Source organism: Nonomuraea coxensis DSM 45129 (genome assembly GCF_019397265.1).
Classification (GTDB): domain Bacteria; phylum Actinomycetota; class Actinomycetes; order Streptosporangiales; family Streptosporangiaceae; genus Nonomuraea; species Nonomuraea coxensis.
In genome coordinates this window covers 2,412,042-2,468,088 of sequence record NZ_CP068985.1, presented here as the reverse complement: position 1 = coordinate 2,468,088, position 56,047 = coordinate 2,412,042, and the positions used below count along the sequence as shown (strand labels likewise).

Annotated in this window: 52 protein-coding genes and 2 pseudogenes (2 of these 54 only partly in view); 30 read left to right on the top strand and 24 right to left on the bottom strand. The window is 73.1% G+C overall.

What is annotated here, in order from left to right:
• A protein-coding gene (locus Nocox_RS11775; protein ID WP_211212779.1) for an ABC transporter substrate-binding protein crosses the window boundary here: on the bottom strand, window positions 1-366 show its 5' end (the start). It extends 648 nt beyond the left edge of the window; only the first 366 of its 1,014 coding nucleotides appear in the window; its start codon is at window positions 364-366; its stop codon lies beyond the left edge, outside the window.
• Window positions 367-592: 226 nt separating this feature from the next.
• On the opposite strand from Nocox_RS11775, the gene Nocox_RS11770 reads away from it, so the two are divergent.
• Window positions 593-919, top strand: coding sequence for a putative quinol monooxygenase (locus tag Nocox_RS11770; RefSeq protein WP_020545921.1), 327 nt, complete (start codon window positions 593-595; stop codon window positions 917-919).
• 20 nt (window positions 920-939) lie between these two features.
• Here Nocox_RS11770 and Nocox_RS11765 read toward each other — a convergent pair whose 3' ends face one another.
• The gene (locus tag Nocox_RS11765) at window positions 940-1,206 is read right to left on the bottom strand and encodes a hypothetical protein (RefSeq protein WP_020545920.1); all 267 of its coding nucleotides are present in this window, start codon (window positions 1,204-1,206) and stop codon (window positions 940-942) included.
• 141 nt (window positions 1,207-1,347) lie between these two features.
• On the opposite strand from Nocox_RS11765, the gene Nocox_RS11760 reads away from it, so the two are divergent.
• Entirely contained in the window at window positions 1,348-2,604 is a 1,257-nt protein-coding gene (locus Nocox_RS11760) for an ROK family protein (protein ID WP_084685841.1), read from the top strand.
• Between the two features lie 34 nt (window positions 2,605-2,638).
• Here the strand turns inward: Nocox_RS11760 and Nocox_RS11755 are convergent.
• Window positions 2,639-3,834 (bottom strand): annotated as a pseudogene (locus Nocox_RS11755) (RNA-guided endonuclease InsQ/TnpB family protein); the annotation flags it as partial.
• A 152-nt stretch (window positions 3,835-3,986) separates the two neighbouring features.
• Here Nocox_RS11755 and Nocox_RS11750 point away from each other — a divergent pair.
• From Nocox_RS11750 to Nocox_RS11725, 6 genes are all read left to right on the top strand, one after another.
• The gene (locus Nocox_RS11750; RefSeq protein WP_020545918.1) at window positions 3,987-4,817 is read left to right on the top strand and encodes an ABC transporter permease; all 831 of its coding nucleotides are present in this window, start codon (window positions 3,987-3,989) and stop codon (window positions 4,815-4,817) included.
• Window positions 4,814-5,584: an ABC transporter ATP-binding protein gene (locus Nocox_RS11745; protein WP_020545917.1), complete on the top strand. Its 771-nt coding sequence runs from the start codon at window positions 4,814-4,816 to the stop codon at window positions 5,582-5,584. Before Nocox_RS11750 ends, Nocox_RS11745 begins: the two co-directional genes overlap by 4 nt.
• Before the next feature lie 27 nt (window positions 5,585-5,611).
• The gene (locus Nocox_RS11740; protein ID WP_020545916.1) at window positions 5,612-6,580 is read left to right on the top strand and encodes an aliphatic sulfonate ABC transporter substrate-binding protein; all 969 of its coding nucleotides are present in this window, start codon (window positions 5,612-5,614) and stop codon (window positions 6,578-6,580) included.
• Complete coding sequence (locus tag Nocox_RS11735; protein WP_020545915.1) at window positions 6,577-8,046, top strand: sulfatase family protein; 1,470 nt, start codon at window positions 6,577-6,579, stop codon at window positions 8,044-8,046. Before Nocox_RS11740 ends, Nocox_RS11735 begins: the two co-directional genes overlap by 4 nt.
• A 93-nt stretch (window positions 8,047-8,139) precedes the next feature.
• A complete protein-coding gene (locus Nocox_RS11730; RefSeq protein ID WP_020545914.1) occupies window positions 8,140-9,288 on the top strand; it encodes a hypothetical protein in 1,149 nt (382 codons plus the stop codon).
• Complete coding sequence (locus Nocox_RS11725) at window positions 9,285-9,575, top strand: hypothetical protein (protein WP_020545913.1); 291 nt, start codon at window positions 9,285-9,287, stop codon at window positions 9,573-9,575. The genes Nocox_RS11730 and Nocox_RS11725 overlap by 4 nt, the downstream gene beginning before the upstream one ends.
• A gap of 43 nt (window positions 9,576-9,618) precedes the next feature.
• Here the strand turns inward: Nocox_RS11725 and Nocox_RS11720 are convergent, their stop codons facing one another.
• The 3 genes from Nocox_RS11720 to Nocox_RS44120 form a co-directional block, all read right to left on the bottom strand.
• A complete protein-coding gene (locus Nocox_RS11720; protein ID WP_020545912.1) occupies window positions 9,619-10,491 on the bottom strand; it encodes a fumarylacetoacetate hydrolase family protein in 873 nt (290 codons plus the stop codon).
• 67 nt (window positions 10,492-10,558) lie between these two features.
• Entirely contained in the window at window positions 10,559-11,014 is a 456-nt protein-coding gene (locus Nocox_RS11715; RefSeq protein WP_211212778.1) for a multicopper oxidase domain-containing protein, read from the bottom strand.
• Window positions 10,932-11,552, bottom strand: a complete 621-nt coding sequence (locus Nocox_RS44120) for a hypothetical protein (RefSeq protein WP_425517791.1) — start codon at window positions 11,550-11,552, stop codon at window positions 10,932-10,934. Before Nocox_RS44120 ends, Nocox_RS11715 begins: the two co-directional genes overlap by 83 nt.
• Here Nocox_RS44120 and Nocox_RS42980 point away from each other — a divergent pair.
• From Nocox_RS42980 to Nocox_RS11700, 3 genes are all read left to right on the top strand, one after another.
• Entirely contained in the window at window positions 11,455-11,667 is a 213-nt protein-coding gene (locus tag Nocox_RS42980; protein ID WP_246649773.1) for a hypothetical protein, read from the top strand. The two genes, Nocox_RS44120 and Nocox_RS42980, sit on opposite strands and share 98 nt — an antisense overlap.
• Window positions 11,668-12,187: 520 nt before the next feature.
• The gene (locus Nocox_RS11705; RefSeq protein ID WP_026214912.1) at window positions 12,188-13,324 is read left to right on the top strand and encodes a sensor histidine kinase; all 1,137 of its coding nucleotides are present in this window, start codon (window positions 12,188-12,190) and stop codon (window positions 13,322-13,324) included.
• Entirely contained in the window at window positions 13,321-13,989 is a 669-nt protein-coding gene (locus Nocox_RS11700; RefSeq protein ID WP_020545909.1) for a response regulator, read from the top strand. Before Nocox_RS11705 ends, Nocox_RS11700 begins: the two co-directional genes overlap by 4 nt.
• A gap of 145 nt (window positions 13,990-14,134) precedes the next feature.
• Here Nocox_RS11700 and Nocox_RS11695 read toward each other — a convergent pair whose 3' ends face one another.
• Window positions 14,135-15,322 (bottom strand): L,D-transpeptidase, encoded by a 1,188-nt coding sequence (locus tag Nocox_RS11695; protein WP_020545907.1) that lies wholly within the window; start codon window positions 15,320-15,322, stop codon window positions 14,135-14,137.
• 169 nt (window positions 15,323-15,491) lie between these two features.
• On the opposite strand from Nocox_RS11695, the gene Nocox_RS11690 reads away from it, so the two are divergent.
• Complete coding sequence (locus tag Nocox_RS11690; protein WP_020545906.1) at window positions 15,492-18,140, top strand: glucodextranase DOMON-like domain-containing protein; 2,649 nt, start codon at window positions 15,492-15,494, stop codon at window positions 18,138-18,140.
• A gap of 7 nt (window positions 18,141-18,147) precedes the next feature.
• Here Nocox_RS11690 and Nocox_RS11685 read toward each other — a convergent pair whose 3' ends face one another.
• A complete protein-coding gene (locus Nocox_RS11685; protein WP_020545905.1) occupies window positions 18,148-18,801 on the bottom strand; it encodes a hypothetical protein in 654 nt (217 codons plus the stop codon).
• 173 nt (window positions 18,802-18,974) lie between these two features.
• On the bottom strand, window positions 18,975-19,181 hold the full coding sequence (locus tag Nocox_RS11680; RefSeq protein WP_157383337.1) for a hypothetical protein: 207 nt from the start codon (window positions 19,179-19,181) through the stop codon (window positions 18,975-18,977).
• 58 nt (window positions 19,182-19,239) lie between these two features.
• On the opposite strand from Nocox_RS11680, the gene Nocox_RS11675 reads away from it, so the two are divergent.
• Both Nocox_RS11675 and Nocox_RS11670 read left to right on the top strand, forming a co-directional pair.
• Complete coding sequence (locus Nocox_RS11675) at window positions 19,240-19,899, top strand: polysaccharide deacetylase family protein (RefSeq protein ID WP_157383336.1); 660 nt, start codon at window positions 19,240-19,242, stop codon at window positions 19,897-19,899.
• A gap of 66 nt (window positions 19,900-19,965) precedes the next feature.
• A complete protein-coding gene (locus tag Nocox_RS11670; RefSeq protein ID WP_157383335.1) occupies window positions 19,966-22,032 on the top strand; it encodes a peptidoglycan-binding protein in 2,067 nt (688 codons plus the stop codon).
• Window positions 22,033-22,073: 41 nt separating this feature from the next.
• Here the strand turns inward: Nocox_RS11670 and Nocox_RS11665 are convergent, their stop codons facing one another.
• From Nocox_RS11665 to Nocox_RS11650, 4 genes are read right to left on the bottom strand one after another with little or no spacing between them, the layout of a single operon-like run.
• Complete coding sequence (locus Nocox_RS11665) at window positions 22,074-23,030, bottom strand: catechol 2,3-dioxygenase (protein WP_020545901.1); 957 nt, start codon at window positions 23,028-23,030, stop codon at window positions 22,074-22,076.
• Entirely contained in the window at window positions 23,030-24,130 is a 1,101-nt protein-coding gene (locus Nocox_RS11660) for a 4-oxalomesaconate tautomerase (RefSeq protein WP_020545900.1), read from the bottom strand. The genes Nocox_RS11665 and Nocox_RS11660 overlap by 1 nt, the downstream gene beginning before the upstream one ends.
• Window positions 24,123-24,830, bottom strand: a complete 708-nt coding sequence (locus Nocox_RS11655) for a 4-carboxy-4-hydroxy-2-oxoadipate aldolase/oxaloacetate decarboxylase (RefSeq protein ID WP_020545899.1) — start codon at window positions 24,828-24,830, stop codon at window positions 24,123-24,125. The genes Nocox_RS11660 and Nocox_RS11655 overlap by 8 nt, the downstream gene beginning before the upstream one ends.
• On the bottom strand, window positions 24,827-25,567 hold the full coding sequence (locus Nocox_RS11650; protein WP_026214910.1) for a PIG-L deacetylase family protein: 741 nt from the start codon (window positions 25,565-25,567) through the stop codon (window positions 24,827-24,829). Before Nocox_RS11650 ends, Nocox_RS11655 begins: the two co-directional genes overlap by 4 nt.
• A gap of 131 nt (window positions 25,568-25,698) precedes the next feature.
• On the opposite strand from Nocox_RS11650, the gene Nocox_RS11645 reads away from it, so the two are divergent.
• Window positions 25,699-26,562 (top strand): NAD(P)-dependent oxidoreductase, encoded by an 864-nt coding sequence (locus Nocox_RS11645; RefSeq protein ID WP_051112703.1) that lies wholly within the window; start codon window positions 25,699-25,701, stop codon window positions 26,560-26,562.
• Here the strand turns inward: Nocox_RS11645 and Nocox_RS11640 are convergent.
• Window positions 26,534-27,157 carry a GntR family transcriptional regulator gene (locus Nocox_RS11640; protein WP_020545896.1) on the bottom strand — a complete coding sequence of 208 codons (624 nt, stop codon included), beginning with the start codon at window positions 27,155-27,157 and terminating at the stop codon, window positions 26,534-26,536. The two genes, Nocox_RS11645 and Nocox_RS11640, sit on opposite strands and share 29 nt — an antisense overlap.
• Before the next feature lie 206 nt (window positions 27,158-27,363).
• Between Nocox_RS11640 and Nocox_RS11635 the strand changes: the two genes are divergently transcribed.
• From Nocox_RS11635 to Nocox_RS11615, 5 genes are read left to right on the top strand one after another with little or no spacing between them, the layout of a single operon-like run.
• Window positions 27,364-27,849 (top strand): hypothetical protein, encoded by a 486-nt coding sequence (locus Nocox_RS11635; protein ID WP_020545895.1) that lies wholly within the window; start codon window positions 27,364-27,366, stop codon window positions 27,847-27,849.
• Window positions 27,850-27,883: 34 nt separating this feature from the next.
• Window positions 27,884-29,308 carry a hypothetical protein gene (locus Nocox_RS11630; RefSeq protein WP_020545894.1) on the top strand — a complete coding sequence of 475 codons (1,425 nt, stop codon included), beginning with the start codon at window positions 27,884-27,886 and terminating at the stop codon, window positions 29,306-29,308.
• Window positions 29,305-30,621 carry a VWA domain-containing protein gene (locus Nocox_RS11625; RefSeq protein WP_020545893.1) on the top strand — a complete coding sequence of 439 codons (1,317 nt, stop codon included), beginning with the start codon at window positions 29,305-29,307 and terminating at the stop codon, window positions 30,619-30,621. The genes Nocox_RS11630 and Nocox_RS11625 overlap by 4 nt, the downstream gene beginning before the upstream one ends.
• 8 nt (window positions 30,622-30,629) lie before the next feature.
• The gene (locus Nocox_RS11620) at window positions 30,630-31,745 is read left to right on the top strand and encodes an ATP-binding protein (RefSeq protein ID WP_211212787.1); all 1,116 of its coding nucleotides are present in this window, start codon (window positions 30,630-30,632) and stop codon (window positions 31,743-31,745) included.
• Between the two features lie 26 nt (window positions 31,746-31,771).
• A complete protein-coding gene (locus Nocox_RS11615; protein WP_033410608.1) occupies window positions 31,772-34,552 on the top strand; it encodes a DUF5682 family protein in 2,781 nt (926 codons plus the stop codon).
• A 51-nt stretch (window positions 34,553-34,603) separates the two neighbouring features.
• Here Nocox_RS11615 and Nocox_RS11610 read toward each other — a convergent pair whose 3' ends face one another.
• A complete protein-coding gene (locus Nocox_RS11610; RefSeq protein ID WP_026214907.1) occupies window positions 34,604-35,011 on the bottom strand; it encodes a RidA family protein in 408 nt (135 codons plus the stop codon).
• A 157-nt stretch (window positions 35,012-35,168) separates the two neighbouring features.
• On the opposite strand from Nocox_RS11610, the gene Nocox_RS11605 reads away from it, so the two are divergent.
• On the top strand, window positions 35,169-36,821 hold the full coding sequence (locus Nocox_RS11605; protein ID WP_020545889.1) for a glycosyl hydrolase family 18 protein: 1,653 nt from the start codon (window positions 35,169-35,171) through the stop codon (window positions 36,819-36,821).
• 57 nt (window positions 36,822-36,878) lie between these two features.
• Here the strand turns inward: Nocox_RS11605 and Nocox_RS11600 are convergent, their stop codons facing one another.
• On the bottom strand, window positions 36,879-37,724 hold the full coding sequence (locus tag Nocox_RS11600; protein ID WP_026214906.1) for an aldo/keto reductase: 846 nt from the start codon (window positions 37,722-37,724) through the stop codon (window positions 36,879-36,881).
• A gap of 125 nt (window positions 37,725-37,849) precedes the next feature.
• Here Nocox_RS11600 and Nocox_RS11595 point away from each other — a divergent pair.
• Window positions 37,850-38,868, top strand: a pseudogene (locus Nocox_RS11595) (RNA-guided endonuclease InsQ/TnpB family protein).
• A gap of 193 nt (window positions 38,869-39,061) precedes the next feature.
• Here Nocox_RS11595 and Nocox_RS11590 read toward each other — a convergent pair.
• The 5 genes from Nocox_RS11590 to Nocox_RS11570 are packed head-to-tail and all read right to left on the bottom strand — an operon-like array spanning window position 39,062 to window position 44,404.
• Window positions 39,062-40,420: a sulfatase family protein gene (locus Nocox_RS11590; protein ID WP_020545886.1), complete on the bottom strand. Its 1,359-nt coding sequence runs from the start codon at window positions 40,418-40,420 to the stop codon at window positions 39,062-39,064.
• A 13-nt stretch (window positions 40,421-40,433) separates the two neighbouring features.
• Entirely contained in the window at window positions 40,434-41,240 is an 807-nt protein-coding gene (locus tag Nocox_RS11585; RefSeq protein WP_020545885.1) for a carbohydrate ABC transporter permease, read from the bottom strand.
• Window positions 41,240-42,121 (bottom strand): carbohydrate ABC transporter permease, encoded by an 882-nt coding sequence (locus Nocox_RS11580; RefSeq protein WP_020545884.1) that lies wholly within the window; start codon window positions 42,119-42,121, stop codon window positions 41,240-41,242. The genes Nocox_RS11585 and Nocox_RS11580 overlap by 1 nt, the downstream gene beginning before the upstream one ends.
• The gene (locus Nocox_RS11575) at window positions 42,118-43,386 is read right to left on the bottom strand and encodes an ABC transporter substrate-binding protein (RefSeq protein WP_020545883.1); all 1,269 of its coding nucleotides are present in this window, start codon (window positions 43,384-43,386) and stop codon (window positions 42,118-42,120) included. The genes Nocox_RS11580 and Nocox_RS11575 overlap by 4 nt, the downstream gene beginning before the upstream one ends.
• A 16-nt stretch (window positions 43,387-43,402) precedes the next feature.
• A complete protein-coding gene (locus Nocox_RS11570) occupies window positions 43,403-44,404 on the bottom strand; it encodes a LacI family DNA-binding transcriptional regulator (RefSeq protein ID WP_020545882.1) in 1,002 nt (333 codons plus the stop codon).
• Between the two features lie 254 nt (window positions 44,405-44,658).
• Here Nocox_RS11570 and Nocox_RS11565 point away from each other — a divergent pair, with 254 nt between their 5' ends.
• The 3 genes from Nocox_RS11565 (at window position 44,659) to Nocox_RS11555 (ending at window position 48,302) form a co-directional block, all read left to right on the top strand.
• Window positions 44,659-46,137, top strand: coding sequence for a multicopper oxidase family protein (locus Nocox_RS11565; RefSeq protein ID WP_020545881.1), 1,479 nt, complete (start codon window positions 44,659-44,661; stop codon window positions 46,135-46,137).
• Between the two features lie 136 nt (window positions 46,138-46,273).
• Entirely contained in the window at window positions 46,274-47,653 is a 1,380-nt protein-coding gene (locus tag Nocox_RS11560; RefSeq protein ID WP_211212776.1) for an APC family permease, read from the top strand.
• Between the two features lie 10 nt (window positions 47,654-47,663).
• Window positions 47,664-48,302 (top strand): GOLPH3/VPS74 family protein, encoded by a 639-nt coding sequence (locus Nocox_RS11555; RefSeq protein ID WP_020545879.1) that lies wholly within the window; start codon window positions 47,664-47,666, stop codon window positions 48,300-48,302.
• Between the two features lie 105 nt (window positions 48,303-48,407).
• Here the strand turns inward: Nocox_RS11555 and tnpA are convergent, their stop codons facing one another.
• Window positions 48,408-48,824: an IS200/IS605 family transposase gene (gene tnpA / locus Nocox_RS11550; RefSeq protein WP_219495603.1), complete on the bottom strand. Its 417-nt coding sequence runs from the start codon at window positions 48,822-48,824 to the stop codon at window positions 48,408-48,410.
• Window positions 48,825-48,846: 22 nt separating this feature from the next.
• Between tnpA and Nocox_RS11545 the strand changes: the two genes are divergently transcribed.
• The 4 genes from Nocox_RS11545 to Nocox_RS11530 all read left to right on the top strand — a co-directional run bounded on the left by Nocox_RS11545 (window position 48,847) and on the right by Nocox_RS11530 (window position 53,379).
• Entirely contained in the window at window positions 48,847-49,080 is a 234-nt protein-coding gene (locus tag Nocox_RS11545) for a helix-turn-helix domain-containing protein (protein ID WP_020545348.1), read from the top strand.
• A 72-nt stretch (window positions 49,081-49,152) separates the two neighbouring features.
• Window positions 49,153-50,409 carry a lamin tail domain-containing protein gene (locus Nocox_RS11540; RefSeq protein ID WP_026214800.1) on the top strand — a complete coding sequence of 419 codons (1,257 nt, stop codon included), beginning with the start codon at window positions 49,153-49,155 and terminating at the stop codon, window positions 50,407-50,409.
• Window positions 50,410-51,147: 738 nt separating this feature from the next.
• Entirely contained in the window at window positions 51,148-51,927 is a 780-nt protein-coding gene (locus tag Nocox_RS11535; protein ID WP_020545346.1) for a hypothetical protein, read from the top strand.
• Between the two features lie 120 nt (window positions 51,928-52,047).
• A complete protein-coding gene (locus Nocox_RS11530; RefSeq protein ID WP_020545345.1) occupies window positions 52,048-53,379 on the top strand; it encodes a glycoside hydrolase family 30 protein in 1,332 nt (443 codons plus the stop codon).
• A 46-nt stretch (window positions 53,380-53,425) separates the two neighbouring features.
• Here the strand turns inward: Nocox_RS11530 and Nocox_RS11525 are convergent, their stop codons facing one another.
• Together Nocox_RS11525 and Nocox_RS11520 are read right to left on the bottom strand one after the other, a co-directional pair.
• Complete coding sequence (locus Nocox_RS11525) at window positions 53,426-54,919, bottom strand: acyl-CoA synthetase (RefSeq protein ID WP_020545344.1); 1,494 nt, start codon at window positions 54,917-54,919, stop codon at window positions 53,426-53,428.
• Between the two features lie 20 nt (window positions 54,920-54,939).
• Complete coding sequence (locus Nocox_RS11520; RefSeq protein ID WP_020545343.1) at window positions 54,940-55,797, bottom strand: PaaX family transcriptional regulator; 858 nt, start codon at window positions 55,795-55,797, stop codon at window positions 54,940-54,942.
• 88 nt (window positions 55,798-55,885) lie between these two features.
• Here Nocox_RS11520 and Nocox_RS11515 point away from each other — a divergent pair, with 88 nt between their 5' ends.
• Window positions 55,886-56,047: the beginning of an ABC transporter substrate-binding protein gene (locus Nocox_RS11515; protein ID WP_020545342.1), read on the top strand. Its footprint extends 1,032 nt past the window's final position; the window shows 162 of its 1,194 coding nt (coding positions 1-162); the start codon lies at window positions 55,886-55,888; its stop codon lies beyond the right edge, outside the window.

Here is a 56,047-nt window from a genome sequence, read left to right as displayed (position 1 = left end):
CTTGACGTAGTAGCCGTTGAAGGTGTCCTGGTCGGAGCCGTAGTAGCCGACCACGGCCTTGATGGGGGCCCCGGCGGCCTTGAGCTTGGCGATCGCGCCGTTGAAGGCGCCGCCGAAGTCGGTCTGGCCGGTGGCGGCCGACTGGATGTCCTGGGGGCCGGAGGTGGTGTTGCCCACCCACTTGAGCTTGACGTCGCCGAGGTAGCCGAGCTCCTCGGCCAGTTCGGCGTAGGTGACGGAGCCGGCGCTGCCCTGGTAGCGCAGCACCTTCACCTCCGTCGTCCCGGTGGTCGCCTCGGCGCCGCCGCAGCCCGCCAGGACGGCGGGCAGCAACGCGGCCATGAGGGCATGTCTGGTCTTGATCACGGTTGGGTTCCTCGTCGGGGAGGGGAGAGAGGGGTTCCTGGGTGCGTGATCAGCGACACTGCGCGCTGGCGACGTGGCCGTGGTCCACGTGCGGGCGCCGGATCAGGTAGAGGCCCTGGCTCATGCGTACGAAGCTACGGCCCTCCTCGCGCAAAGTCAACTTTTCCTACTGGACATGCATGAAATTAGGCTCGATCTCGTACGGCACATCGATCTGGGAGGCCCGATGATCTTCATCACCGCGAAGTTCCGCGTCAAGCCGGAGCACGCCGACCGCTGGCCGGAGATCGCCGGGGAGTTCACCGAGGCGACCCGCGCCGAGCCCGGCTGCCTGTGGTTCGACTGGTCGCGCAGCGTCGACGACCCGGCCGAGTACGTCCTGGTCGAGGCGTTCCGCGACAACGACGCCGGGGCCGCGCACGTGCGGTCGGCGCACTTCGAGCAGGCCCGGCGGGACCTGCCGCCCTACCTGGCGGAGACGCCGCGCATCGTCAACACCACCGTCCCGCAGGACGACTGGTCCGAGCTCGGCGAGATGGCCGTCCAGGACTGACCGGGCGCCGCCGGACTCTCTCAGCCGCCGCCGTCCCCACCGCCGTCTCCGCCGCCGTCGCCGCCGTAACCGCCGCCGTAACCGCCGCTGTGACCGCCGCCGTCATATCCGGCGCCTCCGTCGCGGCCGCCCCCGCTCGATGAGCTGTCGGTCAGGAACACGGCGAGCAGCAGGCCCAGGCCGGCGAAGAGCATGAGGGACCAGAGGCCGTCCTCTTCGGGGTTGGCCGCCACGAAGAGGACGAGAGCGCCCATCAGGATCAGGACCACCTTGACGCGCGTGCGCACGACGGCCTCCCTAGTTCTCCGGGGACCTCAATCCTTCTCACGGAAAGTGACGGAGTCAATACGTCAGGGCAGGTACAGATCGGGACAAGTTTTTTTCCGGGTTATTGACGAAAAAGAGGTGACCTCGGCACACTCTCCGTCATGTCACCACCCCGTGGCCCCCTGTCCCAGCTCCGGCGCGGGCACGAAGAGCTCGTGCTCGGGCTGCTGCGCAAGCACGGCCCGCTGAGCCGCGGCGAGCTGGGCAAGCTGTGCCGGCTGTCGCGTACCACGCTGTACGACATCCTCGCCGAGCTCGTCGCCACCGGCGCCGTCGTGCCCGCCGGGCAGCAGGACGACGGTCCGCGCGGCCGGGGCCGGCCGGCCGAGACGCTGGCGCTCAACCCCGGCGCGGGGCAGGCGATCGGCATCGACTTCGCCCGGCGGGCGCTGCACGTGGCGGCGGTCAACCTGGCGCACGAAATCGTCGGCGCGGCCAGCGAGCCGCACGACGCCGACCTGCCGTGGGAGCGGCGGGTGGACCTGGCCGAGCGGCTGGTCGGCCGGCTCGGCGGCGGCGACCTGCGGCTCGGCGCCCTGAGCGCGATCGGCGCGGGCGTCGTCGGCCCCGTCAGCGACCTCGACAGCAGCACGGGCGAGGCCGGTGATCCCCTCCCCCATCGGGCGCAGGTGCTGCTGCGGGAGCGGTTCGGCGTGCCTGTGCTGCTCGACAACAACACCCGCCTGGCCGCGCTCGGCGAGGCGATCTGGGGCGCGGCCACCGGCGCCAGGGACGTGCTCTACCTGCGCCTGTCCCATAGCGTCAACGGCGGCCTGGTCATCGACGGGTCGCTGCACCGCGGCGCGTACGGCCTGTCCGGCGAGTTCGGCCACATCGTGGTGGATCCCGGCGGCCGGCCGTGCTCCTGCGGCGGCGCCGGCTGCCTGGAGACCGTCGCCTCGGTCAGGGCCGTCCTCGACGCCTACCGCGAGCGCGGCGGCCACGCCGACGACGTGCGCGGCCTGGCCGAGGCCGCGGGGAAGTCCGAGCCCGCCGCCCTCGCCCTGCTGGCGGAGGTCGGCGCGGACATCGGCGCGGTGCTCGCGGCGCTGTGCAACGCCGTCGGCCCCGGCGTCATCGTGATCGGCGGCGAGCTGGCCGAGACCGGCGCCGCGCTGCTGGAGCCGATCCGGCGCACGCTCGACGCCCGGATCATGCCGATCTCCCGCCGCCGGGTCAGCCTGCGCGCGGCCACGCTCGGCGAGGCCGCGGGCGCGCTCGGCGGGATCGCGCTGGTGCTGCACGAGTCGCCCCTGCTCTCCCGCTACCCGGCCGGCCCCGACCTCGCCGCCGGTGTTCCCCCGCTGGTCGCCGGACCCCCGCGGCGGCACGACGACTTCGTGAAGGAGAACTCTTGACATCCTCCCCCTCGTGAACGAGGGGGATTCCGACCGTCGCCGGTCGGCCTTCCTGCTTCACCGCCGATCGCCCGCCCGAGAGGAGGACTCCCGTTGAGGTCTTACACCAGCTCCACAGGCGTTTCAGCTCTCCGCCAGCCCGGCGGCGAGCACGTTTCTGGCCGCGTTCACATCCCGGTCATGCACCGCGCCGCAGGCGCAGACCCACTCACGGACGCTCAACGGCATGTCGTTCCGCAGGGTCCCGCAGACCGAGCACAACTTGGAGGAGGGGAACCAGCGGTCCGCCACCACCAGCGTGCGGCCGTACCAGGCCGTCTTGTACTCCAGCATGCCGCGCAGCTCCCGCCAGCCCGCGTCGGAGACGGCGCCGGCCAGCCTGTGGTTCTTGACCAGGTTGCGGACGGACAGGTCCTCCACGGCGATCACTTGATTCTCGGAAACCAGCCGTGTGGTGACCTTGTGCAGGTAGTCCCGTCTGCGGTCGGCGATCCGGGCATGCACCCGCGCCACCTTCAGCCGGGCCTTGGCCCTGTTCCTCGAGTCTTTCTCCTTACGGGCCAGGGCCCGCTGAGCCTTGGCCAGCCTGCGCCGCTCACGGCGCTCGTGACGCGGGTTGGCGATCTGCTCGCCGGACGACAGCGTCGCGAGCGCGGTGAGGCCGACGTCCAGACCCACGGACTGCTCGACCGGCGGCAACGGTGCGATCTTCTCCTCGACCAGGAGGGACACGAACCAGCGTCCTGCCGCGTCCCTGGACACGGTGACCGTGGACGGCTCGGTCCCTTCGGGGAGTGGGCGCGACCACACGATGTCCAGCGGCGCGCCCATCTTGGCCAGGGTGAGCCGGCCGTCACGCCAGCGGAACGCCGAGCGGGTGTACTCCGCCGACGCCCGCGACCGCTTACGGGACTTGAACGCCGGGTACTTGGCCCGGCGGGCGAAGAAGTTCGCGAACGCCGCCTGCAGGTGCCGCAGCGTCTGCTGCAACGGCACCGACGACACCTCGTTCAGAAACGCCAGCTCGGGCGTCTTCTTCCACGCGGTCAGCGCGGCCGACGACTCTGTGCAGGAGACGCCACGCCCCTCCTCGGCATAGGCGCGGGTCCGTTCCTCCAGGGCCTTGTTGTAGACCAGGCGCACGCAACCGAACGTCCGGACAAGCTCCTCGGCCTGCTCGGGGGTCGGACGGAAGCGGTACTTGTAGGCCCGCTTCACCAGCTGCGCCACCTTCCGATCATATGTGCGAGATCAGCCGCGCACCGGCCGAATCCGAAAGACGACGGCGGACCGCCTGACGGCGTATCGCCTGCTCCTGCCCTGCTCCGCAGGAGTCCGGTTCCTTCCCCGCCTGAAGGCGGGGGTCTCCTCGGAGGGATCTGATGACCGTGCTCGACAACGGAGTGATGACTCAGCTCACCACGCTGGGCAAGCCGGCGGCCCCGGCCGCGCGCCGCGCCGCCGGGCGTCCCCGGCGCACGCTCGCGCTCAACCTGGTCGCGGTCGTCCTCGGCCTGCTCGTCTGGACGCTGCTGGCCACGATCGGCGTCCAGGGCCTGCCGACCCCGTTGGAGGTGGCGGCCAAGGCCGGCGAGCTGGTCGCGGACGGCACCCTGCTCCAGGACGCGCTCGCCAGCCTCCGCCGGGTGCTGCTCGGCTTCCTCATGGGCACGCTGCTCGCGATCCCGGTCGGCTTCCTCATGGGCTGGTACGCCACCGCGCGCGGCCTGCTGGAGCCGTACGTGCAGTTCTTCCGCACCATCCCGCCCCTGGCGATCATCCCGCTGGCCATCGTGCTCCTCGGCATCGGCGAGGTGCCGAAGGTCTTCGTGATCTTCCTGGCCGCGTTCCTGTCCAGCGTCGTCTCGACCTTCCAGGGCGTGGTGGACGTGGACAAGACGCTCATCAACGCCGCCCGCGTGCTGGGCGCGTCGGACCGGACGATCTTCCTGAAGGTCGTGGTCCCGGCGTCCACGCCGTTCATCCTGGTCGGGATGCGGGTCGGGCTCGGCTCTGCCTGGGGGACGCTGGTCGCCGCCGAGCTGATCGCCGCCCAGGAGGGGCTGGGCTACCGGATGCAGCAGGCCCAGCTCTACTACGACCTGTCCACGATCTTCGTGGGCCTCATCGCCATCGGCGTGCTCGGCCTGCTGATGGACCGCCTGCTGCTGCTCGCCGAGCGCCGCCTCACCGACTGGCAGGAGCGCCGATGAACGCCAAGATCTCCTTCAGGGACATCGTCAAGACCTATCCGATGAAGGACGGCGTCTTCACCGCGCTCGACCACGTCTCCCTGGACATCGCCGACCGCGAGTTCGTCACGGTCGTCGGCCCGTCGGGGTGCGGCAAGAGCACGCTGATGAGCATGGCCGCCGGCCTGACCGAGCCCACCTCGGGCGAGGTGCTGGTGGACGGCGCGCCCGTCGCCGGTCCCGGCCCGGACCGTGGGGTGATCTTCCAGCAGTACGCGCTGTTCCCGTGGCTGAGCGTGCGCAAGAACGTCGAGTTCGGGCTCAAGCTCATGAACCTGCCGCAGGACGAGCGCAGGAAGCGCGCCGAGCACGCGATCGAGCTGGTCGGGCTGTCGGACTTCGCCGACGCGCTGCCGAAGACCCTGTCCGGCGGCATGAAGCAGCGCTGCGCCATCGCCCGCGCGTACGCGGTCGACCCGCAGGTGCTGCTCATGGACGAGCCGTTCGGCGCCCTCGACGCGCTCACCCGCGTCCAGCTCCAGGACCAGCTCCTCGACACCTGGAGCCGCGAGCAGCGCACGGTCATGTTCATCACCCACGACGTGGACGAGGCCGTCTACCTGGCCCGGCGGGTGATCGTCATGGCCGCCCGGCCCGGCCGCGTCCAGCAGATCGTCGAGGTGGACCTGCCGTACCCGAGGACCGAGGAGATGCGGCTGTCGCCGGAGTTCGCGCGCATCCGCAACGAGGTCTGGCACGGCGTCTACCACCAGCCCAAAGCAGCTTAAAGACCCCCTGGAAAGGATTAACACGACATGCGCTCTCTTCGCCGCGCCCTCACCACCGCAGCCGCGGTGAGCGTCATCGCGCTCTCCGTCACCTCCTGCTCCGACGACGGCACCACCGTCCGCTTCGGCTACATCGGCGACTACAACGGAGCCAGCCTGCTCGCCGTCGCCCAGAAGCAGGGGCTCTGGGAGAAGCAGGGGCTCACCCCCGAGATCAAGGTCTTCACGAATGGACCGCTCCAGATCCAGGCGCTCGGCGCCGGCGACCTGGACTTCGGCTACATCGGTCCCGGCGCCATGTGGCTGCCCGCCTCCGGCAAGGCCAAGGTCGTCTCCATCAACACGCTCGGCTTCGCCGACCGGGTGATCGGCCGGCCCGGCGTCACGAGCATGCAGGACCTCAAGGGCAAGAAGGTCGGCGTGCCCGAGGGCACCTCCGGCGACATGGTGCTCAACCTGGCCCTGCAGAAGGCCGGGATGACGGCCGCCGACATCGAGAAGGTGCCGATGGACGCGGCGACCGTGGTGTCGGCGTTCTCGGCCGGGCAGATCGACGGCGCCGGCCTCTGGTACCCGCTGATCGACACGATCAAGGAGAAGGTGCCGGACATGACCGAGATCGCCAGCACCCGGGAGTACCCCGACAACTCGTTCCCGAACGCCTTCGTCAGCGGCACCGACACCGACCAGGAGCTGACCACCAAGGTGATCAAGGTGCTGCAGGAGGCCAACGACTGGCGGGCCGCGCACCCCGAGGAGACCATCACCGAGACGGCCGCCCTGCTCAAGCTCGACCCGGCCAAGGTCAAGGCGGACGCGGCCAACGTCGAGGTCATGTCCACGGCCGACCTGGTCGCCAAGACCAAGGACGGCACGGTCGCCAAGTGGCTGAACAGCCTCGGCGACTTCTTCGTCGGCACCGGCCAGCTCAAGTCGCTGCCCGAGCCGTCGTCGTACTACACCGGCGACCTCTACGAGAAGGCGTTCGCCAAGTGAACCTGCTGTTCCTGATGACCGACCAGCACCGGGTCGACACGCTCGGCTGCTACGGCAACCCGCACGTAGCCACGCCCAACCTCGACCGGCTGGCCGCGAGCGGAACGCGGTTCGACCGGTTCTACACGCCGACGGCCATCTGCACGCCGGCGCGGGCCAGCCTGCTCACCGGGCAGGCCCCGTTCCGGCACCGGCTGCTGGCCAACTACGAGCGCAACGTCGGCTACCTGGAGGACCTGCGGGAGGACGCCTTCACCTTCCCGTCCGCGCTGAAGGAGCGCGGCTACCAGCTCGGGCTGATCGGCAAGTGGCACGGCGGCACCCACCGCAACGCCGCCTCCTACGGCTTCGACGGCCCCGACCTGCCCGGCTGGCACAACCCGGTGGACCATCCCGACTACCTCGCCTACCTGGAGGAGCGGGGGCTGCCGCCGTACCGGATCTCGGACCTGATCCGGGGCACGACGCCGAACGGCAACCCCGGCAACCTGCTGGCCGGGCGGCTGCACCAGCCGGTCGAGGCCACCTTCGAGCACTACCTGGCGACGCGGGCGATCGAGCACCTCGACCGGTACGCCGCCGACGGCCGGCCCTTCTACCTGGCCGCGCACTTCTTCGGGCCGCACCTGCCGTACCTGCTGCCGGACGAGTACTTCGACATGTACGACCCGGAGCTGGTGGAGCTGCCGCCGTCGATCGCCGAGACGTTCGAGGGCAAGCCGCCGGTGCAGCGCAACTACAGCGACCACTGGGCGTTCGACACCCTGCCCATCGAGATCACCCGCAAGCTGATCGCGGTCTACTGGGGCTACGTGACGCTGATCGACCAGCAGCTCGGCCGCATCCTCGACCGGCTCGACGAGCTGGGGCTGAGCGACGGCACGGCGGTCTTCTTCACCGCCGACCACGGCGAGTTCACCGGCGCCCACCGGCTGCACGACAAAGGCCCGGCCATGTACGAGGACATCTACCGCATCCCCGGCATCGTCCGCGTGCCCGGCGCCCCGCCGCAGGTCAGGAACGAGTTCGTCACCCTCACCGACTGCACGGCGACCATCCTGGAGCTGGCCGGCTGCGACCCGGAGCCCGCCGTGGACAGCCGCAGCCTCCTGCCCCTGGTGCGCGGCGAGCGGCCGGAGTGGCCGGGCGAGCTGCTGGCCGAGTACCACGGCCACCACTTCCCCTACCCGCAGCGGATGATCCGCGACGACCGCTACAAGCTCGTCGTCAACCCCGAGTCCGTCAACGAGCTGTACGACCTGCACGCCGACCCGTACGAGCTGAGCAACCGCTACACCCATCCCGAGCTGGCCGGGGTCCGCCGCCGTCTGATGCGCAGGCTGTACGACCTGCTGCGCGAGCGCGGCGACAACTTCTACCACTGGATGACCCCGATGTACGACATCGGCGCCTCCGACTACGACCCCACGCTCAGCTCCTTCGAGAAGGAGGACGCCTCCGGGTGATTCCCGTTGTTTATGGGACGGCGAAAGCCCTGCGACACGCCGCCGAGTGTGTTTGACTCACGCGGTAATCACACCCTCTGGGAGGGTTTCACCATGGGGGAGTTCGTGGGGATCGACCCCAGCCGAGCACACGACCTCATCCGCCGCCTCGAAGCGAGCAGCATGCTCATGGACGGCGTGCGTCCTCTGATGGACGCGGCCGTGGCGGAGGCCGGCGACGACTGGGCCGGCCCGCGCCACGGCGCCGCCGCCGTGGCGCGGGCGCAGGCGTTCCTGCGCGACGCGCGGCGGGAGCTCAGGTGGCGTGTCGACACCGTCGAGCAGTCGGTGCCGGTGCGCGAGCGCGGCCTGCTCACGGCCGTGTTCCCGTTCGCCGGCGAGGCGGAGGCCACGCGGGCGGCCGGCGGGACGGCCACGGCCGTCCTCGCGGCCCTCGCCACCGGCCGCCACGACGAGGTCGAGCGAGCCCTCACCGCCCCCGCCGCCGGAACACCTGACAGCACGACCCGCGGGACAACGGACGGGACAACGGACGGGACGACCGGCGAACCGGCCCACGCGGCGGCGTTCGCGGCGGCCGGTGATCCGGCCTACGCGGCGGCGTTGCTGGGCGCGCTTGGGCCCGACGGGCTGGTCCTCGTCCTGCGGGGCTGGTCGGAGGCCGAGGTCCCCGGCGAACGCGACGGCCTGCCGCCCGCCGCGCTCGCCCGGGCGGCCGACGCCTCCCCCGGCCTGCTGGCGCGGGCCTTCGCCGGGGCCGAGCGCACCGGCCGGCTCGGCGAGGAGTGGCGTGAGCTGCCCGCGACCGCGCCGGCCGACGTGCTGACCACGCTGATCGCGCTGGCCCGCCCGTCGGGGGCGTTCCTCGACGCGGTCGCGGTCGAGCTGCTGAACCGCCGCCCGGACGCCGGCCCCGACTGGAACCTGCACCACCTCGCCGCCGCCTACCGCGTCTTCCCCGAGGCGCTGCAGGAGCTGCTGGCCGAGCGTCCGAAGGAGACCGGCGTCCTGCTGGACGCCTACGCCCTCGGCACCCACCCCGCCTACGAACGGGCCCTCGCCGGGGCGCTGCGGCACGCGCTGGAGCCCGGCGCGGGCGCGGACGGCCTGCGCGAACGGGCCTGGTCCTGCCTGACCGGCGCCCTGGACCCCGAGCACCGCCTGTGGCCGGCCCTGGACGCCGTCCCGAACGGGACCACCGTCCGGGACGAGACCGTCCAGAAAGCAGGACACCCTGTATGACCACGAAGCACCAGCTCCTCCGGCAGGCCGCCGAGAAGGAGTCGCTGGCCTCCGCCTTCACCCGCTACGCCCGCCGCCTGACCGGCGCGCTCGACGACGTGCCCGCGCGCCCGCAGGAGTGCGAGGCGTTCTGGACCGGCCCGGCCGCCGAGCGGTTCGCCGAGCGGGCCGCCGGGCTGCGCCGCGAGCTGGCCGAGCTGGAGGACTCCTGCCTGGCCACGGCCGAGAGCCTGCGCCGCCGCGCCCGCCTGCTCCGGGAGGACGCCGCCACGGCCGGCGACCGGTGACCGCGCCGCAGCGGCGACGCCGTCCCGCTGGTGACCCGGCCCGCTACTCGCGCATGCCGTCGAGGCCCCTGACCACGGTGGTGGTCAGGGTGCCGACCTCGGCGATGCCGATGGTCACCGTGTCGCCGTCCTGAAGGGTGAACGGCAGGTCGGGCACCAGGCTCGTGCCGGTGGCCAGCACCGCGCCGTCAGGGAAGACGTCCGCGCGGAACAGGTAGCCGGCCAGCTCGTCGAGGCGGCGGTGCAGGTCGGAGGTGGACGACTTGCCGTCCCACACGGTCGCGCCGCCGCGGGCGATGGTGAGCGTGATGTCCAGCGCGTACGGGTCCGCGACCTCCCACGCGGGCCTGATGGCCGGGCCGGCCGCGCACGCGCCCAGGTAGATCTTGGCCTGCGGCAGGTAGAGCGGGTTGACGCCCTCGATGGTGCGGGAGCTGACGTCGTCCACGACCGTGTAGCCGACGATCTCGCCGGCCGCGTTGAGCACCAGGCCCAGCTCCGGCTCCGGCACGTCGATCTCCGAGTCCGCCCGCACCGCGATCCGGCCGCCGTCGCCGGTCACCTTCCAGGCGACGGACTTGAAGAACAGCTCGGGCCGCTCGGCGTCGTAGACCAGCTCGTACACGTCGGCGGCGCGCTCGCTCTCCAGCACCCGCGCCTCGCGCGAGCGCCGGTAGGTGACGCCGGCCGCCCAGACCTCCATCAGGCCGTCCACCGGGGCCAGCCTGCGCACCGATCCGGAGGGGTGCCGGGGGCCGCCGCCGGGGGCGGTGACGCGCTCGCGCAGCTCCGCGGCGGGCAGCCGCAGCAGCTCGCCGACTGTGGTGACGCCGGCCAGCTCGGCCACGTGCTCGCCGTCGTCCACGCCGACCGCGGCGGCGCCGGTCAGAGGGCTGACGAAGCGTACGATGTGCATGCCTGCTCCTTGCGAGAAAGGGCCCGTCCGAGGGCAAGTCTCCCCTATCGGGTGACGCTCCGGCGCGTCAGACCACGTCGAAGTCCGCCATCATCGCCATGTCCTCGTGCTCCAGGTTGTGGCAGTGCAGCATGTACCTGCCGCGGTGGCCGGCGAAGCGGGCCAGCACGTCCACGACCTCGTACGGCCGCACGTCCACGGTGTCCTTCCAGCCGCCGTCCGTCGCCGCCGGGGGCCGCCCGTTGCGGGCCAGCACCAGGAAGTGGGCCAGGTGCACGTGCACGGGATGGTGGAAGTCGCTGCTGAAGCGCCAGATCTCGGCGGTGCCGAGCCGGGGCCGGGCCAGCGGGACGCCGGGCCGGTAGGGCCGGCCGTTGATCGTCCAGGCGGTCTGGGCGCGCCGGAAGTCGAACCTGCGGGTGGCGACGGCCGCCCCGACGTCAACGGGACGGGCGGCGGCGCGGGAGAGGACCCGCGGGACGGCGCTGTCGTCGGGGGCGCGGCGGGCGACGACGAAACGCATCACGTGACGGGCGGAGCCCTCGCCCAGGGCGTTGACCAGGGTGACCGCCGTGCCGGCGGGGTAGGCGGAGAAGTCGACCAGCACGTCCTGGCGCTCGCCGGGCGCGAGCGGGATCTCCTCGTGGGCCACCGGCGCGGCCAGCAGCCCGGCGTCGCTGCCGATCTGGACGAACGGCGTGCCGCCCGGCGCGAGCCGCAGCACGCTGGTCCACCGGGTAGCGGTACTCCTTCACGCCCTGGTGGTGGATCTCGGGGTGCCCGTGGGCGTGGTGGCCCCGGTAGCCGGCGGGGACGACGAGGTCGGTGGGGTAGCCGTCGGCGTCCGGCGGGTTGACGCCGCCGTGCAGGCCGGGGAGGATCTCCGCCTGGGCCGCCCGCTGGGTCACCTCGTAGCGGCCGGGGCCGGCCGGACGGGCGGTCGCGGGCACCGGGAGCGGCACCGTGAACGGCTCCGGCAGCGGCGCGGTGCTGGGCAGCAGCTCGCCGAAGTGCGTGCCGCACCCGGCCGCGGCGAGCCCGGCCGCGCCGAGCGCCCCCAGGAACGCCCTTCTCGACAGCGCCTTACTCGACAGCGCCCTACTCGACGGTGCCCGCCGCGACGGGGACCCGCTCATGCCGCGCTCCCCCGGCCCAGGCGCCACGTCCAGGCGGTGAAGACGGCCGACAGCCCGAAGACGGCCATGCCGAGGGGGAAGTGCAGCGATGACCCGAAACTGGCCGAGCGCCACTTGGACCGTCTCGGCCGCCACGAGCCCCAGACCGGCCAGGGCGGGCCAGAGGGGGCCGCGCCCCGGCCGCCACAGCAGGACCGCCGCCAGGAGTTGCAGGTACAGCAGGCCGTGGGTGACGCCGGCGTTGTCGCGGTGCCAGGCCAGCAGGTCCACGTCGCCGGTGACGAAGAGCCCGGCCAGCGCCGCCTGGGCGAGCACGCCGGCCAGGTGGGCGGTGGCGAGGACCCGCAGCGGCCACAGGATCCAGGAGGGGATCCGGGAGGAAGTGGTCATGGGACGCCATCGTGCGCGGCCGGGCTCCCCTCGGGCGTCGTTCGGCGGAGGGCATTTCGGCGGAGGGCATTTCGGCGTACTTCCCGCGTGGTACGCCGCCCCGCCCCGGCCCCTGACGTACGCCCCCGGGACGACGCCCGCCTCCGGCGCGACGCCCTACCGTATGGGGCATGAGCAGCCGGAGAGCCGACGTCCTGGTCGCCGTGGCCGCCCTGGCCGGGATCGTGGGCGGCACGTACGCCGGCCTGTCGTGGACGGGCCCCGGGGAGCGGCCGCTCGATCCCGCGGGCCTGATCCTGATCACCGTCGCGGCGCTGTCGCTGGCCTGGCGGCGCGCGGCCCCGCTGAGCGCCGGGGTCGTCGCTGCCGGGGCGGGGGTCGTCTACTACGCCGCCCACTATCCGGGCGTGTTCGCGGCCGGGCCCGCGCTGGCCTCGATCCACACCCTCGCCTCGCTCGGCCGCAGGGCGCAGGCGATCTGGCTGGCGGCGGGGCTGGCCCTGCCGGTGTACGGGCTCATGGCGCTGGCCGAGCAGGACCCGTCGCTCGGCGACGGGATGACGCTGCTGAGCGGCTGGCTGGTCGCGATGGTCGTGGTCGGCGAGGTGACGCGGAGCGGGCGGGCGTACCTGCGGGCGGTCGAGCAGCGCGCCGAGGAGGCCGAGCGCACCCGCGAGGAGGCGGCGCTGCGGCGGGCCGGCGAGGAGCGGCTGTGGATCGCGCAGGAGCTGCACGACTCGCTCACGCACACCATCTCGGTGGTGAACGTGCAGGCCGCGGTGGCGATGGAGCTGATGGACCGGGATCCGGCGCGGGCCAGAGAGGCGCTGGCGGCGGTCAAGGACTCCGGGCACGAGGCGATGCGCGAGCTGCGGGCCACGCTGGGCGTGCTGCGGCAGGCGGGGCCGGAGCGCGAGGCGGAGGCCGGGCTCGGCGGGCTGCCGGGGCTGGTGTCGCGGGCCGGACGGGCGGGGCTGCGGGTGTCGTACGCGGTGACGGGCGAGCCCTATCCGGTGCCGCCCGGGGTGGGGCGGGCCGCGTACCGGATCGCGCAGGAGGCGCTGACCAACGTGCTGCGCCACTCGGGCGCGGCGTCGGGCGCGGTGACCGTCGGCTACGATCCGGCGGGGATCACGCTGCGGGTGGACGACGACGGCGAGGCCGGGACGGTCACGCCGGGGATGGGGCTGATCGGGATGCGCGAGCGCGCGGTCGCGGCGGGCGGCTCGCTGACGGCCGGGCCAGGGCCGGAAGGCGGTTTCATGGTGCGCGCCGACCTGCCGGTGCCGGCGGGGGCGGCCCGGTGATCGAGGTCCTGCTGGCCGACGACCAGCCGCTCATCCGCGCCGGCTTCAAGGCGCTGCTGGAGCTGACCGACGACATCCGGGTGGTGGGCGAGGCGGGCGACGGCGCGCGGGCGGTCGAGCTGGCCCGCCGGCTGCGCCCGGACGTGGCGCTGCTCGACGTGCGGATGCCGCTGCTCGACGGCATCCAGGCCACCCGCAGGATCGGCGCCGACCCGGAGCTCGACGGCGTCCGGGTGGTGATCCTCACCAACTACGCGCTCGACGAGTACGTCTTCGCCGCGCTGCGGGCGGGCGCGTGTGGCTTCCTGCTCAAGGACATCGAGCCGGGCGACCTGCTGCGGTCGGTGCGGGTGGCGGCCGAGGGCGAGGCGCTGCTGTCGCCGTCGGTGACGCGCCGCCTCATCGAGGAGTACGTCAGCACCCCGCCCCGCCCGGCCGCCCGCCCCGAGGGGCTGGAGCGGCTGACCGAGCGGGAGCGCGAGATCGTCGCCCTGGTCGGCCGCGGCATGTCGAACGACGAGATCGCCGCGCACCTGGTGATCAGCGCGGCCACCGCGAAGACCCACGTGAGCCGGTCGATGACCAAGGTGGGGGTGCGCGACCGGGCGCAGCTCGTCGTCCTCGCCTACGAGTCGGGGCTGGTGGTCCCCGGCGGCCGTCCGTGACGGGCCGCCCGGCTCAGCCGGTCAGCAGCAGGTAGGCGTTCAGTCCCCAGATCAGCGTCCACAGCAGGACGGCGCCGAGCCGGCCGTCCGCCGCGCGGTCCCCGCTCATCAGCACCGCCTCGCTCCCCTTCCGCTCACCGTCCTCCTACCCGCCGACCGGCTCGCCGAGCGCGCTGCCGGCCAGCCAGTCCTCCCACGACTTGGCCCACGGCGTCGGGCCGTTGCCGAAGCGCAGCTTCCTGGAGGTCCCGGTGACCTCGATGATGTCGCCGCGCTGGGTGAAGTCGTAGAACCAGCGGGCGTCCTCCGGGCTGGCGTTGACGCAGCCGTGGCTGACGTTGCGGCTGCCCTGCGCGCCGGTGGACCACGGGGCGGCGTGGAAGAAGGTGCCGCTGTACGTCATGCGGACGTTCCACTTGGTACGGATGCGGTATTCGCCCGGCTTGCCGACGGTCGCGGAGTCCATGATGGTCGTGGCGGACTTCTCCTGCGCGATCATGACGCCGGAGTAGCTGTCGTCGCCGGGTTTGCCGAGGCTGACCGGGATCGTCCTGACGACCTCGCCGTCGGCGCGCACCACGGCGCGGTGGGTGCTCGCGCTGACCTTCGTGATGTGCGAGGGGCCGACCGTGAAGCTCAGGCTGCGGTCCTTCGTGCCCCACAGGCCCTCGCCCGCGCGCAGCCCCGCCAGGTGCGCCTCGACCGTGACCTTCTGCCCCACCGGCCAGTACGCGCGCGGCCTGAACTGCACCTCGCGCTCGCTCACCCAGCTCCACGCGCCCTCGACCGGCTTCGACATGCGCACCACCAGCGCCCGCTCGATCCGGGCCCGGTCCGCCTTCGCGGTCACCGGCTGCGACAGCAGGAGCTGCACGGGCATGCCGACGCCGACCCGCTCGCCGTCCAGCGGCGACATGCCGGTCTCCAGGACCCGTTTCGGCTTGAGCGTGGTGAACGTGGCCGTCGCCGTGACCGGCCGGCCGTCGGCGCCCTTGGCCTCGGCGCTCACGGTGTAGCGGGTCGAGGGACGTAACGGCCATCGGGGACGCCAGGTGCCGTCGGCGGCGAGCGTGCCGCGTACCTGGCGGCCCTTGGCGTCGGCCACGCTCACGCCGGTGAGTTCGCCCCGCGCCACCTTGACGCCGACGCCCGTGTCCGGCGGGACCTTCGTGGCCCCGTCGGCGGGCGTGATCGACAGGCCGGCCACCGGGCTCTGCTCCGCCGGCGTGCCCGCGCCGCCGGGCCGCGTGCCGCCGTCACCGCCCGCGCCGCCGCCGGAGGTGCAGGCGGCGGCCAGGAGCAGGGCCGCGGCGATCGTCGTGCCGTTCCGCATGATGCCTCCCGCCAGAGGAGAGCGGACAGTCGGGCGTATCGGACACCGCCCCTTCCCCCGAGGGCGGCGGGCATGCGGGCCGCGGGGTTGACAGGCGGCGCGGGCGCTCGCGCCCGCCCCGGCGGGGCCGGGCGCCGCCTCGCACTTCGGGCTCGCCCGCAAGGACTGCGTGGGCACGGCCGCGAACCGGACCTCGAAGGTCTGGTACACGGTCGCGGGTGGCGTCCTGTCGGACGTGTACGAGCCCACGATCGACAATACGAACGTCGAGACGATGCAGTTCATCGTCACCGACGGCCGCACGTTCACCGAGATCCAGGCGCGCGACACCACCTATCAGGTGGCCACCGGCCCCTCCGGCATGAGCTGCACGGTCACCTCCGTCAGCAGGGCGGGCCGCTACCGGCTGACCACGACGTACGTCACCGATCCCGATCGCGACGCCGTCGTGGTCCGCGCCAGGATCCAGCCGCCGGGGCTGCGGCTGTACGCGCGCCTCGACGCGAGCGTGAACGGCAACGGCGGCGGCGCCCCGGCCAACGGCGGCGCGGACGACGCCGTCGTGGACGGGCCGACCGGCGCCCCGGCGCTCTCCGACGACGGCACCGAGACCAGCGCCGCCGCCCGCGACTACGCCGTCCCCACCCATCTGGCGCTGCGGGCCGCGCGGCGGCTGCCGGAGGCGAGCGTCGGCTACGCGGGCACGCCAGGCGACGGCGCCGCCCAGCTCGACACCGCCCGCGCGCTCACCCCGTACGCGGAGGCGCCGGACGGCAACGTGGTCGCCACCGCGCGGCTGCCGCTCGACGCGGGCGGCGACCAGCTCGACGAGACGGCCTATCCGATCCTCATGGCGTACCAGGCGGGCCTCGCCGGCGACGCCGGGCTGTGGGACGACGTGCGGGCGGCGGCCGACTTCCTGCTCGCGCGCGGCCCGGCGTACGGGGTCGAGCGGTGGGAGGAGCAGTCGGGCCACTCGCCGTCCACGGTCGCGGCGCAGATCGCCGGGCTGACCGCCGCGGGTGAGATCGCCGACCGGCAGGGCGACGCCGTGCGGGCGCGGCTCTACCGGGCCACGGCCGACCACTTCGCCCGCTCGGTCAAGCGGTGGACGGTCACCACGACCGGCCTCTACGCGCCCCGTTACTTCCTGCGGCTGTCGCGGGCGGGCGACCCGGACGCGGCGGAGCCGTACAACCTGGGCAACGGCGGCCCCACGGAGGACCAGCGGCGCGTGGTGGACGCCGGGTTCCTGGAGCTGACCAGGCTCGGCGTCCTGCCGCCCGGCGACCCCGACGTGCTGGCCGCCCTGGCCCTCGTGGACCGGGCGCTGCGGCGCGACACCGCGCATGGCCCCGGCTGGTACCGCTACGGCAGCGACACGCCGGGCACCGAGGACGGCTACGGCGACTGCCACGAACCTGACCCCACCTCGTGCGCGCCGTCGGGCCGGCCGTGGCCCACCGGGAACACCGGCTCCGGGCACGTGTGGCCGGTCCTCGCCGGCGAGCGGGCCGAGCACGCGCTCCAGCGCGGCGACCAGGCCACGGCGACCGCGCTGCTGCGCGCGATACGCGAGCAGTCGTCGGGCACCGGGCTCGTGCCCGAGCAGGCGTGGGAGAACCCGGACCTGGCCGCGTCGCCGTACGGGAGCGATCCGGCGACCGCCTCGATCGGCCTGCGCGACGGCGGCCCGGCGGGCTCGGCCTCGCCGCTCACCTGGGCGCAGGCCCAGGCGCTGCGGCTGATCCTCTCGCTCGGCGGCACCCGGCCGGTCGAGCAGCCCGCCGTCGTCCGCCGCCGGTACGCCGACCGCGGCGGCGCGCCCGGGGCCGTCCCGCTCACCCTGACCGCCCCGGCCGACGGGAGCCCGGCGCCCGGCGCGTCCGTCACCGTCGAGGGCGTCACGGCGCCCGGCGCGCGGGTGGACGTCGCCGCCGCGCCCGCCGACACCGGCGCGCCCGCCCGGGTCGCGTCGGTACGGGCCGGCGCGGACGGGTCGTTCACGGCGGCGGCGCCGGTGTCGTTCGGCGAGGTCGTGCTCACGGTGAGCGCCACGACGCCCGACGGGCGCACCGGGTACGCCCGCCGCGCCGTGGTCGGCGACATCACCGGCGCGACCACCGTGCTCGACGTCGCCGACCCGGAGGGCGACGACCACGGGCCCGGCGTCTTCGCCTACCCGACGGCCGCCGACTTCCGCGACGGGGCCTTCGATCTGCGCCGCTTCCAGGTCGTCACCGACGACACCACCGTCTACCTGCGGGCCGAGCTGCGCGACCTGACGCCGACGTTCGGCAACCCGATGGGCGCGCAGCTCCTCGACGTCTACGTCCAGGACCCGGCCGTGGCCGTACGGTCCACCGAGGCGGCCTTCCCGCAGCGCAACCACCGCCTCGCCACGGCCGACGCCTGGACGCAGCGGATCGAGGCGCAGGGGTTCGCGGCGCCGGTGTGGGTGACGGCGGCGGGCGCGGCCCCGGCGGGCGCGGCGGTCCGGGCCTCGGGCGCCACCAGGACGATCACCGTCGCCCTGCCCAGGGACGCCTTCGGCACGCCGGGCCCGGGCTGGCGCTTCGCCGTGGTGCTGCACGGCCAGGACGGGTACGCCGCCGACCAGGCGCGCGGGTTCGCGGCGACGCCGCAGCCGTACCTGTTCGGGGTGTGCGCCGAGGGCGGGACCCAGCCGCTGTGCGCGGCCGACCCCGCGACGATGCCTAAGGCGATGGACGTGCTCGTCCCGGCGGGAAGCTCCCAGGAGGACGTGCTGAACCCGCTGCCCGGCCCGGTCACGGTGCCCGCCGTCCCGGTGCCCTGAGCCGCGCTCAGGCGAAACGCTCGACCGTGACCGGGATCAGGCCCTGCCTGCGCACGGCCTGCCGGTGGTAGTTCAGCAGCGTCTCCAGCGTGGCCAGGGAGCCGCCGCCGAGCCGCGCGGTCACGTCCACGCACCAGGCGATGCCGGAGCCGATGCGGCGCAGCTCCCACGTGAAGCCGTGCCCGCCCGCGCTGACGGACGCCTTGCCGACCACCCGCGGATCGCCCGTGGGCTCCAGCCGCAACGCCGCCTGCGCCGCCGCCAGCCCGTCCGCGCCCAGCTCGCCGGCGAACAGGATGCGGTAGCGGCGGTCCTGGGCCGCCCCCGACCCCAGCCGGAGCGGGGCGGTGGTGGGCAGCGGCTGGCGGCGTCTGAAATGCTCGCGCAGCTCGTCCTCCTCGGGCAGCTCTCCCCCGCCGAGCCGCGCGTACGCCTCCCGAGCCGTGCGGCGGCCCGCCGGCCGTACCCGGGCGCGGAGCGCGCCGTCGGAGCGGATGAGGCGGCTGACCTCCGGCGCGGCCAGCCACTCCCCCGTCTCCGATCCCCACTCGGCGCTGTCGATGCCGGTCGCGGTGAAGTCCTCGCAGAGGACGAACTCCTCCACCAGGACTCCCGCCAGGGACCGGTCATGTGCCGAGGTGGAGATCAGGTAGTAGTCCATTCCCCGCATGATCCTCGGCCCCGGATCGCCGGATCAAGCCTCCGCGCCGTGCGCCGCGGGCGAGGTCCGCCGGGGGCGCCGGCCGCGAGCACGGTTCGCCGCGAACCAGGTGCGAGTGGCGGATGTCCAACCGATAGGGGATGGTCCCGGCGGCGGGGCCGGTGATGGGGGGATCACATGAGCACGGGTGCGAGGCGGGTGGCGGCGCGGGTGGCCGCCGCGGTGGTCATGGCCACCGCGCTGTGCGCGACGGCCCACCAGCGGCTGGCCGCGGGAACGCTCCAACCGGCCGGCACGAGCCCGGCCGTGAGCGCCGCCCCGAGCCCCGGCGGCGGGTCCGCCACGGGCCCCGGCACCAGCCCCAGCCCGGGGTCCGGCACGGGGTCCGGTGCGGGTGCGGCGGTTGTGGCGCGGGTCGCGGGCGCCCGGGAGACCGTCGTGAGCAGGCGTGCCGTGGTGGCGGAGGGCGCCGCCGGGCGGCGGACGGTCGACTGCCGGCGGGTCAAGTGCGTGGCGCTCACCTTCGACGACGGCCCGGGCCCGTACACCGGCGAGTTGCTGCGCCATCTCGCCGCCCACCAGGCGCGCGCCACGTTCTTCGTCGTCGGCCAGAACGTCGCCGCCCACCCCTCCGTGCTGCGCCGCGCCGCCGCGGCCGGGCACGAGATCGGCAACCACACCTGGTCGCACCAGGACCTGACGAAGCTGTCGGCCGGCGCCGTCCGCGCCGAGCTGGCCCGCGCCGACCGGGCCGTGAAGGCGGCGACGGGCTTCGTGCCCGCGCTCGTCCGGCCGCCGTACGGGGCCTTCGACAACGCCGTCCGCACCGGGATCAGGCGTCCGCTCGTGCTGTGGAGCGTGGACACCCTCGACTGGCTGCACCGCGACAGCGCCCGCGTCGCCAGGGTGGCGATCAGGTCGGCCAGGCCAGGCGGCGTCATCCTGTTCCACGACATCCACCCGACGACCGTGCGGGCCGTCCCCCGGGTGCTGAAGGCGCTGTCCAGGCGGGGGTACACGTTCGTCACCGTGAGCGAGCTGTTCGGCGGCCCGCCGCCGCGCCTGGTCTACACCGGGGACGCGCCGCCCCGGCACTGAAGGCTGGGGAAATCCCGGGGCACTCCCCCGGGGCGCGGCCGGGCGGGCGCGCGTACGGTCCGAGTCATGAGCATGCCCGAGGACCTCGACCACGTGTTCGCCTGGCTGACGGCGGTGTTGCAGGGCCCGCGTTCCGGCCTGTACGGCGGGTTCGACCTCCAGGACGGCGACCGGGACCCGGCCCCCGGCCTTCCGGCCCGCTACGGCGGCCAGGACCGGCCGGAGCTGACGGACGCCACCCACGTGCGCGACCTGCACGCCGACCTGCGCGAGCTGGGCTTCCTCCTGGCTCCCGAGGACGAGCCGCGCTTCGGCCGGCACAGCCGGTGGGCGGTCCAGGAGTTCCAGCGGTACGCGGGGCTCGCGCAGGCCGCGGTCGCCCGGCGTCCCGGCGCGGCCGTCCTCGCGGCGAGCCTGCCCGCGGGCGGCGTCTCCGCGCGGGTGGACGGGGTGACGGCCCTTCCCGGCCAGGTCCCGTTCCGGGTGCGGGTGGACGAGGAGATCGTCGAGGTCACCGGGATCGCGGGCGGCGAGCTGCGGCTCGTCCGCGGCGCGGAGGACACGACGCCGGCCGGCCACGCGGCGGGTGCCCGGGTGGAGCCGATCCGCTGGTCCGACCGGCTCGTGCCGCGCCCCGCCCGCTTCCACGAGCGCTACACCGGCCCGGTCAGCGGAGTGGTGAACCCGTGGACCCGTTTCGCGCTGCGCCGCTGGAAGGACGCCGGCCGCCGCTGCCCCGTCGTCGTCGAGGCGTGGGACCTGCGGGCCGGGCAGCCCGACCGGCTGCACACCCTTCCCGCCGACGGCGCCCGACCCGCGCGGCGGGCCGACAACCTCTGGGGTCCCGACGACATCGGGACGAACGCTCCCCGCGTCTTCGCCCGCGACCTGACCCGGGCCTGGAACCGGCCGGCCCGCCTGCCGGTCGCGCCCGCGCATCCCGAGCTGGACGTCGTCGGCGACTGGCACGCGGTGACCCGGCCGCCGCAGAACCCGGCCGATCCGCCGGTCGTGGTGTGGTCCGGCCCGTGGTCCTTCCCGAACTTCTGGCACACCTGGCGGCCGGAGGGCGAGGTGCTGCCCGAGCACCTGCTGCCGCGCGACCCCGGGGGCGGCGGGCCGGCCCTGGAGCGGCTGGTGGCCGAGGGGCCGGTGGCGGCGCTGAGCACGTACAAGGTGGTGCGGGCGGTCGGCGAGGTGGAGCAGGTCGGCTACTTCGACGTGCTGAACGCCTACGACGCCGGGTTCGTCTCGTTCGGCCCCTGCCACTGGATCGCCGGGTTCGCGGCGGACCCGGACCCGGCCGCGCCCGTGGCGGACGGTGAGCTGTGGGGGTTCCTCTCCTACCTCAAGGCCACCGATCCCGGGGCGTTCGAGGAGGCGGTGGGCCGCTGGGGCGTGGACGTGGCCCACGATTGGGGGACGAACGGCGCCGCCCTCTTCAAACCGGGCCAGCGCAAGTACGAGTCCCGCCCGCTGACCGACACCGAGGCCGGCGCGCCCGCGCCGCTCCCGCAGGTGGTCGCGGAGTTCGACGTCTTCCGCGGCTGGCACTGGTTCTACCGGCTGCAGATGGCGGCGCGGACCGTCGACGGGTTCCGCCGCCGGATGTGGCACATGGCCCGGCTGCGTCTCCGCGACCTCGGCGAGACGCCGTGGGACGGCCCGGGCGAGCCGGTCACCTGGACGGTCCCCGGCCCTGACGGCGACCGTCCCGCGCGGATCAAGGACGTCTTCACGTCCGAGCGCGCGATGGCGCTGATCTACCGGTGGCACATCAGGAGCCCGGCCCACATGGTCTCCTCCGGGCGGGCCGGTCCGCGGCTCCGCACGGTGTGCGAGGACGCCGTCAACGAGGACCAGGCCCTCTTCGCGGGCGGCCCCGCCACCTGGGGGGACGCCGCCGAGCAGGCGCTCATCCGGCACCTGCTGAAGGTGGCGGAGAAGGCGCAGGGGCCGCTCGCGTCCCTGCGGGAGGTGCACGACTGGCCGCAGTGGGGGGCGGGTTCGCGCGGCTTCACGCTGCCGGTCGCGGTGCTGCCGGTGGCCTCGGACGGCGGGGGGCGGCGGCTGCTGGCGGAGCGGGGGTCGTTCGTCCTCGACACGAGCGACCTGCCGGAGCCGCCCCTGTGACGGGGGTCCGGCAGGACGCTGGATGGGCCGGACGCCGCCCGTCAGTCGCGTTCGACGGGCGGCGTGCCGTGCGTGTGGAAGGACTCGATGGTCTTGAGGCCCCACGCCTGGCCCTTGGCCCGCTCGGCCTCCGTCCAGGTCACGACCCGCCAGTCGGGGGCGAGGATGAGCCGGGTGAGCGGGTTGCACAGCTCGACGCGGTTGCCGCCGGGCTCGTACACGTAGAGGAAGAACGTCTGCTGGATGGCGTGCTTGTGCGGGCCGGTCTCGATGTGGACGCCCCGCTCCAGGCAGATGTCGGCGGCGCGCAGGATGTCCTCGCGGGTGTTGGTGGCGAACGCGATGTGGTGCAGCCGTCCCGAGGAGCCCGACCAGTCGTCGGTGAAGACCAGGTCGTAAGACTTGTTCCCGAAGTGCAGCCACTGCGCGGCGATGCGGCCGCTGTCCAGCATGATCTGCTCGGTGACGCGGGCGCCGAGCACGTCGCGGACGAAGGCCCCGTTCGCGGCGGCCTCGGCGGCCAGGAAGTTGACGTGGTCGAGGCGGCGCACGCCCACCCCGTGGCCGGGGAACGCCTGCGGCTGGTTCTTCAGCGCCGGGCGCAGTTCCTCGGGGGCCTCGTACCATTCCGACTCCCAGTACAGGTGCATCTCGTGCCCGTCGGGGTCGCGGAAGGCGTACGTGGGGCCGCGCCCGGCGTCGCCGTCGCGCCAGCCGATGCCGAGCCCGGAGTCCTTGATCGCCGCGATCCGGCGGTCCAGCGCCTCCTGGCTGCTCGCGCGCAGGCCCGTGGCGCGCAGGCCGGAGGTGCGGTGGGCGGTCAGCTTGAGGCTGTGGTGCTCGTAGTCGTCGTAGGTGCGCAGGTAGACGGAGTCGCCGTCCTCGCCGGCGCGGGTCATGCCGAGGATCTCGGTGAAGAACCACAGGCTCCGGTCCGGCTCGGGCGTGAGCAGCTCGACGTAGGCGAGGTGGGCGACGTCGTGCAGCAGGGCGTTCATCAGGTGGTCGGTCCTTCGTCCGGTCGGGGGCGGGGGAAGACCGTCCCGTCGAAGAGCTTGCGGGCGGTGCGCACGTTCGCGGCGCGCACCGCGGTCGGCGGGTCGGTGGTGAGGTCGAGCTCCACCTCGACCTCCAGGTGTCCTGTGGGGTGCTCGACGTCCACGCGGGGGCCGTCGGGCAGCCGGGCGAAGCGGCGGGCCACGCCGTCCGGCAGCAGCGCGGCGGTCACGACGCTGACCGCGCCGAGGACGCCGATCGAGGTGTGCGGGCGGACCGGGATGAACGTGCGCGTGCAAAGCGCGCCCCCGTCGCGGGGCGGCGCGACGAGCGTGGTCTTCGGGACGGACGCGCCGGTGACGTCGCCGAGCCCCATCAGCTTCCCGGCGCGCAGGCGCAGCGCCTGGACCCGGCCGGCGAGCGCGGCGTCGGCGGCCAGCTCCTCGTACGGCTCGTAGCCGGTGACGCCGAGGTCCGCCGCCGCCGCCACGACGACCGGCATGCCGTTGTCGACGCAGGTGACCTCGATCCCGTCGATGACGTCCACCTGGTTCCCGGTCGGCAGCAGCCTGCCGGTGCTGGACCCGGCGGTGCCGGCGAAGCCGAGCACGACGGCGGCGGCCGTGCCGGGCACGCCGGAGATGGCGGTGCCGCCGCGGTAGTCGACCCGGCCGCCGGGGGTCGGGAAGCGGGCGGTGGCGAGGCCGCCGGTGTTGACCAGGCGGATGCGGGTCTCGGTGTGCTCGCCGGACGCCGCGACCAGGCCGCGCTCGACCGCGAACGGGCCGACGCCGGCGAGCAGGTTGCCGCAGTTCTGCGTCCTGGTGACGACCGGCTCGTCCACGGCCACCTGGAGGAACAGGTAGTCGAGGTCGGCCGCGGGGTCGGCGGAGCGCGACACCACGGCGACCTTGCTGGTCAGCGGGTGGGCGCCGCCGACGCCGTCGATCTGGCGCGGGTCGGGGCTGCCGAGGACGCGCAGCAGCAGTTCGTCCCGCTCGTCGGGGTCGGCGGGCAGGTCCTCGGCGAGGAAGTACGCGCCCTTGGAGGTGCCGCCGCGCATCAGCATGCAGCGCACGCCGGCGTCGTCGCGGTCAGGCACCGTGGTCCCTGTCGTACTCGTCGGCGGTCAGGTAGACGATGCCGAGGTCCGGCAGCCGCTCGCGCAGCCCGTACCGGTCGAGGCCCAGCTCGCCCTTGAGGAACGCCTCCCGCGTGGCGGCCTCCTTCGCGGCCCGCGCCCCGGCGGCGGCGATGCCGCGTTCCAGGTCGCCCCGGGGCACGACGAGCACGCCGTCGTCGTCGGCGAGGATCACGTCGCCGGGCCGGATGATCTGGCCGCCGATGGCGACCGGCACGTTGACGGCGCCGGCCGTGGCCTTGACGGTGCCCTGCGCGCTGACGGCCGCGCTCCAGGCGGGGAAGCCCATGGCCCGCAGGTCGGCGACGTCCCGTACGCCGGCGTCGATGACCACGCCGCGCACGCCCCGGTGCCGCAGCGCGGTGGCGAACAGCTCGCCGAACATCCCGTCGGTGCACGGTGACGTGGTCGCGACCACCAGCAGGTCGCCCTCGCGGCACTGCTCGACGGCGACGTGGATCATGAGGTTGTCGCCGGGCCAGCAGAGCGCGGTGACGGCGTTGCCGCCGACGCGGGCGCCGGGCCAGGCGGGGCGCAGGCGGGGGCCGAGGTAGCCGGTGCGGCCGAGCGCCTCGTGGACGGTGGCGACGCCGTACGCGGCGAGGACGTCGACGCGGGCGACGTCGGCGCGCGGGACGCCGGTGACGACGACGTTCCTCATGCGAGGGTGTCCGTCACCTGCGGGTAGAGCCGCATGAACGCCTCGGCCCTGGTGTCGTGGGGCAGCCCCAGGTTGGGCCCGGCGTTGCGCTTGAGCTGCACGCCGCGGCGCACCGCGAGGTCGGTGTAGTAGTCCCACATGTGCCGCTGGGCCGGCAGGCACTCCATGGCCTTGCGCTTGGCCTCGAACACCGGGGTGATGTCGAGCAGCACGTCGGGCTTGAAGTCGCACTGCTCGGGCTGGTGCGGTTCGAAGAAGAACACCGGGGGCGCGCCGAGCGGCTCGCCGGGGGCGTCGTAGCCGGCCGCCTGGGCCAGCACGCGGGCCTGGAGCGCCATGCGGGCCGCCGCCGGGTGGTCGCCGTTGTACGGGTCGGCGAGCGGGTGGGTGAGCACCACGTCGGGCTCGCTGTCGCGGTAGACGCGCACCAGCCGGTCCACGAGTTCGGGCGTCTCCACCAGCGGGTAGTCTCCCGCGTCGAGGAACTCGATCTCGGCGCCCAGCGCGGCGGCGGCGTGCTCGGCCTCCTCCCGGCGGATGGTCTTGATCTCGTCGAGGGTGTGGCCGGCGCGCCACGCCTTGGCGGACTCGCCGCGCTCGCCGTAGCTGAGGCACACCACCTTGGCCCGGTCGCCGCGGTGGGCGGCCAGTGCGATGGCGCCGCCGGCGCGCCAGACGAAGTCGCCCGCGTGGGCGCTGATCACCAGAAGGGTGCGAGGAGTCTTTCCCGAGGTCACGCCATGACGCTACGAGCGGTTCCAGCGGATTGTCAACACTTTCGTCGCCAATTGCGCCGGAAGGCGGGTCCGGTAGGCTGCCGCGGCGGGAAGAATCGACAATATTGTCAACGATGAGGGAGTGAGAGCGCATGGAGGAACGTCCACAGGTGGCGCTGCTCGGCCACGGCGAGGCCGGTCGCGTGCTCGCCGCCGGCCTCGCCCCGCGCACCCGGCTGCGCGTGTACGACCCGGCGTACCCACCGGGCGGCCCCACCCAAGGGCCGGCGGAAGGCGCGCTGGTCGCGAGCAACGCCGAGGCCGTGCGCGGGGCCGAGGTGGTGATCGCCGTGACCACCGGGTCCGACAGCCTGGCCGCCTGCGCGGAGTCCCGCCCGCACCTGAGGCCGGGCGCGCTCTACGCCGACCTCTCGACCGCCGCTCCGGGCGACAAGCGCGAGATCGCCGCCCTGGTGGCGGCGGCCGGCGCGGTCGCCGTGGACGGGGCCGTCATGGCGCCCGTCCCGCTGCGCGGCCTGTCCACGCCGATCCTGGCCAGCGGCGCGGGCGCGGAGCGTTTCGCCGCCTTCGCCCGCGCCCACGGCATGGACGTGACCCCGATCGGCGGCGAGCCCGGCGACGCCGCGGCCCGCAAGCTGCTGCGGAGCGTGCTGGTGAAGGGCCTCAGCGCGCTCGCCATCGAGGCACAGGGCGCCGCCGAGGCCGCCGGGCTGGCCGAGTGGTTCTGGGAGCACCTGGTGGAGACGGTGACCGCCGCCGACGAGCGCTTCGTACGGCGCCTCCTGGAGGGGGCGGCGCAGCACGGCGTCCGGCGGGTGCACGAGATGGAGGCCGCCACGCGCATGCTGGAGGAGCTGGACGTCCCGCCGACGATGACCGCCGCCACGGCGGCCACCCTGCGGCGGGTCACCGAGACCGGCCTCCCGCGCTTCCCGGGCGGCGACCGGTCCCCCGGGCGGGGGGACGTCAGTCCGCACTCGACTCCAGGGCCTTGACCACGCTGCGCAGGTGCTGCTGCATGCTCGTCTGCGCGGCCTCGGGGTCGCGGGCGACGATGGCCGCCACGACCAGCTCGTGCTGCGGCAGCGACACCGCCGCCCGTCCCGGCTGCCGGGCCAGGCGGAACTTGTGCCGCACCACCTGCGCCCCCAGCCGTTCGATGATCGCCGCCGCCGTGCGGTGCCCGGCGACCTCGCGGATCTTGGCGTGCAGGGCGACGTTGAGCTCGGAGTAGCGGTCGAGATCGTTGACCTCGACGGCGGCCCGCATGTCGGTGACGATCTGCCGCAGCTCGGCTGCCTGCTCCGGCGTCACCCGCTCGGCGGCCTTGTACGCCGCCAGCCCTTCCAGCACCATGCGGACCTCGGTGATCTCCACGGCCTCGGCCTTGGAGATCACCCGGACCCTGGCGCCCTTGTTGCGCATGATCTCGACCAGGCCCTCGGACGCCAGCTCCTTGAACGTCTCGCGCACGGCCGCCCGGCTCGCCCCGAACTGCTCGCACACGTCGGCCTCGATGAGGCGCTGGTTGGGCACGAAGTCCCCGCCCAGTATGACCGCCCGTACGCGGTCGGTCAGCGTCTCCTCCAACGGAAATCCTCCCGCCGTATGCGTGGACTAGGTAAACAATATTATCGACAATCCTTCCGCCCGCAGGCGTCGTACCGCTTCGATCATTCCACCTCCGGACTGTCGGTGGCCTCCGATAGGTTCCGTGATCAATTGATCAAGCCGTTCGCGCAGGAGCGGGCACTCCCGCCTGCCCCGCGACCGGCGAGGCAGGAGGTTACGACGTCGTGGACGCGGACGAAACCGCGTGGGAGCAGCGCAGCGTGGTGCGGGTGATCGCGCCCGTCGAGCCGCGCAAACTGGCCAAGGTGCCCTTCGTCGAGCTGGCCGACGGCCGGCTCCAGGGAGTCGTGTCGAGCGGATCCGACATCGAGCGGGTCTACGTCTCCTCCATCACCGCCGGCAGCCTGGCGATGAGCTGCAGCACCAACAACAACCGGCCCTGCGGGGCCCTGCACAGCTACGCCTGCAAGCACGTGCGCATGCTGGCCGACGAGGCGATCCTGCAGTACGGCCTCGACCGGGTGGCCCGCTACCTGCGGGTGGAGGCGGACCCCGGCACCGGGCTGAGCCTCACCGGCCCGGTCGAGCGCACGCCGGCGGCCGTCGTGTTCAGCCGGTTCCTGCGCCACCTGGCCTACCTGGAGGTCCCCGACAGCACGGAGCCACTGGCCGAGCTGCACTGGTTCCCCGCGATGGGGGCGGCGCGCTGATGGACGACCTGGTGACGAACGAGGTGAGCGGCTGATGCTCGACTTACAGCTCGCGGAGCTGACCGCCGCCGGACCCGGCGGCGTGGACGAGGCGCTCGGCCTGGTGGCCGGGTTCGACGGCGCCCTCGCGCACGGCTTCGCCCGGATCGGCGAGGAACCGGCGGCGGCCCTGGCCGCGCTGGCAGGGGCGATGGCCGGCGGGCCGCTCGGCGAGCGGGCCGCCGAGGCCGTGGACAAGGTGATCGCGGGCTCCATCGGCGACGAGCACCTGGCGGTGCTGGCCGGCGCGCGGGCCGCGCTCACCGGCGCCGCGCACGACGCCCTGCTGACCCGCCTCGACGCGGCACTCGGCCGCGCCCGCACCCCCTGGGAGGCCACCCCGGCGACCGGCGCAGTACCCCCCGGCGCCACCCCGGCGGCCGGCGCCGAGTCTTCTCCCGCCAATCTGCTGGCCGGCTGCCGGGCGTGGCTGCGCGAGCTGGCCATCGCCGGCTGGCGCGGCGTCGACCACGACGTGGTCGCCCCGTCCGACCAGGCGATCGAGGCGCTGCTCGCCGTGCCCGCGCTGCGCGGCCTCGCGGTGCTGCTCGACGGCCTGGCGGCGGAGCTGCGCGCCTCCTGCCCGGTGGGCACGATGGACCGCCTGCCCGCCCGCCGCTGGGGCGACCTGTGGACGCGCGGCCTGCTGCTCGCCCGGTCCGGCCCCTGGCACGGCGGCGCGGAGCCGGTGTCGGGCCGGCTGCTGATCCTCGGGGCCGACGTGCACGAGCACGCCACCGTGGTCCGCGTCCAGGTGCACGGCGTCCTGGAGCCCGCCGGCGGCGGCCCGGCGCGGCTGGTGCGCACCGGCGTCGCGGCCTCCAAGGTCGACACGATCGTCGGCCCTGCCGTGTGGCGGCTCATGTCCGGCCATCCGGTGCTGCTCGGCGCGCTCGCCGGGCACCGCGCGCTCGACCTCACCGACATGCCGCTGCTGCCCGGCGGCGACCTGGTGTGGCACGACGACCGCGCCGCCGCGGGAGAGGAGGCCGACCCGTTCACCACCGCCCGCGTCCTGCTCGGCGAGGCGCAGGCGGCGCCGGTCCCGCCGCTCGACCGCCACCCGGTGCGCATCGCCGAGCCGGTGCTGGCCGAGGGCTACACCGTCGACGGCGCGACGCTGGAGCTCGGGAGCGGCAGGATCGCGCTCGACCTCGACCGGCTGCCGACCGGCACCCCGCTGACGCCCGAGCTGGTGGCGGCCTCCTCCGCCTGCCTGGGCCTCGTGCGCTGGGACGGCGGCCGGTGGCTGCTGCAGCCGCTCGCCGTCCAGGCCACGGTGAAGAAGAAGCAGGTCACCGCCCACACCGGCGACTGGGCGCTCGGCCCCACCGACCCCAAGGTGGTCAAGGCCGAGGCCAAGGCCGGCGACGCGGTCGCGGTGCTGCGCGAACGGGCGGGACGGTTGCTGCGCAAATGACCACGGACAAAGAGACCGGCCGACAGATCGATCCCGACGAGACCCGCCGCCAGGTGCTCTACTGGCGGCTCATGTCCCGGCTGTTCGGCGCCGACGAGCAGCCCGCGCTGGAGAGGTCCAGCCTGGCCGTCGTCGAGGACCTCGGCCTGCCGCCGTCGCTGCTCGACCCGGGCGTCTCGGTCGACACCCTGGTCCAGCGCCACCCCGCGCTCGCCGACGAGTTCGACGACCTGCTGTCCGACAAGGAGCACGAGGCGGGCGGCGAGGTCCGCCGCGCCGCGCTGGTCTCCAAGCTGCTGCTCAACGTCTTCTGCACCGGCACGGGCAATGTCACGGCCGCGCAGCTCGAACGCTGGAAACGGGACGCCGGCTGGTTCAGCAAGGGCCGCGGCACCGAGTCCGGCGGACGCGGCCACAGCCCCGGCGACGACGAGGTGGCCGCCGTGCTCGCCATGATCGAGGGCGACCTGGTCAAGCGCATGCGCCTGCGCGAGGTGCTGGCCGACCCCAACCTGGCGCGGCAGCTCACGCCGAGCATGTCGCTCATAGAGCAGCTCCTGCGCGACAAGCACAACCTGTCGGGCGTGGCGCTGGCCAACGCCAAGGCGCTGATCCGCAGGTTCGTGGACGAGGTCGCCGAGGTGCTGCGCACCCAGGTCGAGAAGACCAGCGTGGGCGTCATCGACCGGTCGGTGCCGCCGAAGCGGGTCTTCCGCAACCTCGACCTCGACCGGACCATCTGGAAGAACCTCACCAACTGGAGCCCCGAGGACCAGCGGCTCTACGTCGACCGGCTCTTCTACAAGCACACCGCACGCCGCACCACCCCGGCCCGGCTGATCGTGGTCGTCGACCAGTCGGGCTCGATGGTGGACGCGATGGTCAACTGCACGATCCTGGCCTCCATCTTCGCCGGGCTGCCCAAGGTGGACGTGCACCTCGTCGCGTACGACACCCGGGCGCTCGACCTCACCCCGTGGGTGGCCGACCCGTTCGAGGTGCTGCTGCGCACCACGCTCGGCGGCGGCACCGACGGCACGGTCGCGATGGCGCTGGCCCGCCCCAAGATCGCCGATCCGCGCAACACCGTCATGGTGTGGATCAGCGACTTCTACGACAACCGCTCGCTGATCACCGACTTCGAGGCCGTCCACCGCTCCGGGGTGAAGTTCATCCCCGTGGGCTCGGTCAGCAGCTCCGGCCACCAGAGCGTCGACCCGTGGTTCCGCCAGAAGCTCAAGGACCTGGGCACCCCGGTGCTCTCCGGTCACATCCGCAAGCTCGTCTTCGAGCTCAAGAACTTCCTCACCTAGGAGACCCGCTGATGAGTGACATGCTGCGCGCCCCCGCAGAGGTCAAGTACGCCGACGAGCTCGACTACCTGGAGTCCGTCGACGACGGCCCGAAGCCGTTCTCGTGGCGGCTCAGCCCCAAGATGATCCGGCTGTTCATCCTCGGCTCCGAGCGCGCCGACGGACTCGACCGCGAGATCCCCCAGAAGTGGTTCGGCGACCGCAGCTTCGTCGAGCGCAGCATCGTGACGCTCGCCTCCGACCGGGGCCTGCTGCTGATCGGCGACCCGGGCACCGGCAAGAGCTGGCTGGCCGAGCTGCTGGCCGCGGCCATCTGCCGCAACTCGACGCTCGTGGTGCAGGGCACCGCCGGCACGACCGAGGACCACATCAAGTACTCGTGGAACGTGTCCATGGTCATCGCCAAGGGCCAGTCGCGGCAGTCGATGATCCCCTCGCCGATCATGACGGCCATGGAGGGCGGCGTCATCGGCCGCTTCGAGGAGCTGACCCGCTCGACCAGCGACGTCCAGGACGCGCTGATCTCGATCCTGTCGGAGAAGTACGTCTCCATCCCCGAACTGGACGACGACAACATCGTCTTCGCCCAGCCCGGCTTCTCCATCATCGCGACGGCCAACAGCCGCGACCGGGGCGTCAACGACCTGTCGTCCGCGCTGAAGCGCCGCTTCAACTTCGTGCGCATCCCGGTGGTGACGAACAAGAAGAGCGAGGAGGAGATCGTCCGCTTCCGTACCGAAGAGCTGCTGCGGCGGCACCGGATCGAGCTCGACCTGCCGCCGACGCTGCTCGACATCCTGCTGCAGAGCTTCGCCGACCTGCGCTCGGCGGCGGCCTCGGCCACCAGCGACGACGAGCGGCTGGAGTCGGCGCTGTCCACGGCCGAGCAGATCGGCGTGCTGGAGGACGCGATCCTGCACAGCCACTTCTTCGGCGACCGGGTGCTGCGCGCCCAGACGCTCGCCGGGTCGCTGGTCGGCTCGCTGGCCCGGCGCAGCCCCGAGGACCTCGCGATACTCAACAAGTACCTGCACGGCGTGGTCGAGCCGCGCGGCAAGAAGGACGGCGGGCCGTGGCAGGAGTTCCTCGAGGGCGGCCGCGAGGCCATCGCGACCCTGTCATGAGTAAGCCTGTCATGAGCGAGCCCGTCATGAGCGAGCCTGTCACGAGCGCCTTCGACCCGCTCAGGGAGCAGCTCGCGGGGGCCGCGCGGGAGTTCGGCGGCGACGCCGTCTCGGCGCTGCTCACCGGCATGGTCGACGACGTGGACCGGGCGTTGCGCGAGGAGCTGGAGATCTTCCCGGTCTGCCACCACTCGCCGGCCTCGGCGCTGGCGATGGTGCGCAGGCTGCGCGACAAGCAGCCGAAGGTCATCTATCTGGAGCTGTGCGAGGACCTCCAGCCGCTGCTCACCGAGCTGCGCAACTGCCGGCTGCCGGTGGCTGTGCAGGCGTTCGCCACCCACCTCGACGGGTTCCCGCAGGAGTGGGCGCCGCTGAGCGTGGTGGCGCCGATCACCGAGGCGTCGGCCGAGTACCAGGCGATCGCGTACGCGCTGGAGACGCCCGGCGTGGAGCTGGTGCTGGTCGACCGCTCCACCGACCACGTCTTCCAGTGGGCCGAGAAGGAGGACGCGCCCGAGGGCGAGCACGCCCGCCCGCAGGGCGAGGAGGCGGGGCTGCACGGCGACGCGGTCGGCGTCGAGATCGGCGACCTGCGTCCCCGCTTCGCCGAGCTGGAGGAGCACCTGCTGCACCACGGCAAGGTGCGCCACTGGTCGGAGTGGTGGGACCAGTACGTCGAGCAGCCCCTGTCCGGCGCGGACCACGACACCTACCGCCAGGTGATGACGCTCATCGGCAGCCTGTTCCGCCGGCTGAGCCGCGACCCGGCCCGGCTGGCGGCCGACGAGGACCGCGAGCGCTACATGTGGACGAGGATGCGCGAGCACCTGGCGGCCACCGGTGCCGATCCCGCCGACTGCCTGTACGTGTGCGGCGCCTTCCACGCCGCCAGCCCCGTCGAGCAGTTCGGCGTGCGCTCCACGGCGCCTTTCACGATCACCCCGCGCACCGGCACCACCTGGCTGTACGGGCTCATCCCCTCCAGCCACTCGGCCATCGAGGCGCAGTTCGGGCTGGCCTCGGGGTCGGTGTCGATCGCGGCGGCGACGTGGGCGAAGGCGGTCAAGCGCGACGGGCTGACGCCGTACCGGCTCGCGGGGCAGAAGGGGGCCCGCAAGGCAGCGGTCCGCAAGCCCGCGCCGGCCCCCGGCAGGGGTCCGGCCGCCGACCGGCTCACGGGCTTCCTGTCCCGGCCGCCCGTGCTCGACGCGCTGGACGAGGCCGAGCTGCTCGGCTGGTGCGTGGACATCGTCCGCCTGGCCCGCCGCAACGGCTATCTCGCCAGCACGGCGGACGCGATCGCGGTGTTCGAGACGTCGATCCTGCTGGCCGGGATGCGTGGCCGGGCCCGGCCCACCCCGTACGACTTCCAGGACGCGGCCGTCACCTGCATCGAGAAGGACGTGGTGCCCGGCCGCAGGGACGTCGCCCGGCTGTGCGAGATCCTGCTCGGCAGTGACCGGGTCGGCTCGGTGGGCTACGACGCGCTGCCCCCGCTGGCCAGGAACGTCCTCGACCGTCTCGCCCCGCTCGGGCTCGACCTGGAGAAGCGCACGATCCAGCGGGCCCTGCTCGACCTGCGCGCCGATCCCGCGCTCGGGCCCTGCTCCGACCTGCTGTGGATGCTGCGCTACCTGCTGCCGCCCGAGGCCGTACGGCCCATCATGGGTGAGCGGCGGCTCGGGGAGCGCTCGATCCAGGAGAGCTGGGACCTCGCGCTCGGCAAGCACCAGCGTTCGCTCATCGAGCTCGGCTACGACGGCGTGACCGTCGAGCAGGTGCTGGAGCAGCGGCTGCGGCGGCGGGTCTGGGCTCCGGAGGCGACGGCGGCGGTCGCGCTGGCGGCGGTCGAGGACGCCGTCCTCTACCTCGGCAGCCGGCGCTTCGCCGACGAGCTGGGGGCGCGGGCGGTGGAGCTGCTGTCGGCGGAGCGGAGCGCGGACGACGCGCCCGAGGTGCTGCGCCGCATCCGGCGGCTGCTGGCCTACTACCGGGCGCACGAGCCCGAGCTGCCGGCGTGGTGCGAGGAGTTCGCCACCGCCGGTTACGCCCACTACTGCACGCTGCTGCCGACGGCGTTCGTCGATGACGACACCGGCGTGCGGCAGGTGGGGGCGATGCTCGGGTTCCTGTTCTCGATGGAGAGCCTGGCGCTCGCGCTGGGCTGCGACCGGGCGCAGCTCGAACTGGCGGTGCGGCAGTCGCATCCGGAGGCGCCGGCGAAGGTGGCGCTGCTGTGGGCGGCGCGCACCCAGCTCGGGCTGCTGACCGTGGCGGAGCTGCGGGAGCGGTGCGACGAGCTGCTGGGCAACCCGCTGGTGGTGCCGTCGTTCCCGCAGTACATCATGGGGTTCGTGCAGGCGATGGAGCCGGTGCCGGCGCTGTCGGGGTTCGTGGTGGAGGTGATCTCCAAGGCGTTCGGCCGGCTGCCCGACTCGGTGCTGCTGCCGTGGCTGCCGAAGCTGATCACGACGTTGCGGGCCGAGGCGGCGGAGCTGATGCCCGCCCTGGTGCGTGAGGCGGGCCGCACGTTCCCCGGCTCGCTGGCCGGGGTCGACTCCTGGACGCCGCCCTGGTCCTCCCAGCCCGCCCCTGCTCCCGGCCTCGTGTCCCGCCCGGCCGCCGCGCCTTCTGGCCCGGCCGCCGAGCTGCTGTCCACGCACCGCACGGCCTGCGACGCGGTCGCGGTCCTGCTCGGGTGCGAGCCCACGTGGCAGGCCGCGGGCGCCTCGCCCGCGTCCCCCGCGGCCCTTCTCCTGACCGCTCATCCCGAGCCGGTCGAGGCCCTGGCCGCCCTGCTCGCCTGAGCGCCCGCCCCTGACCCGCCCGCCTGCGTGCCGGGCGGGCCGGGGGCGGCGCTACGGGAGGGGGAGGACGGCGGCGGCCTCGACCTCGACGAGCTGGCCGGGGTAGCCGAGCACCGTCACGCCGAGCAGCGTGCTGGGCACGTCGTGCCCGTCCATGTGCTCGCGGTAGACCTTCCATGCGGTCACCAGGTCGGCGCGGTCGGCCGAGGCGACGTACACGGTGGTCTTGACGAGGTCGGTGAGTGCGGCGCCGGCGGCGGCGAGCGCGTCGGCGAGGTTGCGCATCACCTGGTGGGTCTGCCCGGCGACGTCACCTGGGCAGACGGTCGCGCCGTCGGCGTCGAGCGGGCAGGCGCCGGCCGCCCAGACGGCGCGCATCGGCACGTCGGCGACCGCCGCGTACGCGTACTCGGTGGGAGCAAGACTGACATCCCGGATCAACCGGACACCTTGCGTCATGGAGTCAGACCCTAGTGGCCCGGCCAGGATTTTCGCACCGGAATTATTGACGCCTCCGCAGGTTGAGGTTACGGTCGTCTCACAACTAAAAGGAAACTTTCCTAATAGTTTCCTGGCATCCCACCCCCCACACGCCCCCAACGGATGTCGGAGCGACATGAGAAACAAGATCCTCGCCTGCCTGGCGGCGCTCGCGCTGCCGCTCACCGCCGTCGCCGTGGCGCCGCCCGCCGCCTACGGCATCGCCATGGCCGCCGCCTGGGCCCCCTGGACCGCCTACGCCACCGGCGCCGTCGTCACCTACAACGGCGTCGACTACGTCTGTCTCCAGGGCCACACCTCCCAGCCCGGCTGGGAGCCCCCGAACGTCCCCGCCCTGTGGAAGGTCTCCTCGGGCGGCGGCACCGACACGACCGCGCCGTCCGTGCCGGGCAACCTGCACTCGACCGGCGTCACCAGCAGCAGCGTCTCCCTCGCCTGGAACGCCTCCACCGACAACGTCGCCGTCACCGGCTACGAGGTCTACCGCGGCACCACCCTCGTCACCACCGTCACCGGCACCACCCACACCGACACCGGCCTGACCGCGAACACCAGCTACACCTACACCGTCCGCGCCCGCGACGCCGCCGGCAACCGCAGCGCCGCCAGCGCCGCCACCACCGCCACCACCTCGAACGGCGGCGGAGGCGGCGGGGACAAGGTGCTCGGCTACTTCGTCCAGTGGGGCGTCTACCAGCGCGGTTACCACGTCAAGAACATCGACACGAGCGGCTCGGCCGCCAAGCTGACGCACATTAACTACGCCTTCGGCAACGTGACGAACGGCCAGTGCGCGATCGGCGACAGCTACGCCGACTACGACCGCTTCTACCAGGCGGGCGAGAGCGTGGACGGCGTCGCCGACACCTGGGACGCCGGCGCGCTGCGCGGCAGCTTCAACCAGCTCCGCAAGCTGAAGAAGAAGTACCCGAACCTGAAGGTGCTGTTCTCCTTCGGCGGCTGGACCTGGTCGGGCGGCTTCGCCCAGGCCGCGCAGAACCCGGCCGCGTTCGCCGAGTCCTGCTACCGGCTGGTGGAGGACCCGCGCTGGGCGGACGTCTTCGACGGCATCGACATCGACTGGGAGTACCCGAACGCCTGCGGCCTCACCTGTGACAGCAGCGGCCCGGCGGCGTTCAGGAACCTCATGTCGGCGCTGCGCTCGCGCTTCGGCTCCGGCAACCTGGTGACCGCCGCCATCACCGCCGACGGCACGAACGGCGGCAAGATCGACGCGGCCGACTACGGCGGCGCCGCCCAGTACGTCGACTGGTACAACGTCATGACCTACGACTACTTCGGCGCCTTCGCCCCGCAGGGCCCGACGGCCCCGCACTCCCCGCTCACCTCCTACGCCGGCATCCCGACGGCCGGCTTCCACTCCGACGCCGCGATCCAGAAGCTGAAGGGCAAGGGCGTGCCGGCGAGCAAGCTGCTGCTCGGCATCGGCTTCTACGGCCGCGGCTGGACGGGAGTCACGCAGGCCGCGCCGGGCGGCACGGCCACGGGCCCGGCGCCGGGCACGTACGAGCAGGGCATCGAGGACTACAAGGTGCTCAAGACCCGCTGCCCGTCCACCGGCACGGTGGCCGGCACCGCCTACGCCTACTGCGGTAACCAGTGGTGGAGCTACGACACGCCGGCCACGATCGGCGGCAAGATGAGCTACTCGAAGAACCAGGGCCTGGGCGGCGCGTTCTTCTGGGAGCTCAGCGGCGACACCGCCAACGCCGAGCTTCTCACGGCCATGAGGAACGGCCTGGGCTGACGCCCGGCCGGGTGAGAGGGACCGGCCCGCACCGCACGGCGGGCCGGTCTCCGCCTGTCAGGCCGCCGAAAGCTCGGCCACCTGCTCGGGGGTGAGCGACACGGCCGCGGCGCCCATGTTCTCCTCCAGGTGGGCGAGGGACGAGGTGCCGGGGATCGCGACGAGGGCCGGGGAGCGGGCCAGCAGCCAGGCCAGGCTGACCTGGGCGGGCGTGGCCCCGGCGGCGCGGGCCACGTGGTCGACGGGGCCGCCGGGCGCGGCCAGCCGGCCCTTGGCGATGGGCGTGTAGGCGATGAAGGCGAGGCCCTGCGCCGCGCAGTGGTCGAGCACGTCCTCGGAGGCGCGCAGGGTGAGGTTGTAGCGGTTCTGGACGCTCGCGATCTCCACGACCCGCCGGGCCTGCTCCAGTTGCGCGACGGTGACCTCCGACAGCCCGATCGCGGCGATCTTGCCCTCGTCGCGCAGCGCCTTGAGCTCGCCGACCTGGTCCTCCAGCGGCACCTCGGGGTCGACGCGGTGGAGCTGGAGCAGGTCGAGCCGGTCCACGCCGAGCCGGCGCAGGCTCATCTCGACCTCCTGCCGCAGGTACGCCGGCCGCCCCACGGGATGCCACTCCCCCGGCCCGGTGCGCACGAACCCGGCCTTGGTCGCGATCGTCACGTGCTCCGGGTACGGGTGCAGCGCCTCGCGGATGATCTCCTCGTTGACGTAGGGGCCGTAGGAGTCGGCGGTGTCGATGAAGTCGGCGCCGAGCTCGACGGCCCGGCGCAGGACGCGCACGCACGCCGCACGGTCCTCGGGCGGCCCCCACACGCCGGGGCCGGTGAGGCTCATCGCGCCGAAACCCAGGCGGTGCACGGTCCGGCCACCGATGGTCAACGTTCCGTGATGCAACAGAGACATCCCCAATCTTCTTATTTGCGTACCAGCAGGTGCACATAGCAGGCTTCACCATTGAGCTCGGCAAGGCCGCTACCCGTTCTGACATTCCCCTGCTCGGCCCTGGCCCCCATTCGTATGATCACGGGGTGCAGCTTCGGTACAACGTTCGTCTCTATCCGACCGCCGGTCAGCGTCAGGCACTGACCAAGGCGTTCGGGTGCGCGCGGACGGTGTACAACGACGCTCTGCGCGTGAGGGAGCAAGCCCGCGCGGGCGGCCTGCCGTACGTCTCGGACGCCGAGTTGTCCAGGCGGGTCATCACGCAGGCGAAGAAGACGCCGGAGCGCGCCTGGCTGGGTGAGGTTTCGGCGGTGGTGCTGCAGCAGGCGCTGGCGGATGTGAACACCGCCTACCGGAACTTCTTCTCCTCGCTCGCCGGCAAGCGCAAAGGGCCGAAGATCGCCGCGCCCCGGTTTCGGTCGCGCAAGGACCGGCGGCAGGCGGTCCGGTTCACCCGCAACGCCCGGTTCTCGATCACGGCGAGCGGGAAGCTGCGCCTGCCGAAGATCGGGGACGTGGACGTGCGCTGGTCGCGGGACCTGCCGTCGGAGCCTTCGTCGGTGACGGTGATCAAGGACGCGGCGGGCCGGTACTTCGCCTCGTTCGTGGTCGAGGCCGGCGACGAGCCGTTGCCGGAGACGGCCGGCGAGGTCGGCATCGACCTGGGGCTGACGCATTTCGCGGTGCTGTCGGACGGCCGGAAGATCGGCAATCCCCGGTTCCTGCGCCGCGCCGAACGCCGCTTGAAGAAGGCGCAGCGGGCCTTGTCGCGCAAGGCGAAGGGGTCGAAAAACCGCGAGAAGGCCGTCGTCCAGGTTGCCCGCGTGCACGCGAAGGTGGCCGATGCGCGCCGGGACTTCGCCCACAAGCTGTCCACACAGATCATCCGTGAGAACCAAACGGTGGTCGTGGAGGACCTGTGCGTGAAGGGCCTGGCCCGCACGAAGCTGGCGAAGTCCGTCCATGATGCGGGCTGGTCGCGGTTCGTCGGGATGCTCGCCTACAAGGCCGCCCGCCACGGCCGTGTCTTCGTGCGGATCGACCGTCCGCCGGACGGGCGGACAGGCTAAACGCCTGCGGAGGGACCGTAAGACCCGCCGCCTGACGGAGGGCAGGACCCGGGGAAACAGGAAGCCACAGAGGTGCCGCACACGCGGCACGGGCTGAACCGCCCGGCCTTGGCGGCCGGGGAGCGCGTCAACACAGCGTCTGCGACACACACACGACCGAGGGGCCGCCGACGCGGCGAGCTGACCCCCGCGGACGGCGGGAACGCCGGGTTCCCGCCGTCCGTCCGATCATGGCCGCTGGTGGCCGATCCGGACCGGCTTCGGGCCGCGCAGCCGTACCTCCGGGTCGGTCATCGCCTGGTGCGGGGCCAGGCGGGCGGCGGCCGGCTCGATCTCCGGCGCGGCCCCCTCGGCCTCGGCGATCCGCCGCGCCAGCCGCTCCCGCAGCCCCGCCGCGACCTCGGCGTGCGACGGGTAGCCCGCCAGGTTCACCAGCTCGTACGGATCGTTCTCCAGGTCGTGGAGCGCCTGCTCCCGGTAGCGGCCGGCGGCCGGATCGTCCCACGGGTCGGCGTCCTCGGCGACCGCGTAGTACTTCCACCGCGACGTGCGGATGCCGCGCCCCACCTCGGACTCGCTGACCTGGAAGAACACCTCCTCCGGCCAGTCGGCGCGGGCGTCGCGCAGCAGCGGCAGGAACGAGCGGCCCTGCATCTCCTCCGGCACCGGCAGCCCGGCCGCCGCGAGCAGCGTCGGCGGCAGGTCGAGGGTGCTGACCGGGCGGGCGATCGCGCCGCCGCCGTCGAAGCCGGGGCCGCGCAGCGCCAGCGGCACCCGCAGCGAGGCGTCGTGGCAGGAGCGTTTGTACTCGGCGTTGCGGGTCTTGAAGTGGTTGCCGTGGTCGGAGGTGTAGGCCACGATCGTCTCCTCCAGCAGGCCGAGGCTGCGCAGGGCGTCCAGCAGCCGCCCCAGCCCCTCGTCCAGGCGCTTGACCTGGCCCAGGTAGCCGCCCAGGTGCCGGTGGGCGGTGCCGCCGAGCGCGGCGAGGTCCGGCGGCAGCCAGGTGCCCTGGTAACGCTCCTCGTAGCCGTCGGGCGCCGGATAGCTGTCCACCTCGTTCTGGTGGTGCGGCTCCAGGAGCGACAGGAACAGGAAGAACGGCTCGTCGTGGTGGTCGGCGACGAACCTGACGGCGGCGTCCACGAGCGCGTCTGAGCGGTAGCCGGGCAGCAGGACGGGCTCGCCCGCCTCGTCGAACACGATCGTGCGGTAGGCGTCGGAGGTGTGCTCCAGCGCGTTCGCGCCGAGCCACGACCGGTAGCCGCCGCGCTGCTCCTCCGGCACCGGCTCCGCGCCGGCCAGGTGCCACTTGCCGATGTAGCCGGTGGCGTAGCCGGCCGCGCCGAAGTGGTGCGCGAGCGTGCGCTCCTCCGGCGGCAGCACGCGGCCGTTGCGGTGGACGCCGGTCGTGGTCGGGTAGCGGCCCGTCTGCAGCGCGGCGCGGGCCGGCGCGCACACCGGCTGCGGGGTGAGCGCGACCGTGGCCTGGGTGCCGTGCCTGGCCATCCGGTCGAGGTTGGGGGTGAGCGGGCCGACGGTGTCCCACCGCTGCTGGTCGGTGAGGACGACGATCACGTTCGGACGCACGACGAAGAACTCCCTATTTGAGGCCGGTCAGGGCGATGCCCCGGACGAAGTGACGCTGGGTGAGGACGAACAGCACGGCGGTGGGGACGAAGAGGATCACCGAGCCCGCCGCCGTCAGGTGCCACAGCGTGAAGTACTCCTGGTTGAACAGGGTCAGCCCGACCGGGATGGTCCGCATCTCGGGCGTGGTGGTGGCGACCAGCGGCCACAGGAACTCGTTCCACTGGAAGACGAAGGTGAACAGCCCGAGCACGGCGAGCGCCGGCCGGGTCTGCGGCAGGATGACGCTGCGGTAGACGCGCAGCTCGGAGGCGCCGTCGATGCGGGCGGCGTGGATGAGGTCGTCGGGGATGGGCTGGATGAACTGCCGCATGAGGAAGATCCCGAACGCGTCCATGAGGAACGGCGTGACCAGCCCCTGGTAGGTGTTCAGCCAGCCGAGGTTGGCCATGAGCACGTACAGGGGGATCATCCGCACGAAGAACGGCACCATGAGCGTGGCCAGCAGCGCCACGAACAGCGTGTCGCGCAGCGGGAAGCGGAACTTGGCGAAGACGTACCCGACGAGCGGGTCGAACAGCAGGTGCGCCAGCGTGATCGCGCCCGCCACGACCAGGCTGTTGACGATGAAGTCGCCGAACGGCGCCCGCGTGAACAGCTCGGCGTAGTTGCCCCACTGGGGCGAGTCCGGCACCAGCACGGCGTCGGCCGCCAGCGTCTCGGCCTCGGTCTGCAGCGACAGCGACACCATGTAGAGCAGCGGCAGCACGGTGACCAGGCCGGACAGCCCGAGCAGGGCGTAGAGCAGGGTCCTGCGCATCAGTACGTCACCTCCCCGCGCCGCCCCGCCCTGAGCTGCACCAGCGTGAACGCGACGATCACCACGAGCAGCAGCACCGACTGCGCCGAGGAGTAGCCGAAGTCGCGGGTGCGGAAGGCGACGTTGAAGATGTGGAAGACCGACAGGTCGGTGGCGTCGCCCGGCCCGCCGTTGGTGATGATGTACGCCTGCCCGAACGCCTGCAGCCCCGAGATCACCGCCATCACCGAGACGAACAGCGTCGTCGGCGCCAGCAGCGGCAGCGTGATCCGCCAGAACCGCCGCCAGGCGTCCGCGCCGTCGATCCGCGCGGCCTCGTGGTAGGTCTCGGGGATGCCCTGGAGCCCGGCCAGGAACAGCACCATCGTGTAGCCGACGCTCTGCCACAGCGTGACGCCGGCGATGGTGAGCAGCGGCGCGGTGTTGAGCCACTGCTGGCCGGGCAGCCCGAGCCCGTCCAGCACCCGGTTGAGCACGCCCAGCTCGGGGTCGAGGATGTTGCGCCAGAGCAGCCCGACGATCGCGACCGACGTCAGGTACGGCACCAGCAGCAGCACCCGGAACACCACCCGCCCCCTGAGCGGCTGGTCCAGGGCCAGCGCGAGCGCCAGCCCGAGCACGATCGAGCCGATCACCACCATGACCGCGAACGCCACCGTGACCAGGAACGAGTGCCGCACCGCCGGATCGCCGAGCGCCTGGGCGTAGTTGCCGAGCCCGGCCCACTGGTCGGCCTGCGGTCCTGTGCGGAGGCTGGTCGCGACCACGTTGCCGATCGGCAGGTAGAAGAACGCGGCGAAGAACAGGATCGCCGGGAGCAGGAAGAGGTAGGCGGTGCGGGCGTAGCGGCCCGCCAGGGTGCGCGGGGTCCTGACGCTCACGTGAGGAAGCCCTCGGCGGTCCTGGTGAAGGCCGCGAGGGCCTCGGCGGCCGGCTGGTTCTGGATGAGCACCTGCTGGTACATGACCTTGAGCTGCTCGTCCCACTTGCCGAGCTGCCCGGTCAGGCGCACCTGCTGGGAGGAGTCCTGGGCGGTGGCGAGCGCGTCGGCGAAGACCTTGGTGACCGGGTCCGACTGCACCTCGGGCAGCTCCGCCCAGGACTTGCGCGGCATGAGCATGCCGGTCTCCGCGGTGGCGGCCCGCTCCACCTCGGCCGCCGTGACGCGCTTGACGAAGTCCCAGGACAGCTCGGGCCGGGCGGCCCTGGCGGGCACGAACAGACTGACCCCGGCCGCCTGCGTGGCCCGCGTCCGGTGCTTCAGCGGCGGCGCGACGCCCAGCTCCAGGTCGGGGCTGGTCTTCCTGATGGGGTCGAGGTCCCAGGGGCCGGTGAGGATCATGGCGGCGCGCCCGGCGGAGAACAGCTTCTGCGGGCCCGAGTAGTCGGTGCTCGACACCGGCACCGGCGCGACCTTGTGCTTGTGGACGAGGTCGGCCTGGAACTGCAGCGCCTCGACGGCGGCCTCCCTCGGGCCCATGATCTCGCCGGTCGCCGGGTCGTACGGGGTGACGCCGGCCTGGATCAGCCACGGCCACACGTAGGTGGGGTCCTGGTTGAGCGCGACGCCGTACACGCCGTCCCTGGTGAGCTTCCGCGCGGCGGCCAGGAACTCCTCCCAGGTCGTCGGCGCCTCCAGCCCGGCCTCGCGCAGCATGCCCCGGTTGTGGAAGAGCGTGTTGCAGGTGAGGTGGAGCTGAACGCCGTACACCTTGCCCTGGTAGGAGTTGCGCTCGACGGTCACCGGCTGCCAGTCGGCGGGGAAGCCCATCGCCTGGCCGTCGCGGTCGACGAAGTCCTGCAGGGAGCGGGCGTTGCCGGAGATCGCGAACTCCTGCACCCACCCGCCGGGCTCCTCCACCAGGTCGGGCACGGTCCCGGAGGCGAAGTCGGCCAGCAGCCGGGTGCGCAGGTCGGGCCACTGGTACTTCTGCAGATTGACCTTGACCTTGTTGGCCTGCTCGAACTCGGCGATGACCTTGCGGTAGGCCTGGTAGTCGTGGCCGGCGTTCCAGTAGACGGTGAACGTGCCCGGCGCGGCGGCGGACGGCGCCGGCGGCGCGCCCGCGCAGGCGGACAGCACCGGCGCCGCGGCGGCGGCCCCGGCGAGGCGGATCAGGTCACGGCGGTTGAGAGTGGGGGACATCTCGCGTTTCCCTTTCTTAGGAGGAGCCACGCCGCAGGAAGGTCCAGGGGCGGACGATCTCGCGGGCGGGCGGCGCCTCCTCGGCCTGGAGGCGGTCGAACAGCAGCCGCACGACGTCGGTGTAGTCGTGCCTCAGCGGCCCGACCGTGCTGAGCTGCGGATTGGTGATGAGACCCTCGTCGATGTTGCCGACACCGACGATCGCGACGTCGTCGGGCACGCGCAGCCCCGCGTCCCTGGCCGCCCAGATCGCGCTGATCGCGGCCCGGTCGGAGGCCGCGAAGATCGCGTCGGGGCGGTCGGCGGAGCGCAGCAGCTCCGTGGCCGTCTGGTACGCCGACACGCGGTCGTCCGCGCCCGAGGTGATGATCCGGTCCGGCACGCCGTGCCGGTCGAGCGCCCGGGTGTAGCCGAGGATGCGGCCCGCCGGGCGCTCCCGGTAGAGCTCGTGGCGGTGCGCGAGGAACGCGATGCGCCGCCGTCCCCGGGCCAGCAGGTGCGCGACGGCCTCCTCGCACGCCTCGGCCTCCGGCGTCCGTACGACGTCGCAGCCCTCCAGCCCGTCCTCGTTGCTGAGCACCACCATGGGCAGGCCGGCGGCGGCGAGGCCGGCGATCATCTCGGGGGTGAGATGGCCGCCGGTGACGTTGACCAGCGCGCCGTCGGCGACGCCGCCGCGCAGCACGTCGACCGCCGCCTTCGCGCGGGCCTCGGAGTAGACGGCGAGCGTGATGACGGAGTAGCCGCGCGCGTCGGCCATCTCGTGCAGGTCGGTGGCCAGCCGCTCGTCGGTCGGTACGCCGCCGAGCGAGCTGAGCACCAGGCAGACGCGCTGGGTGCGGCGTCTGCGCAGGCTGCGCGCGGCCTGGTCGGGGGTGTAGCCGAGCTGCCTGGCGGCGTCGAGCACCCGGCGGCGCGTCTCGGGGGCGACCGGGCGGTCCCGGCCGCTGAGGACGTAGCTGACGGTCGCGACGGAGACGTTGGCGAGCTCGGCGACCTGGCGTGCTGTGGGTCTCATGCTAGTCGTATAACCTAGCATTCCCTATAGGGATACAAGGTAATTGGTTCCTCTGGGGTCAGAGCAGCGGTTGAGGAGGATGGACGTGGGGGGTGTGCCGCTTGTGGAGTGTTAATCGATTAACATCGGCCGTCCTCTCGACCGTACTCCCCGGCCGCGCCCCGGATCAACCACTGTCCCGCGCCGCCCGCGTGGCGCACCGATTCTCCCGTTACTGTCCGTTACCTTGCCAGGTGAACGGGGGGAGAATGGTTGTGACACATACGTGGTGGTCCGGCGGGCAGATCTCGCGCAGAGGGCTGCTCGTCACCGGGGCCTTCGCCGCGGGAGCGGGCCTGCTCGGCGAGCCGGCGTCCGCGGCCGCCCGCGCGACGACTCCCGCGAGGGCCCTCGCCGCGGCCGGCCGGTCGCGTCCGGCGGTGCTGCGGGCCCGGCCCACGACGGTGTCCCTGGGCGAGCACACCGTCAGCACCTGGACCTACAACGGGCTGCTGCCCGGCCCGATGATCAGCGCCACGGCCGGCGGCGTGGTCCGCGCGCCGCTGGTCAACGAGCTGCCGGAGGCGACCACCGTGCACTGGCACGGCATCCAGATCGCCCACCGCATGGACGGCGCGCCCGGTTACTCCCAGACGGCCACCCCGTCCGGCGGCAGGTTCGACTACGCCTTCCGGGTGCCGGACCCCGGCACGTACTTCTACCACTCGCACGTCGGCACGCAGGCCGACCGCGGCCTGTACGGGCCGCTCGTGGTGCACGACCCGCGCGAGCCGCTGAGCTACGACGTGGAGTTCACGGTGGTGCTCGACGACTGGCTCGACGGCATCCTCGGCACCCCCGACGAGGTGCTGCGGGAGCTCAACGCCAGCACCGAGCACGACGACACCCTGCGCAGCCCGGCGCTCGGCGGCGTCACGGGCGAGGTCCGCCACCCGCTCTACCTGATCAACGGGGGCACCCCGGAGACGCCGGCGACGTTCACCGCGCGGCCGGGCCGGCGGGCCAGGTTCCGCGTCATCAACGCCGCCGCCGACACCGCCTTCCGCTTCGCGCTCGGCGGCCACCGCATGACCGTCACGCACGCCGACGGGTTCGCCGTCGAACCGGTCACCGTGGACACGTTCCTCATCGGGATGGGCGAACGCTACGACTTCCTGGTCCGGCTGGAGGACGGGGTGTTCCCGATGGTCGCGCTCGCCGAGGGGAAGGGGGCGCGGGCGTTCGCGCTGGTGCGCGCGGGACGCGGCACCGCGCCACGCACGGACGTGCAGCTCGCGCAGTTCAACGGGAAGGCGCTGGCCTACCGCGACCTGCGGGCCCGGCGCGACGACCTGCTGCCCCGCCCCGAGCGCACCATCCTGGTGGAGCTCGGCATGCGCGCCTCGGGCAACGAGTGGACGCTGAACAACCGGCTGGCGTCGGACCCGTACCGGCTGCGGGTGGACCGGGGGGAGACGGTCCGGGTGGTGCTGGACAACCGGTCGCCCATGTGGCACCCGATGCACCTGCACGGGCACACGTTCCAGGTGCACGTGCCGGGCGGGCGGGGGCCGCGCAAGGACACCGTGAACGTCCTGCCGCGCGAACGCGTCGAGATCGACGTGCAGGCCGTGAACCCCGGCGAGTGGATGTTCCACTGCCACAACCTGTACCACCAGGAGCAGGGCATGATGGGCACCCTCGGCTACGGCCGGCCGCCCCGCCACACCCAGGCCCACACCGGCCACCACTAGCGCGCCGCCGGCGGCCTCACCTCTCCGGCCGGGCGCGGTGAGGTGAGGGGGGACTCTTGCGACGCGGCCCCGGGCTGCGGAAGGATCACCGAGTCACCCCCCGCGCTTGCCGCATGACGACATGGAGAGGCCGGTCGTGCGCACACAGCAGAGCATCGAGCAGTTCGGTTACCGCCAGGAGTTACACCGCGGGGTCGGGCTGGCCGACCTCGTCTTCTACGGCCTGGTGTTCATGGTCCCGATCGCGCCCTTCGCGATCTTCGGGATCGTCTACGCCGAATCCGGCGGCATGCCGGTGCTGGCCTACCTCGTCGGCATGATCGCCCTGCTGTTCACCGCGTCGTCGTACGCGCAGATGGTCAGGGCGTTCCCGCTGTCCGGCTCCGTCTACAACTACGCGGGGCGCGGCATCGCGCCGCCGGTCGGGTTCCTCACCGGCTGGATGGTGCTGCTCGACTACATCCTGGTGCCGAGCCTGCTCTACCTCGTCGCCTCGATCGCCATGAACGACGTCATACCCGCCGTTCCCGTGTGGGTGTGGGTGATCGGCTTCGTGACCGTCAACACGACGATCAACCTGCGCGGCATCCGCATGACGGTCCGGCTCACCCGCGTGATGATCGTCGGGGCGCTGGTGGTGCTCGCGCTGTTCCTGCTGGTCGGGGTCTGGGCGCTGCTGCAGGGCAAGGGGCGGGGGTTCAGCCTGGCGCCGCTGTTCAACGCCGACACCTTCTCCTGGCCGATCGTCTTCGCCGCGGTCTCGGTCGCGGTGCTGTCCTTCCTCGGCTTCGACGGGATCAGCATGCTGGTGGAGGAGTCCACCGGCGGCTCCGAGCAGGTCGGCAAGGCCATGCGGGTGGCGCTGATGCTGGCCGGGGTGCTGTTCATCACCCAGGTGTGGGTCGCCGCCCTGCTCGTGCCCGACCCTGAGGGGTTGCTCGGCAGCGGCTCCGACACCGCCTTCTACGACGCGGCGGCGGTGGCGGGCGGCGAGTGGCTGCGCGGCGTCACCTCGGTCGCGACCGCGCTGTTCTGGGGGCTGGCCAACACGCTGGTCGCCCAGGTGGCCGTCTCGCGCCTGCTGTACGCGATGGCCCGCGACCGGCAGCTCCCGTCGTTCCTCGCCCGGGTGTCCGTCCGGCACTCCGTGCCGGCCAACGCGATCATGCTGGTGTCGGCGCTGTCGGTCGGGCTCGGCATCTGGATGTCGGTCAGGGCCGACGGCGTCACCCTGCTGAGCAGCCTCATCAACATGGGCGCGATGGTGGCCTTCGTCGTCCTGCACGTGTCGGTGATCGTCCACTACACGGTGCGCGGCCGGTCCCGCGCGTGGTGGCCGCACCTGGCCGCGCCGCTGATCGGCATGGCGATCCTGATCTTCGTGGTGATCAACGCGAACGTCATGGCGCAGGTCGTCGGCCTGATCTGGCTCGGGGTGGGGGCGCTGACGCTGCTCCTCCTCTATCTGTTCGGCCGCCGTCCCGTCCTCGGCGGCGCGCCCGCCGACCGGTTCTAGCGGGTGCGCCATGGACCGGCTGCCGCTCCACCACGACCTCTATCTCATCGCGCACGGCCAGTCGTCGGGGAAACTGCTCATCCATCCGGCCTCGATGGGACTCGGGCTGGCCGGGGCGGCGCTGCTGGAGCTGGCCCTGGACGGCCGGGTCGCGGTCGCCCGGGGGCGGGTGGCGGCCTCCGTACCGGCCGCGGACGGCGGTGACGCCTTCGCCGGCGACCTGCTCGCGCTGATCGCCGGCGAGCCTGGCGACGTCCGCGCGCCGATCAAGAAGGCGGCCGGCGACGCCTACGAGCGCACCCGCGAGGCCCTGATCGGCTCCGGGGTGCTGCGCCGCACCACCAGGCGGGTGATGGGCGTGCTGCCGACCACCCGCTACCAGCCCGCCGACATCGCCTCGGTGGTGCGCGCCTCGTCCGGCGCCCGCTCGGCGGTCGAGGGTTGGCGGCAGCCGGACGCGCGCTGCGCCGCCCTGTGCGGGCTGGTCGCGGTGCTGCGCCTGGAGGAGGAGCTCTACCTGGACCAGCCGTCCGGTCAACTGGTCGGCCGGCTGCGCGAGATCTCCCGCGAGAGCTCGCGCGAGGTCGCGGAGCTGGTCGGCGTCGTCGAGGGCCTGGTCGGGGAGGCCGCGGTGGCGGTCTATCGCTGACCACCACCGTCCCTCACCGGGTGCTACCGAAATGCGGGCCAGTACTCCGGCCTTCGGGCCGGGGGTGAAGGCCCGCGCGGGAGGACCGCCAGGCCTGAGCGTGCCCTAGACCGGACGGTTCTGCTGCTCGACGTACTGGCGCAGGACGCTGATCGGCGCGCCGTCGACCGACCCTGCGAAGTAGGAGCCCGACCACAGCTTGCTGGCCCGGTAGTAGTGGCGGGCCAGTTCGGGGAACTCCTGGCGCATTCGCCGTGACGAGACGCCCTTGAGCGAGTTGACCAACTTGGACAGGGCGACCTTGGGTGGGAAGTTGACCAGCAGGTGGACGTGGTTGTTCTCGCCGTTGAACTCGCTCAGCTCGGTCTCGAAGTCGGCGCACACGTCCCGCATGATCTCTTCCATCCGGTTCAGGTGGGCGTCGGTGAATACCGGATGCCGGAACTTGGTCACGAAAACCAAGTGTGCGTGCAGGACGAAAACACAGTGTCTGCCTGTTCTGATGTCGCCATGTTCACCCATAGGCCAATGGTACGATCTTGGCGTGCGGCTCCGGTACAACTTCCGCCTCTACCCGACCGCCGGTCAGCGCCAGGCGCTGGCGCGGGCGTTCGGGTGCGCGCGAACGGTGTTCAACGACGGGTTGCGCGCACGACAGGAAGCCCACGACAACGGGCTGCCGTACATCTCCGACGGCGACCTGTCCAAGACAGTGATCACGCAGGCGAAGGCGACGCCGGAACGGTCCTGGCTGGGCGAGGCCGCGTCCCGCGCCTGATCTGTGCGAAGTCATGGACGAGGTGGCGGATGGGAGCTACGCTCCGGTCGCCAGCACAATGGGGGATTTGCGATGAGTTACACCTTGTTACGTGGCACCTTCGTCATCCGCTACCCCGACTCGCCGCGCCGCGGCCCCGAACCCGACGGGGACACCGTCAAGTTCAGGCCCGACAACCCCGCGCTGGTCGAACGGCTGCCCCGGCACTCGGGACGACCCCCGGCCCTGAGCCGCCGCGGCGTGTCCATCCGCCTGGAGGCCGTGGACGCGCTGGAGACCCACTTCGCCGAGACCCATCAGGAACCCGCCGGCGCGTTCGCCGCCCGCGACGAGCTGCTGCGCCTGCTCGGCTTCACGAACGTCGTCTTCTGGGACGACCTGCCCAACACGGTCCGCTCCGCCGACCAGGACGAGCTGCGCGGCCACGTCCTCACCAACGGCGTCGACGCCAACGGCCGGCTCATCGGCTTCGTCCTCGCCGGCGACCATCCCGGGCCCGACGGCTCGGCCGTGCTCCTCGACGCGGCCGGCGTGGACGCCACCGTCAACGCCGCGCTGCTCGCCGCCGGGCTGGTCTACCCCGCCTTCTACGCGACGCTGCCGGGCGAGCTGCGTACGCACCTGGCCGAGGTGTCGGCGCAGGCCCGCCGGAAGGCGCTGCCCAGCGGCATCTGGCCGCGCGCGACCGGCGACCCCGACGGCCCCGCCCCGCTCGACGGGCTCGCGGCGGCCGAACGGCTCGTCCTGTGGCCGAAGCTGTTCCGGCGGCTCGTGCCGTACTTCGCCGAGGGGTTCACCGACCTCTCGCACTTCGACGCCTGGCTGCGGGCCGACCCGGTGCACCGCGACGACCAGCTCTTCCTGCTCGACACGCTGGAACGCGGCAACCTGCACGACGTCGTACGCGCCTCCGGGCAGCAGATCCAGCTCACGGTCTGGCCGGAGCGGTTCGTCATTGACCCCGATCCCGCGCCGCCCGGCGCGCCGGTCCGGCCGCCGCTCACCGCGGCGGGCGACGTGCTGATCGTGGCCGCCCTGCCCGACCCGCGCGGCGCCGACCACGGGGCCGAGACCGTCACGCTGCTCAACCTGACGCCCGCGACCGTGGACCTCACCGGGTGGGCGCTGGCCGGCTCCGGCGGGCGCATGGAGCTGCTCGGCGCCCTGGCGGGCGGCTCGACGCTGCGGGTGACGCTCGGCGGGCCACTCCGGCTCGGCAACCAGGGCGGCGCCCTCGTCCTCGTGGACGCCGACGGCACCACCATCGACCAGGTCACCTACAAGGCCGACCAGGTCCGCCCGGGGCGGACCATCTGCTTCGGCCGCTGATCTCCGACCCCGGGGAGGGCGCACATGGTGCAAGACTCGGACGGCGAACGGCTCTGCCCCCACTGCGGCTCCCCCATCCCACCCGCCCTCCCCTGCTGCCCCGACTGCCCCGCCCCCGCCGCCCTTGGACCGGACGCGTCCGGACCGGACGGGCCCAAGGTCGCGCAGCGCTCCCCCACCTCGCGCCTGCCCGGCCGCCCCTTCCGCGATTCACCGCAGTCGAACCAACCTCTCCCCGGCCCGCCCCGACCCGACCAGCCCCTCCCCGGCCCATCCCGACCCGACCAGCCCCTCCCCGGTCCGCCCCGACCCGGGCACCCCTACCGCAGTACCTCGCAGCCGGGTCATCCCTACCCGAGCGCCTCCCGCCCCCGCCCACCCCAGCCCGGCTCGTTCCCATCTGGCCCCCCTCTGCCCGGTCCGCGCCCTTCCGGGGCGGGCGCACCCCGTTCAGGTGGGTCGCAGGCGGAGGCGCCCTCACCCGGAGCCCGTCCCTCGGCGGCGGGGTCGGCGCGGACGAGCCGGTCCCCCGCCGGCCCATCACGGGCCGGCGCGCCCCGACCGGGCCCCTACCCCTTCCAAGGGCCGGCTCGACCCGGCGGGTTCGAGACCGGGTTGCCGCCCGCGCGTGGGCCCGGTCGGCCCGACCGGTTCGTGGCCGGGCCGCCGTCCGCGACCGGGCCCGGCCGGTCTGGTGGTGGCGCGTCCGAGGCCGATCCCCGTCGGCTCGAGGAGCCGGTGGAGCGGCAGCCGGGGTGGTGGCGGCGGGCGTCCGTCCTGGTGAGCCTGGCCGCGGCGCTGGTCGCGGCGGGGCTCACCTGGTGGGTGGTCACCGAGGGAGGCCCCACTCCGCAGCCGGTGGCCGGCGCCGGCGGCTCCGGCACCCTCGCGTCCCAGCCGGGCGAGGGCGCCGCGGCTCCCGGCGCGACCGCACCGGCAGGACCAACGGCATCCGCCGAACCGACCGCGCCCGTCGCGCCAACGGCATCCGCCGAACCTGGCCGCTCCGCCCAGCCCTCCGAGCCCTCCGAGCCCTCGGAGCCGGCCGAGCAGGCCGAGCCGGCCGACGGCGCCGGGGCCGGCGGGCAGGCGCGGGCCATGAATGAGGTGCTGGCCAGGAGCAATGCCTCCCATTCCGGCCTCACCGAGGCCATCGTCGCGACGTCCCAGTGCCGCCGGAGCGGGCTGGACAGGATCGTGGACATCACCGCCGGCCGCCGCGATCAGCTCGCCGCCGCCCGCGGGCTCGCCGTGGACGCGCTCCCGGACGGGGCCGCGCTGAGGAAGTCGCTGGTGGCCGCGCTGGACGCCTCGTTCGACGCGGACGCGGCGTTCCTGTCCTGGGCGCGCCGCCATGTCGCGGGCGGCTGCTCGGGTCCGGTGGCCGAGGACCGCGACTACCGGCGCGGCCTGGCCCGTTCGGAGGACGCGCGGAAGGCGAAGGCCCGTTTCGCCGACGCCTGGCGTACGGTCGCGAAGGCGCACGACCTCCCGGAGTGGCGCGCGGACCAGATCTGACCTGACGCCGGAAAACCGCGGAAACAGGTCTTCCGGTGTTGACGGGAGGCGTTTGCGGCATTTAACGTTCCGGCGATCGGCGAAACATATCGCCATGCTTCCGAAACTTTCGGAGTCGCCATGTTACGTGGGATTGTCGCGATCACCCTGCTCGGCCTCCCGGCCGTCCACCCCGCGCACCCCGCACCGCCCCCGGCCGTCACGGTGGACGAGCACGTACGGCACCAGGAGATCGACGGCTTCGGCATCTCGCAGGCATTCCGCCGCAACGAGCTGCTCAAGGCGCTGCCCGCCGAGCAGCAGCGGGAGATCCTCGACCTGTGGTTCGACCGGAAGAAGGGCGCCGGGCTGAGCATCCTGCGCCTCGGCATCGGCTCCTCCCCCGCCGGCAGCCCGTACGACCACATGGTCTCCATCCAGCCAGAGGACCCCGGAGGCCCGGACGCCCCGCCCAAGTACGTCTGGGACGGCGACGACAACAGCCAGGTCTGGGTCGCCAAGGAGGCCCAGCGCTACGGCGTGCGGCGCTTCTTCGCCGACGCCTGGAGCGCCCCCGGCTACATGAAGGACAACGGCGACGACAAGAACGGCGGCACGCTGCTGCCCGAGTGGCGGCGGGCCTACGCGGACTACCTGGTGGCGTACACGAAGTTCTACGCCAGGGAAGGCATCAGGATCACCGACCTCGGCTTCACCAACGAACCCGACTGGACGGCCACGTACGCCTCCATGCGCTTCACCCCGGAGCAGGCCGCCGAGTTCGTCAAGGTGCTCGGGCCCGTCGCGAAGGACGTCAAGGTGGCGTGCTGCGACTCCTTCGGCTGGAACGAGGCCAAGGCGTACACGGCGGCGATCGAGGCCGACCCCGAGGCCCGCCGCTGGGTGAAGACGCACACCGGCCACACCTACGCGAGCCCCGTGGACGCGCCGCTGCCGACCGCCCGCAGGACGTGGATGTCGGAGTGGAACCCGAACGGCGACCGCTGGAACACCGCCTGGGACGACGGCAGCGGCTTCGACGGCTTCACGATCGCCTCGGCCGTCCATGACGCGCTCACGCTCGGCCAGGTCAGCGGCTACGTCTACTGGCTCGGCGCGTCGCGCGGCACGACCAGGGCGCTGCTGCAGATCGACGACGTGGCGAAGACGTACAGCGTGTCGAAGCGCCTGTGGGCGCTCGCCGCCTACAGCAGGTTCATCCGGCCGGGCGCGGTCCGGGTCGGCGCCTCGGCGGCCGACCCGGCGCTGAAGGTGTCGGCCTTCCGCAACCCGGACGGCTCGCGGGTGATCGAGGTGCTCAACACGGGAACGGCCGCGGTCACGTGGAAGGGCGTGCCGGGCCGGGCCACCGCGTACGTGACGAACAACGACAACTCCCTCACCCCGTCACCGGTGACCGGCCGCACGGTGACCCTGCAGCCGCGGACGCTGACCACGCTCGTCGTCCGCTGATCGGCTGGCGAGAGCCCGGACCGGGTCCCCCGGGCTCTCGCCGCTCCTAGCCGTACCTCTTCCTGAGCGGGGCCTTGAGCAGCTTGCCCGCCGCGTTCTTGGGCAGCTCGGGGACGAACTGCAGATATTTCGGGATCTTGTAGCGGGCGAGCCGGCCGTCCAGGTGCCGGAGCAGGTCGCCGGGCTCGGCCGCCGCGCCCGGCCGCGGCACCACGAGCGCCTTGCCGACCTCGCCCCAGCGCTCGTCGGGCACGCCGATCACCGCGCACTCGGCGACCGCGGGATGCCCGTAGAGCACGCTCTCGACCTCGGCGGGGTAGATGTTCTCGCCGCCGGAGATGATCACGTCCTTGATGCGGTCGGAGATGCGCACGTAGCCGTCCTCGTCGGCGATCCCGACGTCGCCCGAGCGGAACCAGCCGTCCGCGTCGAGGACCTCCGCGCTCTCCTCGGGGCGGCGCCAGTAGCCCGGCATGACGTTGGGGCCCTGGACGTACACCTCACCGGGCTCGCCGGGGGCGGCGGGCGTGCCGTCGGGGGCGACGAGGCGGACGTCGGAGAAGAAGCACGGCACCCCGGCGGTACCCGCCTTGTCGACCGAGTGCTCGGCCCCGAGGAACAGCGCGCCGGGCGCGGTCTCGGTCATGCCGTACCCCTGGAGGAACGTCAGCCCGCGCTCCTGGTAGGCCCGGATCAGCGGCAGCGGCACCGGCGCGCCGCCGCACAGCAGGTGGCGCAGGCTCGACAGGTCGGCCCCGGCCCAGCGCGGCGAGCGCGTGAGGAAGCCGAACATCGACGGCACCCCGAACATCACCGTCACCCGCTCGCGCTCGATCAGCTCGAACGTGCGCTCCACGTCGAACGACGGCTCCAGGACGCACCGGCCACCCTTGAGCACGGTCGGGACCAGCGTCTGCGCCAGCGCCGCGATGTGGAACAGCGGCGCGCTGACCAGCGTCACCTCGTCGTGCCGGAGCGGCACGTCGACCAGCAGGTTGACCGCGTTCCAGGTGAGGTTGCCGTGGGTGAGCATGGCGCCCTTGGGGCGGCCGGTGGTGCCCGAGGTGTACATGATCAGGCAGACGTCGTCGCGGCTCACCGGCTCGTCGATCGGGGCGGCCGAGCCGGCGGCGACCAGGTCCTCGTACGCCTCCGCCGGCACGTGCCGGCCGGGCAGCCCGTCGCCGTCGCGGCCCGCCCCTTCACGACCGGTGCCGAGCAGCAGCGCGGCCGGTGCCGCGTCCTCCAGGACGAAGCGCAGCTCGGGGGCGGCCAGGCGGGTGTTGAGCGGCACGAACACCGCTCCGAGCAGCCCCGCCGCGAAGAACGTCTCGACCAGCGCGGGCTCGTTCGGCCCCAGGTAGGCGACCCGGTCGCCGCGCCGCACGCCGAGCTCGGCCGCCAGCGCGGAGGCCAGCCGGTAGGCGCGGTCCCGCAGCTCACCGTAGGTGCGGTCGTGTCCCTGGTACGACAGCGCGACCCTGCCGGGCGTCATGCGGGCCCTGCGGGCCGGCCACGAGCCGATCCCCTGATTCCGCATCGGGCCTCCTCAGCCCCAAGTTAGGCCATAATGTGATCGCTGTCACCATTGTGCCCAGAATCGAGGTCCGCCCAGCAGTCGTCGGGCACGGTGTCGAGCAGCCTACCCGCGACGGCCGCCGCCTCCGGCCTGAACCGCTCGTGCAGCGCGTGGCAGACCCGCTGGGCGTGCTCCGCCGGCCAGTCGCCGGGCAGGTGGCGCAGCGGCAGCCGGGGGTCGGCCCTGATGATCTGCAGCCAGCCGGTCAGCAGCGTCAGCGAGCGGGCGAGGTCGTCGGGGGCCTCGGGCGCGGGGTCGGCCCGGTCCCAGAGGCGCAGGAACTCCCGGTAGCGGCGGCCCAGCCCTTCCAGGTCGTACGCCTCCCGCACCAGCGCCTGCATGTCCGTGGGGCGGCGCGGCTCGGCGGCGAACACCTTGACGTTCGCGCCCAGGTCGGCGCGCAGGTCGTCGATCACCTCCGTCGCGTCCACCTCGCCGGGGGCGATCCAGAGGCCGTTCTGCAGCGGCCCGAAGCCGGACCAGACGAGCCGGGAACGCAGCTCGTGCCGCTGCCGCTGCCACGACTCGGGCAGGGAGAAGCCGATCAGCGTCCAGCGGTCCTCGGCGGCGTCGTTGACGACCCCGCTGTGCCAGATGCGCCGTTCGCCGTCCCTGAGCACCTCGGCGCTGGTGGGCGTGAGCCCGAAGTACATGCGCCGGCCGGAGCGGTGGCGGCGCAGCAGGCCGCGCCGGACCATGCGGGTCAGGGTCGAGCGGGTCGCCTCCTCCGAGATGCCGACCTTGGCGAACGCCTCGATGAAGCTGCGGGAGGAGACGCAGATCCCGCGCCCGTGCACGTGATCCCCCAGGAAGGTGAGCATCACCGACTGAGGCCGCATGGACCCCTCCCCACATCTTGGGCACTCTCTTGACAGCCGTAATGTACCTGCCTACATTCAGGGCCACATCGCAGTCAGGAGGTCCTGAATGCGCAAGTTGCTGCCCGCCCTGGTGGGCGTGGTCCTGGCCGTGGCCGCCTGCGGCTCCGGCGGCTCAGAAGGCTCCGGTGGCGGCGGGGATCCGATCAAGGTCGGGCTCATCGTCTCGCTCACCGGCAACTACACGCCGCTCGGCAGCGAGGACAAGAAG

Bases quoted from the DNA above. Each gene is read 5' to 3' on its own strand.
- Nocox_RS11720 (WP_020545912.1), bottom strand. From the start codon at position 10,491: ATGCACATCGTACGCTTCGTCAGCCCTCTGACCGGCGCCGCCGCGGTC.
- Nocox_RS11555 (WP_020545879.1), top strand. From the start codon at position 47,664: ATGGACCGGCTGCCGCTCCACCACGACCTCTATCTCATCGCGCACGGC.
- Nocox_RS11625 (WP_020545893.1), top strand. From the start codon at position 29,305: ATGACCACGGACAAAGAGACCGGCCGACAGATCGATCCCGACGAGACC.
- Nocox_RS11655 (WP_020545899.1), bottom strand. From the start codon at position 24,830: ATGAGGAACGTCGTCGTCACCGGCGTCCCGCGCGCCGACGTCGCCCGC.
- Nocox_RS11600 (WP_026214906.1), bottom strand. From the start codon at position 37,724: ATGTCTCTGTTGCATCACGGAACGTTGACCATCGGTGGCCGGACCGTG.
- Nocox_RS11705 (WP_026214912.1), top strand. From the start codon at position 12,188: ATGAGCAGCCGGAGAGCCGACGTCCTGGTCGCCGTGGCCGCCCTGGCC.
- Nocox_RS11715 (WP_211212778.1), bottom strand. From the start codon at position 11,014: ATGCGTTTCGTCGTCGCCCGCCGCGCCCCCGACGACAGCGCCGTCCCG.
- Nocox_RS11740 (WP_020545916.1), top strand. From the start codon at position 5,612: ATGCGCTCTCTTCGCCGCGCCCTCACCACCGCAGCCGCGGTGAGCGTC.
- Nocox_RS11520 (WP_020545343.1), bottom strand. From the start codon at position 55,797: ATGCGGCCTCAGTCGGTGATGCTCACCTTCCTGGGGGATCACGTGCAC.
- Nocox_RS11685 (WP_020545905.1), bottom strand. From the start codon at position 18,801: ATGGACTACTACCTGATCTCCACCTCGGCACATGACCGGTCCCTGGCG.
- Nocox_RS11570 (WP_020545882.1), bottom strand. From the start codon at position 44,404: ATGAGACCCACAGCACGCCAGGTCGCCGAGCTCGCCAACGTCTCCGTC.
- Nocox_RS11670 (WP_157383335.1), top strand. From the start codon at position 19,966: ATGAGCATGCCCGAGGACCTCGACCACGTGTTCGCCTGGCTGACGGCG.
- Nocox_RS11530 (WP_020545345.1), top strand. From the start codon at position 52,048: ATGTTACGTGGGATTGTCGCGATCACCCTGCTCGGCCTCCCGGCCGTC.
- Nocox_RS11770 (WP_020545921.1), top strand. From the start codon at position 593: ATGATCTTCATCACCGCGAAGTTCCGCGTCAAGCCGGAGCACGCCGAC.
- Nocox_RS11665 (WP_020545901.1), bottom strand. From the start codon at position 23,030: ATGAACGCCCTGCTGCACGACGTCGCCCACCTCGCCTACGTCGAGCTG.
- Nocox_RS11730 (WP_020545914.1), top strand. From the start codon at position 8,140: ATGGGGGAGTTCGTGGGGATCGACCCCAGCCGAGCACACGACCTCATC.
- Nocox_RS11575 (WP_020545883.1), bottom strand. From the start codon at position 43,386: ATGTCCCCCACTCTCAACCGCCGTGACCTGATCCGCCTCGCCGGGGCC.
- tnpA (WP_219495603.1), bottom strand. From the start codon at position 48,824: ATGGGTGAACATGGCGACATCAGAACAGGCAGACACTGTGTTTTCGTC.
- Nocox_RS11605 (WP_020545889.1), top strand. From the start codon at position 35,169: ATGAGAAACAAGATCCTCGCCTGCCTGGCGGCGCTCGCGCTGCCGCTC.
- Nocox_RS11525 (WP_020545344.1), bottom strand. From the start codon at position 54,919: ATGCGGAATCAGGGGATCGGCTCGTGGCCGGCCCGCAGGGCCCGCATG.
- Nocox_RS11610 (WP_026214907.1), bottom strand. From the start codon at position 35,011: ATGACGCAAGGTGTCCGGTTGATCCGGGATGTCAGTCTTGCTCCCACC.
- Nocox_RS11745 (WP_020545917.1), top strand. From the start codon at position 4,814: ATGAACGCCAAGATCTCCTTCAGGGACATCGTCAAGACCTATCCGATG.
- Nocox_RS11615 (WP_033410608.1), top strand. From the start codon at position 31,772: ATGAGCGAGCCTGTCACGAGCGCCTTCGACCCGCTCAGGGAGCAGCTC.
- Nocox_RS11760 (WP_084685841.1), top strand. From the start codon at position 1,348: ATGTCACCACCCCGTGGCCCCCTGTCCCAGCTCCGGCGCGGGCACGAA.
- Nocox_RS11585 (WP_020545885.1), bottom strand. From the start codon at position 41,240: ATGCGCAGGACCCTGCTCTACGCCCTGCTCGGGCTGTCCGGCCTGGTC.
- Nocox_RS11630 (WP_020545894.1), top strand. From the start codon at position 27,884: ATGCTCGACTTACAGCTCGCGGAGCTGACCGCCGCCGGACCCGGCGGC.
- Nocox_RS11695 (WP_020545907.1), bottom strand. From the start codon at position 15,322: ATGCGGAACGGCACGACGATCGCCGCGGCCCTGCTCCTGGCCGCCGCC.
- Nocox_RS11750 (WP_020545918.1), top strand. From the start codon at position 3,987: ATGACCGTGCTCGACAACGGAGTGATGACTCAGCTCACCACGCTGGGC.
- Nocox_RS11725 (WP_020545913.1), top strand. From the start codon at position 9,285: ATGACCACGAAGCACCAGCTCCTCCGGCAGGCCGCCGAGAAGGAGTCG.
- Nocox_RS11645 (WP_051112703.1), top strand. From the start codon at position 25,699: ATGGAGGAACGTCCACAGGTGGCGCTGCTCGGCCACGGCGAGGCCGGT.
- Nocox_RS11540 (WP_026214800.1), top strand. From the start codon at position 49,153: ATGAGTTACACCTTGTTACGTGGCACCTTCGTCATCCGCTACCCCGAC.